Here is a 45655-nt window from a genome sequence, read left to right as displayed (position 1 = left end):
CGGCCGACTCCTCGACGGACTCGTGCCCGATCATCGTCTCGCTCACTCGGCGTCTCTCCTTGATCAGCAGATCCGCCGTTGATTAGACACTCCCCGTCCGCCGGTCGGCTGCGGGGTGTAGCGGCCTAGGGGGGCGTCGTGTTCGATGCTGTCGGCGATGCGGGTGAGGAGTTCGGCCAGGCTTGGCCACTTGGCCAGGTATGCGTGGTCGCCTTCGATGAGTTCGCCTACTGCGCCGTAGGTAGGTCCGGGGCGGTGGTCGATGAACAGCAGGCATGTCGTGGTCTCCTGGGCGATTGGGACCCATCGGGGATGCCAGTAGTAGCCGACCATGGTGGAGTCTGGGTCGTCCTCTGCGAGCTGCCTGTTCATGCCGTTGGCACGTTCGCAGATCTCGTGGGTACTCAGGAAGCGATAGCGGGAGGGGATGAAGCGGCCGGCTCCGGGCTGGTAGACGGTCGGGTAGCGGTCGTCAGCACCATCGTGGGTCTTGAGGAGTTCGATGACGTCGGGGTGGATTGTGTGAATCTCGAGAGCACTCTCCAGCCGATGGATATCGGTGGCGTTGGCCGGGGGGCGCAGGGAGGCGTGATCGGCGGGAGCGTTGTCGGCAAGCCAGGGCTCGATCCTCGACCACGCGCGCTGGAGGGCTGACGGGTTGGGCATGCGGTCGCCCTCCTGACGGATAGCCCCGATGCCGGACGGCTGGAGTACGCCGCCCGGCATCAGTGGGTCATTCAGTGTCGTGGCGGTGGACTCTATGCCGGCTGCTGGCGCGAGTCGTAGACGGTAACCCAGTACTTGTCGCGGTCGAGGAGTCGCTGGCCCTGGGTAAATCTGCCCAGGTCTCCACCGACGGCTGAGTTCTGGCTGGCGGGGGTGGTTGCGCGCAGGCAGGGCGCGTCCGGCTTGTCCCCGAGGGTCGGCATGACGACCCAGTCGTACGGAGGGGTGTCGTTCTGCAGCGACGTGTGCTGCTCGCACTGACTACCGTCCGTCACGCCAACCTGCGCGCCGCTTTGATGTGTCATGAGTAAAGAAGTTGGCAGAGTTTGATCTTGCTCGGGTCGGGATTCTCCATCTTTGGACGGGCTCCTCATCGTGTTCGCGTGAGCGTGGGTAGGCGACCGGAAGTAGGTCTGGCGCGGTGTGCGGCCTCCGATCAGGGGCGGCGGTCCGCAAGGACGCAGAACTCGTTCCCCTCTGGGTCGGCAAGTACGACCCAGCTCTCATCGCCTTGGCCGACCTCGGCGTGTCGAGCACCTAGGTCGAGCAGGCGACGGATCTCTTCGTCCTGCTCCCTGTCGGTTGGGTTGACGTCGAGGTGGAGCCTGTTCTTGACGGTCTTGCCCTCGGGCACGTGCGCGAATGTCAACGTCGGTGGCACTGGGCCAAGGTGGTTCTTGCCTTCAGGCACCATAGGGGAGCCAATTGTCACAGTTCCGTCGTCTTCGTCTTGCACCTCGTAGTCAAGGACCGAGCACCAGAACCGGGCGAGACCGTTGGGATCGGCACAGTCGATCGCAAGCTCGGTGAACTTACTGGTCATGTCAGGACCTCCCAGTCAAGTAGCGGGTCCGCCAAAGGCCGCACGCTAATCGCAGTGTTCGACGGCGAGGTAAGCCGCGCGTGGTGTGCGCTCGTCGAGGGCCTGGTGGGGTCGCAGAGTGTTGTAGGTGTGGCGGAACAGGTTGACTTCGACGGCGAGGGCGTTGCCGTCGCCGATGGTGGCGCGGTAGAGATGTTCGTACTTCAGCGTGCCGAAGAACCGCTCGACCACGCCGTCGGTCTGTGGACTCCTCACCCGTGTGCGGGCGTGACGGAACAGCGGGTCGTCGCCGGCGAACGCGTCAGCGAAGGTCACGCCACGAAAGCATGGCCCGTTGTCCGTCACGACGGCGATCGGAGCGGGTGCTTCACCGATCATGTAGTCGTCGGCGTCGACGGACGTCCATCATGCCGCGGTCGGCACGGAGGTCGTCGAGGTCGAGGACCCGTTCGGCCTCGACAACGGTCCGGCGGAGGCAACCGAGCGCATCCTGGCCGCGAGACGTCGGGGTGACGGTGGCGGCGAGGCAGTACTTGGTGGCGTAGTCGATGACTGCGCAGATCCGCCAGATCCCGCCGCGGGCGGTCTCGAACTCGGAGAAGTCCATCTGCCAGACCCGGTTCCGCTGGCGTGGTGGGTCTCGGATCACCCGCTTCCGCAGCCGCGCCCATGATCTGCGGTCTGCCCGGAACCCGGTCGGCAGCAGCAGTCCGCGCCGGCGGAGGGCCCGCTGAACGGTGGAGGTGGACACCTGGTGGCCGTCGGCACGCATCATCGCGGCGATCTTGCGGTGCCCCCAGACGGGCCAATCCGCTGCGTACTTCGCGGCGACTGCCTCGATCGCGCCCACTCTCGGCGCCGGCCATGGCCCCTTCGGCGGGTCGCCGACGCGGTGGCGGGCTAGTCGCCGCCAGTAGGTTCGTTCGGGGATCCCAGCTCAGGACGTCTCCGGCATGTGTGACAACCAGCAGGGTTACTACTACGACCGCTTCTCCGCGTGCACGAACGTGGAGGTCGACTACAAGGTCATCGACACCCGCACCGGCAAGGTAGTCGGTGACGCCGACTTCACCGCCATCCAGGACATCAAGCTTGGCGCCAAGGACGACCAGTGGCACTCGGAGGTTAGCCTCCGACTCGACAGTGCCACTGGACATGCCAGAGGACTCAAGGCCGTCTGGAAGACCCGATGCAAGACCGCATCCGCCTGCGGCTCCGATGACGCGTGGTCCGTGGGCCCAGCCCATGGGCGTCGGCACCGTCGTTGACGGCGCCACCACCATCACCTGGAACGCCGGCAAAAACGTCGAGTCCTTCGGCTTCGAGAACATCATCACCGTCAACGCGGTCGGCGCCTTCCTCATCGACCCCGCGTCCTTCACCATCCCCCTCGACATCCGCTGCGACAACACGTTCGCCTCGGGCGGATCCGGGGCTGCGTCTTTCCTGAAGACACTCCGACCACGGAGATCCCGCTCAGCAACGCCGGACAGGCCAACGTCGTCTGGTCCATGAACAACCGCACTCCAGCATGCTGCTGAGCCGACCTTGTCCTTATGGTCGCCGAACGGCCGGTGTGGCGTGGCGCGGGCGGGGAGGTGCTCACACCGACATCGGAGGCCGACTGAGCGGCTGCGGATCCCGGCGACGCCGCGGGCCACGGACCCAGTTCCTCGACGCCCCCGGGAACCCATGCCGACCAGGGGATATGCCACACCGGGGCAGGTCTGTGAAACCTGCCCCGGTGCTGGCGTGTGAACCGGATGGACTTACCCGCAGAACCCGAGAGGGTGCCGGCTCGGTTGTGGTTCAGGGGAGTTCACCGATCACGTACCGGTGGTCATCCGTAAGATTCGCGTGTGTCGGCAACGGCACGCATGGTTGCCATGATCGTGCTGATGTCGCCGCGGAGTGAGGGGTTCTCGATGTAGCGCAGGTCGAGGGCTTCGTCTCTGGTGAGGTCGGTCCGCCCGCTGATCGCCCACTGACCGGTCAGGCCGGGTTTCACCGCCAGTTGCCTCAGTTGGGCCTCGTCGTAGCGCTCGACTTCATCCGGCAGGGGCGGCCGAGGGCCCACCAAAGACATGTCACCCCGCAGTACGTTGATCAGCTGTGGAAGTTCATCCCATGAGCCGGCCCGCAGGATTCTGCCGATCGATGTGATGCGCGGGTCGCGGTGCATCTTCGACCGTGGCCCCTGACGCTTGTCGACCTGAGCAGCCACCTGTAACGAGTCCGCATCGGCGACCATGGTGCGGAACTTCAGCAACGTGAAAGGCTTGCCCATGTAGCCGACTCGCTCTTGGCGGTGAAGGACCGGGCCGCGGGAGGTGAGGTAGACCGCCAGGGCGATGCCGGCTAGGAGAGGCGCGAACAGCAGCAACAGCACCAGAGCGCCGGTCCGGTCGGCCAGTCGCCTCAGCCAGTCCGAAGAGCGGCGTTCGGGCTCCATGACGTGCAACACCGTCAGCCCGGCAACGGACGCTACCTGAAGCCGGTACTCCGCCACTTCGGTCAGTGCCGGGGCGACCGCCAGTGAGCACCCCTCGCTCCGCAAGGCCCATGACAGCTCATGCAGCCGCTCATCAGACATATCCGGGCCTGGCGCGACCAGCACGAGGTCGGCCTGAGAGGCCCTGATGGCATGCACGACGGCTGCGGCGTCTCCAGTCTTGGGCGCGGATCCTGACGGGAGGTGGGCGACCACGGGAACACCGGACGCAGTCACCATTGCCCGGGCAGCATCCCCGGCCTCAGGCACCTGGCCTTCGCCGATCAGACATGCTCCCACGACGTCGAAGTCGTGATCCGAACGCCGTGAAAGGCGGGCAACGATGTGATCGACCGCATGGCTCGTCCCCAGGAGCAGCACATGCTGCACAGCAGCGGCCTTCCTGCGCCGGGCTACAAGGTGCCGGCGCAACAGATATCTCTGGCTGGCGGTGACGAAGACGCCCGGAAGGAGCGCAAGGAGGCCCAGTCCCAGAGAAATGTGTATGCCAGCCACAACAGTCGCAGTGGACAGCGTCCCGACGAATGTCAGCCAATCGCGGAAGATGAGACCCGGGGCAACACGCTCGCCAATCCTGCGCCTATCGTATCGGCCGTTCATCGCTTGAATAGCCGCCCATGTCAGACCTGATACAGCGGCGTAATGATAGGCAGCTGCCCCCGACGACGCTGTCATCGCCAGCATGAGCGGAAGACCGACGCCCACGATATCCACCGCGAGCGACAGGGGAAGGTACCAATACGGCTTCCGCACCTGCGCGCGACGGCTCTGAAGACCCCGGTCCCGGGCCGGGCCGGCGTCGCCCTCCGCGAGCGGACAGGAAAGAACCGGATGACGGCGAGGGCCATCGAGTAGCAGAGTCGACCCCGAACTGACCACTACCGGACGCAGCCCGGGGCTGGCGTGGTGAACCCCCCGCGGCTCGTCAGACACTCGCTGCTGCCCGCCCGGATCACCCCTGTCGGCGCCTCTTAACCCCTCGGGCGGGGGTGCCAGCCGACGCGAAATAGCTTCGATCACTTCATCAGTGGGGCCCACTTCGGCCGCTCTGACGACCTCTTCGGCGGCTACCCGGATGCTTTCGTCCCCGACCTCCGGGAATGTCGATCGCAGGAGCTCTTCCGTCAGCTGTTCAGAGGTACGCTTGATCACCACGCCTCCCATCCCCCCCACGCTGTGCATTGTTGCACCACTGGGCGCACTTGGTGCTCACTTGCAAAACGGACACCGCCCCTGGCGGGCCGCCACTGACAGCGCGCTGCGTGCCAATGCCTCAGCCTGACGCAAGGCTTCCGACGGCGATAGGCCCACCAGGTCACGACTCTGGTTCAGGTAGAAGACAACAGTCCGCTCCCAATGGTCGATCGCCTTCTCCCATTCTTCCCGGTGCGGCACCTTCACGAACTCCTCGACGAACCGTGCCTCCTCACCGCCTGCGGCATGGAGGTCGACGAGGGACCTCATGAGGCCTGACCAGGGGAAGATGGGTCAGGCTGCACAGCTCGACCGGGTTGTGGCGGCACCAACGGCCCGGGCCCCCCGGCCCGCCGCAGCACGTCCTCAAGCAGCTCGTGCGCCGACTTGCTGCGCCGCTTGTCGATCTGCTGTGTCACCGCGTAGCCAGTGATGCCGCCGATGAACGCTGGGGCAATCAGCCATCCGAGAATCGACAAGGGCCAGGTCAGCCAGGGTGCCGGCGCGTCCTTCGCGGACTCCCGACCCACCAGGACCTCCCAGGCGTCCACCCAGCCGATCAGCCAGGCATCGGCAACGAAGAGCAGGACAAAGGGCAGGACCCAGCGCATAGACCGAAGCAGCCAGTACGACAACTTCCCCAGCGCCGCACGAGAGCGGAGCCAACGGCGGATCTTGCTGAGCACACCATCCTTGGGTGGAGGAGGGAGCGAGGGTGGCGGCGAAACTGATGACATGGGCAGCGGCCTACCTATGAGATTAAGTAAACCTACCGGTAACAAAGTTGACGCGTAATCACTCATTCAGCTTAGCGGTCCACAAGGGCGCATTGCGCCATCAGGACTTCGCGCCGGCACCTTGCCTGAGATGGAGAAACGTTCTTCCTTTTGGTTCCGTGCGGCACACATCAATAATCCGCTCTCGCGGGGAATCAGCGTGACCTGCACAATCCTCAGCCAGGCCCGTACGCAAAATCCCCCCAACTCGATCGTGCGGACTCCAGTGAACCAAGGGGGTTCTTTCACGGCGGCGATGCACACAACTCGAACGTGTGAATCACATCTGCCAGCGCCTCTTGCCCTGCTCCGGACCGGGCTCAGTACGGCCTGGGGCCCTCGGGGCCTAGCCTCCCCTTTTCGCTTGGGGTGGGGGGAGTCGAACTGGCCGTGGTGGGCCGGTGTCTTCGGCTGTTGGTCGGCGGGCTGGCATGGCTGGGGCTCGACGCTCGGGTCGGGTTCTCCAGGTTCCTTGGTCGTGGGTGGACGGGGGCGGTGCGGTGGGTCAGGTGGCTGGGCGGGGTAGGGCAGCCAGGCGGGTGAATGCACTGGTCAGCTCATGTCTCCAGGGCCAGGTCATGGCGATCCGCAGGTGGAGGCGGCGGCCGCCGCGGGTGATGCGGGCGGCGGCGTGCAGCAACCGATAGCGGAGCTTCTTCGGCTCGGCGACGGCCAGTTCGCCCTTAAGCAGCAAGGCCCGGGTCCAGGCGAGCAGGTCGAGGGCGGTCAGAGACAGCTCCAGCCAGGCTTGGTTGATGGCGAAGTGGCGGGAGGGGAAGGCCGAAGCCGGTGGTCTTGCCGCAGCGGATGCGGTCTTCGACGCGGGCGTGCGCACGGTGGCGGGCCTCCAGGTGCTGGATGGATCCGCCGCCTGCGGTGGGTGTGTCGGTGAGGAAGACCTGGTGGCGCATGCCCTCGTCCAGGTCGAACAGGGAGAGCTGTGCGCCGGGGTGCGGGCGCTCGCGGCGGACGGTGATCCGGGTGCCGTCGGGGTAGCCGTCCAGGTTGACCATGCCGGTCAGTTCGGCGAGCTCGGCCCGTCGCGCAGAGAGCCGTCCTGTTCCAAAGCGGGTGCCAGACCTGGTCGGGCAGGGCCCGGATATCGCCTGACTGACCGGCTCGGTGACCGGGTGTCCAACCGAGAAGAACGTGTGCACGCCACGAGTGCGTAGGGATCGGATGTGCGCCAGGAACGCCTTGGCGCCTCCGGCGCTGTCGGTGCGGATGAGGATGTCGGTGCCGTGGCGGTGGGCGTCAGGTATCTGGGCGAGTGCCGTGTCCAGGACGGTGATGTGGTCGCAGGCGGTGTTGGCGCCCGGCGTTGCCGGGCCGCAGCAGGCCGGCCAGGGCTTTACCGGTGTTGTCCAGGAAGCACAGGATCGGATGGAACTCGAAACCGTGCTTGTAGGTGGCCGCCGCTTGTTCCTTGTCCGAGTGGCAGGTGATCAGGGTGGCGTCGATGTCCAGGACGAGGCCGGGCAGGTCCCGACCGCCCGCGCGGGCGGTATGCCGCTGCCGGTCTCGGCGGTGTGCAGCCGGGCGACCTCGCGGGCCGTGGCCCTTGCCACCCGCAGCGCGGCCAGTGCGGTGTGGTCGATGCCGGCCAGCAGCCGCCAGGCGGTCGGTGTGGAGGGCACCGGTCCGAACACCGCTGGCTGGTCACGCAGGATGGCCAGGTCAGCCATGGCCTCGCCACCGTCGGCGAGCATCACCGCCAAGTCCACCGCGATCCGTCCAGGGCGTATCCGGTGCCGCGTGGCCGCAGTTGGCGCAGTGCGTCGGTGAAAGCCGCAGTCGGCCCGGTGGTATCGGCGAGATCGGCCAGCAGACGGACCCGGCATGGCTGACCACCCCATGACCGTCGGCCGAGACGACGAGCTTGGGGCGCGACCCGGTAGTGTGGACGCAGAGAGTGCCTTCCTGCTGGAACGACAGAAGCTTAGACAAGCCCTATCGTCCCAGTTCAGAAGCGCTTTCTCGCTCAAGATCCGGACACCGCGGCACGCAAAAGGCGCAGGCTAGCCCAAGCATTTGTCGGCAGGGGCCAACCGCGTACGGCAGCTCAGCAGCTGTGCGGAGATAGCCGTACGGACGTCGACCGCACGCGCCGCCGTCGAGGCACACACGCGGACTTGACCGAGGCCGAAATGACCGCGGCCGAGGGTGGCGACCCCGAGTCGCTGTTCAGCGGCCCCGCTCACATCGCTTACACGCGCGCTTCGGAAGAGTTGAAACGGTATTGGGCCGAGGCCGAGCCGCGGCCCACCCTGGCCGAAATACACTGTGAGCCCGTCGTACGGCCATAGCGGTGGCAGCTTTCACAACAGCCACGGGCAACCGATGGCCGTGCCCCAGTCATTCGCCGCCGAGCCGCCGAGCCGCCGAGCCGCCGAGCCGCCGAGCAGGACGAGGGCGAGCTGAGCCCGTCGTACGTGGGCCGACGGTCACCTCCGGGTCCGGAGGTGACCGCTCGGTTTGTGCGGAACCGGCGCCCGCGCCGCAGATTCAAGTACTCAACGGTTCCTATTCGTGGCACATTTCACACCAATCGCGAGCAACCTCAGGGCGCGCCCGGCCATCCACCCGCCGAGCGCCACCCGCCGAGCGCCACCCGCCGAGCGCCGAGCGCCGAGCGCCGAGCGCCGAGCGCCGAGCGCCGAGCAAGCCAGCCGAGCGGTCAAGCTGATCAAGAGGCAGATGTTCGGCCCCGCCGGATTACCCCTGCTACGGCAACGGGTCCTGCTCTCATAGCCGCGGGGCCTGCATCGACCACCGCAAGTGCGCCAGAGCCGAACGATTGACAGTCCCGGTGACGGCGCTCAGTCGGCGTGGGCCGGGACGCGCAGCGTCACCCGGTAGCCGCCGTCGGGGGTGGGCCCGGACTCGAAGGTTCCGTCGAGGAGTTCAGCCCGCTCCCTGAGGCCGATGAGGCCCTGGTGCGAGCCGGGCAGAAGCAGGGAGGGGCGGGTGGGGGGTGTGTTCGTGACGATCACGCCGAAGCTGTCGCCGTCGTGCCACAGCAGGACCGTGGCGGTTGCGCCGGGTGCGTGTTTGCGTACGTTGGTGAGGGCTTCTTGCACGGTGCGGTAGAGGGTGCGCTGCGCAAGAGTGGCGATGCTGGTGGGGAGTTCGCCGGTCAGTTCGGTGTCGATGCCGCTGGTCGAGACGAGTTGGTGGAGGTCGGCGAGCGTGGGCTGCGGGGTGAGTTCGGTGGCGCGGCTGCCGGAGGCCCGTAGCAGTGTGACCATGTGGCGCAGTTCGTCGAGGGTGTCGACGCTGAGGGAGCGGATGGTGCGGGCACCCTCCTTGACGTCCGGCTCCTTGGCGGCGACTTGGAGGGCTCCGGCCTGTACGGCGATCAGGCTGACCTGGTGGGAGACGACGTCGTGCATCTCGCGGGCGAGCTGGGCGCGTTCACGGGCGAGGACGGCCTGGGCGTGGAGGAGTCGTTCGTGCTCGCGTGCTTCCTCGATTGCGACGAGCTGGCCGGAGAGGTCGCGGCGGGCTTGGAGGAGTTGGCCGAGGAGGACGGGGGCGGCGGTGGTGGCCAGGGCGTAGAAGAAGGAGATCAGGGTCCAGGTGCGTTCGTACGACTCGTACGAGGTGATGTCGTCCACGGGCCAGGGGGTGGCGGAGGCGAGGGCGGACAGCAGGGCGCCTACGGCCAGGAGGCGGCGGTTGCGCGACCGCTCGGAGAGGGTGAAGAGGGCGACGAAGGGGGCGAAGACGAGCTCCAGCACGAGGCTGGCGGGGAGGGTGAGCAGGAATACGGTGAGGGGGAAGCGGCGGCGGAAGGCGAGTGCGGCGCAGGCGAGTGCGGTCGGCGCCTGCACGAACGGTGTCTCGTCCCCCCACAGGCTGAGCCAGACATCGACCGCCGCGACGGCCACGACCACAGCGTCGATAACGGGGGGCGGGATCCGTGCCCACCACTTCGTGCGTCCGGTTGCCGCGTTGACCTCGGACTTCTTACGCCTCGTCATCGTCCGGACTCCGACCGGTTCCGTGGGCCGAGCAGACCGGCCCGCTGGGCGAGGAGTGCGGCCTGGATCCGGCTGCTGACCCGCAGTTTACTGAGGATCGCGCTGACGTGGTCCTTGACGGTGCCCGCGCTGAGGTGGATGCGGGTGCCGATGTCGGCGTTGGACAGTCCCTCCGCGATCAGTACGAGCACCTCGCGCTCACGCTCGGTGAGCCGTCCCACGCGGGCGGCTTCGGCGTCGTCGACCGTGGCGGTGGTTCCGGGGTGGTTCTGCCAGACGGCGCGGGAGGCCTTCGGTGACATCACTATCCCGCCTGCCGCCAACGTCCGTACGAGCTGTGCAAGTTGATCGGGTTCGGTGTCCTTGAGCAGGAAGCCGGCCGCGCCGGAGCGCAACGCGGTGAGGATGTACTCGTCGGCGTCGAACGTCGTCAGCATCGCCACCACGGGGGCGTCGGGCATGGCCCGCAACTGCCGCAGCACGGTCAGGCCGTCGACGTCCGGCATGCGGATGTCCAGCAGGACGACGTCCGGGCGTTCCCGCTGCACGGTGTCGACTGCTTCCGCGCCCGCCGTGGTGGCGACGACCTCGATGTGGTCGGCCGCGTTGAGGATGAGCTGGAAGCCGGACCGCACCAGCGCCTCGTCGTCCACCACCACTACCCGTATCACGTGGGTTCCGCCTCGCCGTCGTTGTTGTCGTTGGTGTTGTCGCTGCATTCGTCGCGACCGTAGAAGACGGTAGAACGGGGAAAGGCCCTATGAAGTGCCACGCGGGACACTCCAGCTACCTGGGGGGCGGTTCCAGTCGCCCGGGGGGAGGGTGCGGACCGGTCGGTGCGGTGGTGCCGGCGGTGCGGCGGATGGCGGCGTCGGGCCGGGCGCTGCGCCGCGCGACGGCGCGGCCGAACGTTCTGTTCGGAGACGTGTACGGGGCCGTCCTTGCCAGCTCAATGATTGCCACGCTCACGCAGTACGGGCCGCGGACCGCGCGGACCGACTGTACGACGCCAGGTGGCTGCTGATCACCGCGGTGGCCTCGGCCCTGGCGCACGGCTAGGCGCACAGCATCGCGCGGGTGCGGCCGCCGGCGGCGGCAGGGGCGTGGCGGCGGCCCCCGCGCGGCGGGGTGCCACCCCGCCGGGCGGGGGGTGCGGACCGGACGGTTGCCGGATACCCCGCGATCAGCGTTCTCTCCAGCCTTGAGGCATGACCCAGAACGCAGTTGATACGGCGGTTGCGGGCACGACCACCACCCGCCCCGAGGTTCTCGACAGGCCCCGTCCCAAGGCGTCCGAGGCCGGGCGGTCCTCGGTGGGGCGGATGATCGGTGTGGATCTCGCCCGAGGCCTCGCGGTCTTCGGGATGTACGCCGCCCACGTCGGTCCCGACCCCTCCGAGGGCGGCGTCACCGGCTTCCTCATGGAGCTGGCGCACGGCCGGTCCTCCGCGCTCTTCGCCTTCCTGGCCGGTTTCTCGATCATGCTGATCACCGGTCGGCGCGCGCCGAAGACGGGCCGGGCGGGCCGTCAGGCGGTCGCCAAGGTGGTGATCCGGGCCGTCATCCTGCTGGCCCTGGGCACCGTGCTCACCATGACCGGAACCCCGATCCTGGTGATCCTCGCCTTCTACGGCCTGTACTTCCTGCTGGTGCTGCCGCTGTACCGGCTGGGCGCGCGTCCGCTGGCGGTCATCGCGGCGGGCTGTGCGCTGGTGCTGCCGCAGGTCGTGTACGTGGTGCAGCGCGCTCTCAGCTCGGTTGGTCCCGACGGCGTTGGTCCGGGCGGCATCTGGGCCTGGCCCGCCGACGCCGACGGCATCGTCTCGCTGCTCTTCACCGGCACCTACCCGGCCCTGACCTGGATCCCCTTCGTGATCGCCGGTATGGCCGTGGCCCGTCTCGACCTGGCCTCCACCGCCGTACGCATACGTCTCGCGATCATCGGCGTCTCCCTGGCCGTGCTCGGCTACGGAGGCTCCTGGCTGGCCCTGCACCTCGTCCCCGGCGTCGCCTCGGCCATCTACGTCTCTGAAGAGGGTGGTTCGGCCATGTCGGCGTGGTGGTCCGACGCGGGCTACCCCACCGGTGACACTCCAGCCTGGCTGCTGGTGGCCTCGCCGCACAGCGAGACGACTCTCTCGATCGTGGCCAACACCGGTGTGGCCATTGCGGTCCTGGCCGCCAGCCTCGCCGCCGTCGACACCTTCCCGCACTTCCGCCGACTCGCCCGCCCGGTGATCGCGGTCGGCGCCATGTCTCTCACCGCGTATGTCTTCCACATCCTCGTCCTCCACTTCCCGGGCCTCGAGGACCTGTCCGGCTCGCTGCACGTCCTGCTCGGCTTCGTCGTGGCCATGGCCGTGTTCGCGACGCTCTGGTCCCGCTTCTTCCGGCGGGGACCGCTGGAGTGGCTGCTCAGCAAGGCCACCAAGGCCGCGGAGCTCGTCCGGTGAGCAGCCCGACGGGCGGTCGCTGGGAGCCCTGGCTGCTGACGGCGGCAGCACCGGCCGCCGTCCTGGCCGTCCTTCGCCTGGACCTGTACGCCGACGCCAAGGCGGAGGGCGGCGAGCTCGTCGTCTACGCGGAACGCGGCTGGAAGAACCAGCAGGACGACACCGAGCGGGCATTCGAGAGGCGTTTGCCGGGCATAGGGGTCGAGATGGTCGTCGACTACAGCACGTACCAGGACGCCCGCAGGAAGGGGATCGGCCTCGGTGGACGGGTCACCCCCGGCGCCGCGGACTCCGGCTCCCGTACGGTCAGGATGATCCCCGACACCGGCGACCCGTTCGTGGCCTGGGCCAGCGCGAGGCGATCCTCAAGGACGCCGAGCACCCGGTCGCCGCCACGCTCTTCCTGAACTGGCAGCTGTCCAAGGAGACTCAGACCAGCGGCGAGTGGTCCGTACGCACCGACGTCGCCCCGCCCACCGGGCTGAAGACGGTGTGGCAGCACAACAACGCGAACGTCGACGTTTTCCGCCTTCATGCGGGACCGCGATGCGGCCGAACCCGTCCGCCAGCGGATGACGGTCTACATCGGCGAGGTCAAGGGCGATCCCACACCGGGCCGCCTGGGCACCCACCCCGGTGCCGCGGCTCCCACACGCAACCGAGAAGAGAACTCATCCCTCTTACCAGTCGGCAAGCCAGGCGAACGAACGGAGTGATGGTGGGTGGACGGCTTCAAGTCCTCTGCCGCAGGCACCGGCTCGTCCCAGGACGAGGCGCCACGGCACACGTTGTCCCGTCGAAGGTTCATGGTCTACTCACTGGCGGCGTCCACCTTGACTCTCGCGACGCCCATCGGCTGCGGCACGTCGTCGTCCGAAGGCGCCGAGACAGCCGCGGAGGGCGCCCGCAGACCGACCGACGTCCTGGTGACCGGCACCGACGAGGAGATGCTGGTCCTGGAAGTCACTGCGGCCAACAAGGTGGTCGTACGGCTGCCGCGCGTCGAGGTCGGCCAGGGCATCACGACCGCGGTCGCCATGATGATCGCCGAGGAGCTGGACGCCCGGCTCGCCGACGTACAGATCCCGCTCGCCGACGCCCGGGCCAAGGGGAACCAGTACACCGGCGGCTCGAACTCGGTCAGCTCGTTGTACGGCCCGGCCCGTCGGCTGGCCGCCACCGCGCGCGCCAAGCTGGTGACCGCGGCCGCCAGGCGGTGGCACGTGCCCGCGTGCTCACTGCGCACCCGGGACACGATGGTGGTCGCACCGGACGGACGTACGGCCACGTTCGGGTCCCTGACCGCGAGCGCCGCCCGAATCCGTCGGCCGGCCGTGTCGAGCAAGCCCAAACCGGCGTCCCGGCACCGCGTGATCGGGCGGCCGACGGCCCGGATCGACGCGCGGGACATCGTCACCGGCAAGGCGAAGTACGCCGGGGACCTGTCGGTGGCCGGAGCGAAGCCGACGGTGGTGGCACGGCCGCCGACGATCGGGGGGAAAGTCGTCTCGGTCGACGACCGGGCGGCCCGCGCCCTGCCGGGAGTCCTCGCGGTCGTCAGGATCGCCGGTGGTGTCGCCGTGGTGGCGGAATCGTTCCATCACGCCTTCAAGGCCAGGGACGCCCTGCGGATCACCTGGGCCCCGGGTCCGCTGGCGCCGCTGTCGGATGCCGCCATCCGGGCCCGGCTGTGGGCCGCGGTCCCGCCGCTGGGCGCCCCGCCGCGCGGATCGGCGCAGGTGGTGGGCGAGTTCGAGTTCGCCTTCGTCAGCCATGCCCCGATGGAGGTGCTGACCGCGGTGGCGGATGTGCGCGCCCAGCGCGCGGAGATCTGGTTCTCCTCCCAGACACCGATGGAGGCGCGGGAGAGCATCGCCTCGGCCGTCGGGCTGCCGACGTCCTCGGTCCGGGTCCACGTCATGCGGGGCGGCGGCTCGTTCGGGCGGCGGCTGAACTTCGACGCCGCGATCGAGGCGGCACTGATCTCGAAAGCGGCTCGTCGGCCGGTGAAGCTGATGTGGAGCCGTACCGACGACATACGGCACGGCAGGATGCGCCCGGCCTCCCAGCACGGGATCAGGGCCAGCCACGCACGGGGCAGGGTGGTGGCCTTCACCCACGCGATGGCCTCGGTGAGCGAGTCCTCCGGGTCCTCGGAGTCTTCCGGACCGGAGGGCCGGGGCGCTCAGGGCGGTGTGACCACCGCGGTCGCACGCTCGGGGCGCCTTCCCGCGGCGGGCCCGCTGCCCAGTGACAGCGGGCTGTACAACTTCGGACGCGTCTTTGGGGACTCGGGCTCGGTGGAGCTGGCGATGCCTCTCGGCGCCTGGCGTTCGGTGGACTCCGGGACGATGCGGACCGCGGAGGAGATCGTTGTCGACGAGGTCGCCAGGAGCCTGGGCAAGGACCCGGTCGCGTTCCGGTGCACCACGCTCAGGAGCAAGGCCGTCAAAGCCGTACTCGACAAGGTCGCGACTGCCGGAGGCTGGGGCCGGACCATGCCGGCGGGCCGGGCCCAGGGCGTGGCCATCCACGAGGAGTACGGCTCCTGCGTGGCCTGCCTGGTCGAGATCGACGCCACCGACCCGAAGAACCCCCGGGTGACCAAGGTGGTGATGGCGGCCGACGTCGGAACGGCCGTCAATCCGCGCGGACTTGAGGCCCAGCTCATGGGCACCGCGATCGACGGCATCTCCACCGTGCTGCGGGCCGGCCTCCACATCGACCGGGGCGCCGTCCGCGAGGGAAGCTTCACCGACTTCCGCTACGCGCGCCAGCGGCACGCCCCACTGCACTTCGAAGCGCACATCATGCCCTCCCGGCGGGAGCCCGGCGGGGCCGGTGAGCTCGGCGTTCCGGCCGCGGCCGGTGCCGTTGCCAACGCCTACGCCCGGGCGACCGGCACCCGGCCGCGCCGCTTCCCCATCAACGTCTGACCGACTCCTGAAACCGACCACTGACCAGGTCCTGATCAACATTTGAGAAGGAACCGATGCCCTCCTACTCCTTCGTCCTCAACGGGAAGCCGGTCACCGTCGAGGCACCGGCCGACATGCCGCTGCTGTGGGTGCTGCGCGACATGCTGAACGTCACCGGCCCCAAGTACGGCTGCGGCGTCGGGGTCTGCCGCGCCTGCACCAGCCACCTCGACGGCGCCGAGATCCAGCCCTGCGTCGTCCCGGTCGCGGACTGCGCGGACCGCCAGGTCACCACCATCGAAGGCCTGGCCGACGGCGACAGACTCCACCCCGTACAACAGGCCTGGCTCGACTGCGATGTCGCGCAGTGCGGCTTCTGCCAGCCCGGACAGATCATGGCCGCGACCGCACTGCTCAAGAAGACGCCTCGCCCGACGGACGTCGACATCGACCGGATCGAGAACGTCTGCCGCTGCGGCACGTACTCCCGGATCCGCGAAGCGATCAAGAAAGCCTCCGCCGACGGTTGAGCGGCCGCAGGTGCCCCTGCGGCGTCACCGATGGCGTGTCGGTCGCATTCGCCCACCAACGGTGGAGCGCGCACGCCTCTGGTTCGAGGCCAACCCTCGCAGTGGCGGGAGGGGAAGCGGCCGAAGCCGGTGGTTTTGCCGCACCGGATGCGGTCCTCAACGCGAGCGTGAGCGCGGTGGCGGACCTCCAGATGCTGCAGGGAGCCTTCGCCGTCAGGGGTGTCGGTGAGGAAGACCTGGTGGCGCATGCCCTCGTCCAGGTCGAACAAGGACAGCTGGGCGCCGGGGTGCGGGCGTTCGCGCCGCACGATGATCCGGGTGCCGTCGGGGTAGCCGTCCAGGTCGACCATGCCGGTCAGCTCGGCGACCTCGGCGCCCTCGCGCAGGGCGCCGTTCTGCTCCAACGCGGGGTGCCAGACCTGCTTGGGCAGGGCCCGGATCGAGCGGCGGACCGGCTCGGTGGCGGGGTGTCCGACGGAGAAGCAGGTGCGGATGCCCCGCTTGCGTAGTCTTCCCCGCCGTCGGATGGCATCACCGCCAAGTCCACTGCGATCCGACCGGGAGCGTGACCGGAGCCGCGCGGTCGCAGTCGGCGCAGCGCGTCGGTGAAGGCCGTGGTCAGGCTGGTGACATCGGCGAGATCGGCCAGCAGGCGGGATCCGGCATGGCTGACCACCCCGCGACCGTCGGCTGACACGACGAGCTTGGGACACGAGGCGGTAGTGTGCACGCAGAAAGTGCCTTCCTGCTCGGACTGCAGAGACCTTAGACAAGCCTCATCGTCCCAGCTCAGAAGGCACGTTCGTTTTTCCGCTCAAGATCCGGACGCCACCGCAAGTGAAACGCGCAGGTTAGGCAACGGCCTGCGGCCCGGATGCCGGAACCGCCGTTCCCGCCGTGGCAGCAGCGGCTCGATCCGGTCCCACAGCTCATCCGACACGATCCATGGCGAAGTCCCCACGACACAGGAAACGTTCAACTCACCACGCGGCCACGGCAGCCAGGGCTGATCTACCTCATGTCCGGCGTTGGCATGTGTCAACGGGCGGCGTCGATCGCCTTCACCGCCACGTCGGGGTGTGGGGTGCTGATCGTGACCTTTCGGCCAGTGGCAAGGGTGAGGCACAGCGCCGGGCCAGAACGGAGGGTAAGCATCAGGCCGAAGCGTCGTGACCACCAGATGCCCCAGGCCAACCGGGATGGCGGGATCTCAATCGCCTCGGCGTGCCGGATGCGATTGATCGAATACCGAAAGCGCGGCCAGCCGAAGACGCCGAAGTGCACCCTGACACCATGGGTTCCGGCAGTCGCCCGCACACTCGAGGCCGTCAGCACGTGGACCAACGCCACCGAAGCAATCCCGGCGAGCGGAACAACGAAGCCACTCGACATCCATGCCCCCTCAGGGGCGCCGCCCATCACCACGAGCGGCAACATGAGGCCGATCGACAACCAAATCACCAGCCAATTCGTCGATCGTCCAGCGTAGAGCGCAGAAACACTCCGGTCAGTCATGTCAGCTCCTCGATCAGTCGGGTCAAGTCGTCGCGGTGCATGCCGTGCTCGCGTCCCACATCGATCAACCGCTCGGCTGCCGTCACAACGCCTGGCGGCGGTGGCGAGGCACGCACAACACGAACCCCACGTCCGCGGCGAAACTCCAACACGCCGTCGTCGCGCAATTGTCGGTAGGCGGCAAGAACGGTGTTCCGGTCCACCGACAGCGCTTCAGCCAGCTCAGCCGCCGGCGAAAGCGGATCACCGACAGCGAGGTCTCCACTCGCGATGGCCCGACGCACGCAGCTGGCGATCTGCTCCCGCAATGGCGTGGCTACGCCATGATCTATGCTCCACAACATGGTGCTAATAGAGATAGCACCATTCCAGTCAGGAGCACAACCTGCCAACCCTCTAGAGCGGATCCGGCCCGGAGACATGCCCGCCGGAGACGGCCATGCCGACCCGTGGTTACGACCACGACACCTACCGCATCAGGTCGGCGCCCGCAGCATCGTGTCGGGCGTCGCCCGCCCGGCGCCCGCCACGGAAGCGGACTGGGCACCTACAGATGGCTAGTTGAGCGCACCTTCGCCTGGCTGCACGGCTTCAGGCGACTCCGCATCCGATGGGAACCGCAGAGCCGACATCCACGAGGCCTTCCTCAAGCTGCCTTGCTGCCTGATCACCCCCCGACAGCTCCGGTCATTGTGTTAGCCGCTCTGACTCCGTGAGAGTCCCGTGTTTGAGTCCGCCGGATTCCCAGAAGGGCGGGATGAGGACGCCCCCGGATTGCGCACCTTCTGCTGGCCGTCGACCTCTTGCTGAGACTGTTCAACCGGAGTTCACCAGATTCCGACCTGCGGTCCTTACGCAGACCCGAGGGCAGGACCGGCTCAGCCTGACACCTGTCCTCCTGCCTGCACCGAAGCCATGCCGCACACGCCATCCCGGCGCCGTGGAACCGCGCACGACTCGATCGCACCGCCCGTCATTGAGCGATCCACGAGTGATCCAAGGAGTGGTTGAATGTGCGATTGGAGTGACCTCTGTGCCCACCGAGAACGAGCTGTTCAGCGCGGTCGATGCGTGGCCGCCGAACGCTACGGCCTCCCGACCCGGCTGAGCGACGAAGACCGCCGGGCCGGACGTCTGCCCGAGCGGCACAGGGTCCTGGAGCAGCTGGCGAAGGCGAATTGGCAGCTCACCCGGCGTGGGTTCGGCCCCTGGGCCCGGATCTACCGTCCGGCGCAGGGCTTGCAGCGCTCCTGCGTCCAGCTGTGCATTCTGGCCTGGGACGCGCTCGATGCCCGCTCCTGGGACGACGCGGCACAGTTGCCGCCGGCCGATCTGGCGAACCTGCTGGGCACCTACGCGAACCGTGTGATGACTCCGCGCGGCTCTACCGCCGTCACCGGCCTGGAGCTGATGACCGCGCTGCACCCGCCCACCCGCGCGAGTGAGCCGGACGAGAGGGGCAAGCGGCACAGCGAGCACAACCCGGGCTCGCTCGGCACGGCACCCATGGACTGCGTGCCGTGCGAGGCGCCGGACGGAGCCCGCTGCTCGCCCACCTGCCGCGCTTCCACCAGCGCACCCCGGATGAGGTCCTGGTGGAAGAGGCGTACGACTGGGCGCGGTCGCTCACTGATGACGAGTGCCTCAAGCGCTACGTGGTGGGCATCGACGTGAACATGGCCTTCGCCGCGGCCGCGAACGGCACCGTCGTCGGCCTGGGCGCGCCGGTGCACGTCAAGGCACCCGCGTTCGATGCGAAGGTGCCCGGTTCATGGCTGGTGGACCTCTCGTACATCGAGTTGGACCCGCGCTTGCCCAACCCGTTGACGCCGAACGGCGAGCGGCCCACCGGTCCGGCCTGGTACGCCACACCCACCGTACGTCGCCGCCGAAGGCCTCAGTTGGCGAATGAGCGCTTGAGTTGGCGGGCAGAGCGGTCCTTCCCCTGCCGGGGTGAAGCCGTGCTGTTGGCGACGATTGGCACGACAGGTGTGCCGGTCAGGGAGCGGGGACGGGGCCGCCGGGCCGAAACCGCTCCACCCCGACGATGTGCCGCACCTTGACCGGGCGCACGATCACCGCGACCCGCTGCTCCCCCGGAATGATCCACTCAAAACGCTCACTGCCCAGGTACTTGCGGGCCAACCGGTCCATCCGGTCGTGCGCCTCCTCGCCCTCGATGAAACGGGCCGCCACACCACTGATCTGCACTCGGTCGAAGGGATCGGTGGTGTCCGCGTGCGAGAGATAGACGCGGGGGTCACGGCGCAGATTTTCCTCCTTCACTCGACCCACCGAGGTGTTGAACGTCAGCTCCCCCGCTCCCTCCAGATCCACCCACATCGGGCTGACCTGCGGTGCTCCGTCGGCGAACACGGTGCCGACGTACCAGATGTTGGGGGCTTGCAGCCGGGCGCGGACGGCTACGTCGAACGTCGCAGTCATCCCGGGAGACTACCAACCGTGATCGGCGGGAGAGCTCGGGGAGCCGTGGATTCCGACAGGTGAAGCCGATGCCGGGTGGCCATCTCCGGGCTCCTGGCCCTGGTGACCGAGACTTGGCAGAGAGCCGGTCACCGACGCTCGTACTGCGCCGGGTCGAGTCCGCCAACTGAAATGCTCAGCCCTGCCAGCAGGCCGGCCGGGTGCACAGCTCATACCAACGGACCCTGGACGAGCGCCCCTTGGGCGACCGGCGGGTCATGATCCTGCTCCGGGTACAGCGGTTCTTCTGCGATCGGAGAAGCTGTTCCCGCAGGACGTTCGTCGAGCAGGTCGGCGGACTGACCGCTCAGGCTCCTGACGGCACCGCCGGTGCCGGACCGGGCCCCGCGGGTGCTGGGGGTGGACGAGTTCGCCTTCCGCAAGGGGCATTGGACTGGCGGTACGGACCCGGGGCAGCGTTGGTGTTCGTGGGTGCGTTTCGCCAGGCGGGCCGCTACCTGACGGAGGGGTTGCCGAATGGATGTCACAGCAACTTTGGCCGGATCGCGGGCCGATCACTCGCAAGGCAATCCGGACAGCACCCGCATCAACGCGTCCGCGTCAACGCGTCGGCACACGCAGCGTCGGCGTCCCCGACGCGTCGATCTGCGCCCGCGACCGCAGTACGTCGATCAGCGACTGCTGGGGCGAACGGCCCGCCGCGACCAGGGCGAAGAACGCCTTGACGTCCTCGAAGAACGGCGACGGATTACCAAGGGAAGTGCCCTCCCCGCCAGCGTTGATCGTCACCGGACCGATCGGCTTGTCGGTGATCTCCTTGCCCCACATCGCACGGTTGGCGTTGCGTTGCAGCGCGGACGCCAGGTTGTGGTCGGCCTCGGTGAAGCCCGGCACGCCCTGCTCGATGGCCAGGGCGTCCCCGTGGTTGGGGTTGCCCGTGCGGGAGGATTGCCCGGCCGGGGAGTTGGCGGCCGACTGGTGGGTGTGGTGGCCGCCGATCTCCTTGTACGGGGCGATCTTCGGGCCCGCCGTCGAGCCTCCGGACGTCGATCCGTTGGCGCCGTTGCCGCCGGTGGCGGCCCCTGCGGCGTCGGAGGTGGCGGCGGGACTCGGCTCGGGCTGCGCGCCCGCCCCGGTCGTCGACGAACTGTTCGGTTCCGGCGGGGGCTTGGGGGACTGGTTCGGCTCCTTGGACTGCCCACCGGACTCGCCGGATCCGCCGGATGTCCCGCCACCCCCGCCTCCGCCCGTGATCGCGCTGACCACGGGAGCCGCGGTGGCCATGAGCGCGGGGGCGATGGCCTCGGTGTTGGCGACGATGTTGGGCAGGCTGAACCCGAAGTCGATGCTCGGCCGGGTCAGCGCCGCGGTCCCGTTGGCGCTGACCGCCACATCGGCCGCGATGCTCGGCGCCGCGCCTCCGCCGCCGCCCCCGAAGGAGATGCCCCGCATGCCGAAGATGGTCGCCAACGCCTCGACGGGCAGCGCACCGAGCTTGCGTGAGCGCTCCTGGTCGCTGAGCACCCTGCCGGTCACCGTCCGGCCCGTCGCCACCTCGTTGGCCGTGTTCACGGTCCCTGCGATGCCGAAGGCCGTGCCGGCCGCCACCACCCCGGTGACGACCGTCGCCTCGCTCACCCCGAGCGTCGTGGCCGTCGCCGCGAGCAGGGGAGCCGCCGCCGTACCCGCGCTCGCCACGACCACCGCCACCACGGCGACCGTCCCGACGGCGACCGCCGCCCCGATGGCGACGTCCTTCCAGCTGATGTCCCAGGCGCCATTGTCGTCCAGCCGGTTCACCGGATCGCAGGCGGCGTACGCGTACCGGCTCGTAGGACCGCGCTGGCCCGCCGGGTCGCACGACAGCCAACGCCCCAGCCAGGGAACGTAGTACCGGGCGCCGACGGCGTAGAAGCCCGTCTCGTCGTCGCGCTGCTTGCCGAGGAAGCCACGCCGGGCCGGGGCGTCCGTCTGCCCTCGCGTGGCCCGCCAGACGGTGGCGCCGTACGGCGAGTATCCCTCGGCCGACAGCAGCCTGCCCTCGTCGTCGAACTCCAGCACCACCGAATGGAGATGATCGGTGAGCTGGTGCCGCACCCGACGCCGCGGTGACCCGTCGTCCACCTCGTTACGGGTCTCGACCCGCGCGAACACACCGACCCCGTCGCCCACATCGAGGCCCATGCGGACCAGGCCCGCATGGCGCCCGGCGTGCTCGCGCACGAACTCGACGCCGGAGAGGAACAGTTCGTCGTGCACCGGCACGCCACCGGAACGCTGCGTCGCCTTCCGGGCGCGGACACCGGTCGCGTCATGGACGTAGTACGTCCGATCGACGACGACCGAACGCGCCTCACCGCCCTCGTCGACCACCTGCCGCCACGTCGACCTCAGCCGGTCCCGGTGGTCCCACTCCAGGCGGGCCAGGTGCGGCATCGTCACCGTGTTCCCGTGCGCGTCGTAGGCGTACGTCTCCCGCAGTCCGTCGGTGAGGGACGTGGCGAGGAGCCGGTTTCCGGAGCCTCGTGCGTAGTGGAACTCCCGTGTCCAGCCAGGGTGTTGCGGGTCGTTCCCACGGTGGGCGATCCGCAGCAGGTTGCCCACGAGGTCGTACGCGTACCGCTCCACATACCGCCCGACAGCGATCCCGTCCTCCACATGCGCGACCGGCCGGTGACGCCCGAGCTGCGGGCCACCCGCGTCGACGAGCCCGAGCTGCTCGCGGCCCGTCGCCTCGACGAGCCGGTACAGGGCGTCGTAGCGGTAGGCGGACTCACCCGTGACGCGCTGATTGCGGAAGAAGACCGGGGGTACGGCGTCGTCCCGAACCAGCACCAGATTGCCCGCGGCGTCGTACGTGTAGTGCTGGTCCTGCACACACCTGGAACCGAGGGCGGAGCGTACGCGGACCAGCCGGAACGTCAGCGGGTCGTACGCGAAGTCGGTGACGAGCCCGTTCCCGCGCTCGACCCGGGTGCGCTGACCGCGGGCGTTGCAGCGGATGGCGGTCACGACATCTGTCCACACCGGCTGCCCGTCGGCGTCCAGCTCGCCCTCGATCTGCACCTGGAGGGCGCGCAGTTGGGTGGAGCGGCCGTAGCGGTAACGGGTGACGCTCGCCGCCGAGCCGAGTGCGGGCGACGTCAGCACGATCGGGCGGTTCATCGCGTCCATGCGCGTGGAGGCGTCGAGGCGCGCCGGCTCCAGGACGTCGTCCGCCGACGGCTGCACCAAGGCCCAGTCCAGTACCTGGTCGTAGGCCACCGCCACGCGCCGCGTGGACGAACTCGGGCTCCCCTTGAAGTCGTAGCCGTTGCAGACCGACAACCCCGCCTGGTCGTACCGCATATGGATACGCCCGCGCAGATTGCGCTCCTCGGCGTCCGCGAGGGTCTCCCCGTAGACGACCCGCTCCACCGTCACCTCGGCCTCGGGCCGGTCGGCGTCGGCGCCCGTCACGAGGACGGCGACGGGACGGCGGCCGGCGTCGTAGCGGGTGCGGGAGACGTGACCCCGGGAGTCCCAGGTGCGCAGCTCCTGGTCGAGGACATCGGCGAGCTGCCAACGGGTCCCCGAGTCGAGCGCCCAGTGCCGTACGACCCGGCCGAGCAGGTCATGGTCGGCACGGCTGACCGCACGCCCGCGCGGATCCTCGTCGGGCATCGCGTCGCGCACGGCTAGCACCTCGCCGGTGATCGCCAGCACCACCCGGTTCTCCACCGCGTGCCGTCCGTCCGTGCGCCGGACCAGCACGGCCCGGCCCAACGCGTCGAACCACTCCATGTCCGGGGTGTTCGCGTGGGCCGCGCTGGCCCGGGCGGCCTGCTGCTCGGCGTCGCCGAGCCCGCCGTCGACGCGCTGCTCGTACCACGGCCGCCACTCAGCGGGGAGAAGGTCGGACAGGCCGCGGGTGGCCACGGCGATGTCGGGGTCGTGGCGCGGATCGGCGAGCACGGTGTCCGCCCGGTCCCAGGTGCTGGACCACCAGGCGCCGAACACCCGCTTGGTGTACGTCCCGTCGGGGAACACGGTCGCGACCAGCCGCTGCGTGGCGTCGTAGCAGCGCACGGTCGACACGCCTTCGCGCCGGCCGGGTTCGTAGCGATGGGTGGAAGTGAAGTACGGCTCGTGGAACAGGACGACGTTCGCCTTGTCGTTGTAGACCTTCCAGCCGCTGGAGATCCAGCCGCCCGGCTCGTCGCTCTGGCTCTTGGTCTGGATCTCGCGCCCAAACCCGTCGACGTAGACGAACTTCTGCTGCAGCGGGGAGGATTCGCCCGGCGCGAGGTCGCTCAGGTGGCGCTCGCGCAGGATGGTCCGCACCGACAGCGGCTGGACCACCGGCTCGGACGCCGTACGGCGGACCGCCTCCAGGTCGTAGCAGATGCGCCGGGTTGCACCGAGCAGCAGCCGTTCGGCGTCATCCCCGGGGGCCGCGTCGACGAACGCGTCGTCGAACCCCTCCAGCGAGTCTCCGAGTCCCTCCCCCCGCTTGCCCATGGCCGCCGTCGCCACGACAAGCCCTAGGGTGTCGAGCGCCACGGCGGAGCGGTTGCCGTTGGCATCCGTCACCAGGACCGGCTTCATCAACCGGTAGTCCAGGCCGGACTCCTCGCGCACCCCGTCCGGCCCGTGCTCGCCGATCGTGCTGCGGTTGCCGAGGCTGTCCACCGTGTCGACCGGCAGCAGGTCGTACTGGTCGTAGCGCACCTCGCGGTCGGGACTGGTGACGCCGTCCTGGAAGGGATCGCGGTAGCGGCGCGGCCGGAAGAAGTGCGCCCGGGCGTAGGCGAACTCGTCCTCCGCGGCCTCCTCGCCCGGAAAGGCGCCGGCCGGCCCGAGGAAGGTCCGCCCCGACGGCACCCACCACTCGCCGGGCACATCGCCGGGCACATAGCCGCCCTCGCGCAGGACCGCGTCGAGGTCGTCGGGCGCGAGCAGCGGCCGCCCGTCCCGGGCCAGGGCGCGGGCCAGGATGTCCTGCGTGAACGCCAGGGTCAGGCCGAGCCCCGGGATGCCCCGCCGCCCCGCGCGGCCGAACGGCAGCAGGGCCAGCGGGTCGGCGCCGCCGAGGTCGTCGGGACGGTACAGGGTGCGGGTGCGTCGCAACAGCCGGTGCGGCCGCGCGGACGGCGCGCCGGGCCCGGTCCAGTCCTCGAAACGCAGCCAGCCGCCCTCGGGGGGGACGACATCCCGCACCTCGATCGTGCTCTGCTGCGCGGGCAGCGGCAGCCGGTAGTGGCCGGGATCGTCCAACAGCGGCTCGCTGTGCTCGTACCGGATGGCGGTCACCAACGTCCGGGCCTGCTCCTCCCGGTCGACCGGCGCTGTCAGCCGTGGATCGGCGGGCAACCGCCCGTAGGCGATGGCCACTTCCTCCAGCGCCTGGCCGAACTCGTTGACCCGCAGGGTGATCGCGTGCGTGACCCTCGGATCGTCACGGTCGCGTTCATAACGGGCCGTCAACTGCTCCCGGGGATGGGCGAGGAACACCGCGTGCCGGCCTCGGCCCACCGGCTGGAGCAGCCGCACGGTGAAGTTCCGCTCCAGTACGCTGTACGGCACGGACTCACACTCCGACCCGTCGAGCCCGTACACCTCCTGCCGCAGCAGCATGCCCTTCAGCGCACGGCACGCCTCGCGCTCCTCCTGCGGAGTGAGCCCCTCGGGGAGCACGCTGTCGGGCAGGCCCTCGCGGGCACACCCCTCGTCGTACTCGTGCGCCAGCAGTCGGCTCACCCGCTCGCAGCCCAGCCGGACACCGGTGTGGAACCAACTGCGGGTGTGGACGGGCGCGACCGGGTGGGAGTTTTCCCACGCTCCGTCCCCAGGAGCGCCGAAGTCCTCGGTGTCCCACTGATCGACGACCGCGAACCCGCGCAACTCCCGCTCCACGGGGTCGAAATACTGGTCGTGATAGGCGTAGCGCGTGGTCAGCCGGTGCCGGGCTACCAGGTCGATCGACTCGACCCGCTCCACCACCTGCACCGGGAACGGCGCCCGCGTACGCCACGGCCGTCCCGCGGCCTCGTCCTCGAGGTAGAAGGACGTCGAGGAGCGGTAGTGGATGCGGGTCTCGGCGCCGAGGTTGTTCGTCGTCCGGGTCAGCAGATGCGGCTTGACGCCCATCAGATCGACGTAGCGCACGGACCGGCCCGCGTTGCCGGGCAGGGGAGAGGTCCATACGAGGCATGCCGTGCCGTTCCCGAACAGGTCGACGACGTCGCAGTCGTCCACAGCGGTGGCCGGGGGCAGCCCGCGCAGCCGGACCTCGCGGCTCAGGCCGTTGCCGGACTGGTTGAAGTACAGACGTGGCCCGTCCGGGTGGAGGTAGACGATGTCGCTGGTGCCGGTCCCGTCGATGTCCGCTAGGCGCACCCGGTCCGGGGAGAAGCGGTCGTCGGTGTCGAAGCGCGGGCAGTTCTCGAGCAGTTGGCGCGTGCCGAACCGGCCGTACCCGAGGTTCGGCCAGTAACACACTTGCGCGCAGCCGACCCGTACGAGGTCCCGCAGCCCGTCCCCGGTCATGTCCGCCAGCAGCAGCGCGCCCGAGTCGTCGGTGAAAACCACGCGCGTGCCCCGCCACTGCGCCGGATCGACCGGCACCCGGTGCTCGCGGCCGAAGCCCGACGTGCCGAGCCCTTCGTGCCAGCCCAGCTCGTCGGGCGCCAGGCGCAGGACGTCGACGAGCCCGTCCCCGGTGATGTCGACCAGCCTCAGGTCCGCCCGGGGGGCGCTGGCCAGCGGCCCGGCGAAGGGGCGGAAGGGCCGCCAGCCGCCGTGCTCGTCCTGCTCGTACACCCCGGCCTGCGGCCCCGTCAGGTCTACGACGTCCAGACGGCCGTCCCCGCTGAGGTCGAGCAGCTCCGCACCCGAGGCGAGGGTCTGGTTCGGCACCCGCGGTACGGACTCCAGCGCGCCGAAGTGCGGCGCATCCGTGAGCGCGCTGAGGTTGCGCAGGTAGTACCAGGCGCCGGGATGCTCGGTCAGGACACCGGGGATGCCCTCGCCGTGCAGGTCCAGCCAGCGCAGCCGGCCCGGGCCGTGTGGGAGCCGGGCCAGCTCCCGCGGCTCCACGACCCGCACCTCGTGCTGGACGGCGACCTGGCTGTAGGCCATCTCCACCGGCGGAAACGCCTTGCGCCGGTACCCGCCCCCGGGCCGGCGCCGGAAACGGGCGTGGGTGACGGCGGTCAGCTCCGCGTAGACCGGGCGGGTCGCCTCGTCCGGCGCCGGAGTCGGCGCGTATGTCAGCTTGGTCGCGGCGACGAGACAGGCGTCGCCGACGTCGGGTTCCTCGGGGAACGAGTGGAACATCAGCAGCCGACGGCACAGCCGCTCGGTGCGCAGCTCGAACCCGCTGCGGCGCGAGGAGAACGGATCCGGGCGGGGCGACCAGGGCCGGTCCGGTTCCGGGCCCGGCCGCTCCTCGTCGTGGCCGCCGTAGTCGAGGACGAGCGTGAAGTGCCACTGCAGTGCGCACAGTTCGGCCGCAGTCACAGAGGCCGGGCGGTCCCCGGCGTCATCCAGGAGGGGGACTGCGTTGCCGTACCGGATGCACCGCAGATAGCGCTGCGCCTGGTCCCGTACGCCGTCGCCGCGGTCGTACTCGTAGGCGATCACGTTGCCGCGGTCGTCCCGGGTCTGGCTGATCAGCCAGGAGAAGACGCGCTCCGGCGCCTCCGGATCGTTGATCCGGGCGTCGGCGTCGACGCCGTAGACCGTCAGCACGTTGTCCGCGGACCAGGAGCGCCAGTGCACATCGGCGGGGTCGTCGACGCTCGTCCAGCGCTCGATGCGCGCGAAGCTCGCCTCCACCCGGGGACGGTAGCCGCGCACCAGATACCCGCCGTCCCGCCGGTCCCGCCCGGTGGGGACGAGGTCCTCGGCGCTGGACAGGACGAACACGTCGGACTCGTGCGCGTCGTCGTAGCGGGGCAGCCCCTTGTCGGTGCGGCGTGTGATGGACGGCAGCCCCAGCGAACAGCCGAATCCGACCGGCCCGTTGCCCTGCCCGCTGTCGTAGCCGAGCGACATCTGCGGGCCGAAGCCGTCCCGGCCGGTCGTGAGCAGGACGGGAATCGCGAACGAACCCGTGCCCGTCACCGAGTCCGTGCCGAACTTCTCACCGATTCCGCGCACCGCCCCGCCGGCCGAGGGCAGTTCCGCCCCGGGCAGCGGATCCGGCCGGGGCCGGACGGGGCCGCGCTCGGTGTCGTCCTGCTCGGCGCCCAGGAAGGCGGGCGCGCCCTGGCCCAGGTCGGTCATCGCCGGTCCCGGTCACAGTCGTCGGCCTCGTAGCTGCACAGCAGCCACAGCCGCGATACCTCACCGAACCGCCCCGGCACCGTCACACTGCCCAGGTCGACCTCCCGTCCGCCGTGCACCAGCGTCGGACCGCCCTCCGCGCCGAGGTCGGGCAGCACACCGTGGAACAGCTCCGGCCAGTCACGCGAGGCCACACACTCGACGACCTCGTACTCCTCGGCCCCCCGACGCCCGGGCGGCCTGAACCGCACGGGGTGGTGCACCGACGGGCAGGCGCACCCGGCCTCGAAGAAGAACTCGACCCGGCGGATGCGCAGCGCCCGGTTGCCCGGCAGGAAGGGGAACATCGCGCGGGACAGCCGCAACGGCAGCCGCCGCTCCTCGTCCTCGGCGCCGCGAGAGAAGACGGACCACATCTGCGGCAGGTCCTGCTCGACGTCGAACACGCGAAGTCCGTTGCCGGGCCGCCGCTTTCGCGCCTCCCGCCGTGCCGCCTCCGCCAGGGCCGTGCCGCCCTCCCGCGCGGTGTAGTTCAGGTGCAGGACGACGTCGGTCACGCTCGACAGGTCGAACTGGTTGTCCTCCTGGGCGAGTTCGAGCAGCCATCGGCTGGCCGCGCCCTGGTACTCGAAGTGCAGATAGCGCTCGTCCTGGAAGCGGACCTCGAACATGCCGCTGTCGTACTGGCCGGTGGAGGTGGCGACCGCCTCCCGGGCGGCGTACCGGCGTACGGCGCGCGGGTCCTCGGGGAGCAGGGCGTAACCTCCGTGGCCGCAGCCCGTCGAGTCCTCGCAACCGCCCCCACAAGCACAGTCGTGGGAGCACGCGGAGGGCTCGTCGGCCCGCGCCGAACAGCACGGCGCCACCGGACTCGTCAGCACCGGACTCACCCGCGTCGTACTCGCCAGCAGCGTCAGCCGCGCATGGACACCCGTGTACGGCCCGGCCACACAGGGCACCGTCAGCGCGACGCTCTTGATCCGGCGCAGATAGTGCCCCGGATAATCCCGGTCGAACAGCCACTCCGGCAGCTCGATCTCACACCGCCCCGTGGCCTGCAGCCGCAGGAACTCCACCGGCGCGTGCAGGCGCAGCGAGATGTGCTTGGTCAGCTCGTACTCACGCCCGTTGAGGTCGAGGTACGCCTGCTCCATCCGCCGCAGCCCAAGCCCGAGCCGCTCACCGGCGAGCAGCCCCTCGTGCAACCGGTCCCAGCGGGCGTCGGCGAGGAAGTCCCCTGCGGGCAAGGCGCGTTCGAGCTCGAAGGCGCGCCGCGCTTGCACCGCCGCACGCGCGGCCAGCTCGTACGTCTGCCGGTAGAGCGCGGCCGTCTCCTGCTGCAGCCACAGGAACAGGGCGTGGCCCGTGAGCTTGTCCCGGACGATCTCCTCGGTGATCCGGGCCTGCTCCCAGCGCAGTTGCTGCTCGTCCAGCTCGTGCAGCACGGCGTCCCGGCGGCGCTCGGCCGCCAGGATCTGCCGCTCGATCTGCTCGATCTCGATGTCGTGGATCTCCACCTGGTGCCGCCACTCGGCCGCCCGCCGGTCCCAGCCGGCCTCGGTCAGCCGCTCCGAGGCGGTGATCCCCGCGATCGTGCCGAAGATCCCCGCAATGCGCGAGGCCGCCGAGAAGACCCCGGCGAGCTTGGTGCCGAGCGGGAGCTGGTTGGCGTTGAGCGGGCCCATGCCGGCCACACCGAGCCAGATGTCGGGGATGAACCCGAGCGCCTGCCCCGTCGCCTCCAGCGGGATCGCCGTACCGTGGCTGCCCACGGACTGCTCGGTCAGCGACAGATAGTCGTTCTCGCCTTGGATCAGCCCCTTCTCCACGAGGTCGGCGTAGTAACGGCGGTGGGTGAGGGCGATCTGCTTCGTCTTCTGCAACGCCTGCACCTGCCAGTCCGCGTCCCGCCACTGCAACCGCCGGGTCTGCACCGACAGCGCGTGCAACTGACGCTCCTGGTCCGCGCGCACCGCGGCGAGGAACTCGGCGTCCCCGCGCTCGAACGCGCCCTGCAGCGCCGTGCCGAGGCCGTGCACCTCCGTGGCGAGATCGCGGGCCCGGCTCACCAGGAAGGCGAAGCGGTACGGACTGTCCGGCACGCACACGTCGTCGCAGCCGAGCCGCTCGGTGTTCCCGAAGAACGGCCCGTCCGGCGGCCACAGGGCAGGCAGCCGCTGCGCGTCCAGACACGCGCGGATCAGACACAGCCGGTCCTCGACACTGTCGTACAGCCCGATCAGCCGAGGGTTCGGCGGCGCCGGATGCGGGAGGAGCGCGGCGACCGTCGGCGCCTTGTCGGGCGGCGTCGCATCGGCGTCGAGCACCAGCCGCGGCCGCCGGCCCAGGATCGCCTTCAGCCCGTCGAAGACCACCCGCGCCTGACTGAGATCCTCGGAACTCCCTCCGGCACGCAGCAGCGCGTCGCCCCACTCCAGCAGCGTCTCGGCATGGTGCAGCACGATGCTGCGCCGCCGCACGTCCTCCTGAGAGGCACGCGTGCTGTCCGTGCAGCACCCGCGATGCCCCCTGCGCTCGTCCCGCCCGGAACAGCGCATCCACGAGGCGTTGCCATGGGCGACATCCGCGGCGAGCCGGTACCAGCCGAGCGCCGCACCGGGATGACAGTGCGCGCGCAGCGCCGCCGCCACGGCCGTCGCCGCAGCATGCGGCGAGTCCGGCACCAGCGGTGCCCCGGGACTGTGGAACACGAAGTAGGGATAGGCGGGCAACTGGCCCGGATGCACGGGACCGGACGGCGGCTGCGGCGCCGGCGGGGGTGCCACGGCTTGCGGCAGTACGACGACGTCGTCCACGGCGATGTCGTAGCGGAACCCGGGCGGCTGAGCCGCGTGCCCCGGCGGCGCGATGCCGCCGGTGACGACGAGGTGGATCGAGTCGTCGGTCCGCCCGGCGAAGCCGAGGGCCGGCCCGGCCGTGCAGCGCAGGGCCTCGCTGCTGTAGCGGACGGGGCTGAACTCCCCGTGCCGCACCCGGCACCACGCGAGCCGCACGGCTCGCTTTTCCGGCCACGCCAGCAGGCCGGGCAGCTGGTCGGGCTCGTGCCAGAGCCAGCCCGGGTCCTGCTCCACGGGGTCGTAGAGCCGGGTGTCGACCAGCCAGAAGTAGTACTCGTCGACGAGCGGGCCGTGCTCACAGCCGCACGTGGCACAGCACGACGACGCGGCAGGGGCAGTCAGCAGGCCGATCGTCCCGGGCCCGGCCGTGACGGCGGGGTCTCCGGCGGCGGCGACCCGCAGGAAGCGGGTGCCGAGCTGCACGGGCGCCTCGATCCACCAGGGCAGTTCGACCGCTGCCGAGGACGACGGACTGTTGTCGTCGCCTGGCTCACCGCGCTCGTCGCGCAGGACCATCCCCAGCTCGATCGGACCGTCGTGCGGCGGCTCCCGGTCGTCCCCGCCATCGCCTCGCGGTTCCCGGTCTTCGCCCCCTCCGCCCTCAGTCGCTACGTCGCCCCCGTCGCCGGACGGCGCATGCACCGCCGCCAGCCACGACGGCCGCGCATGCCGCTGAGGAGTCCCCAGCAGATCGAACCCGTGCCAGGCAGGGTCCCCCTCGTGCAGCGTGGCAGGGTCGCGCACCTGGAGCAGCGCCAGCCCCGGGTGCTCCGGAGCGGGCGGCTGCGCCCAGACGTCGAGCCCGCCCGGCTCCGGCCGGGTCAGCGTGACCCGCCGCAACTGAGCCTCGAAGAACGCGAACGCCTCACTGCGCCGGGCGAGCGCCAGCTCGTCGACGTCCACCCAGTTCTCGCGGTAGAACCGCCGCCGCGCGCACGCCTCCCACACCTGGTAGCGAGCGAACTGCGCGTCCCACAGCGCGAGGAACCCGGGAGACGGCACCCAGCCGGGCTCCTGACCGAGCCGCGCCCGGCTGACCAGGGTCTGTGCGGCGCCGATGGCGTCGTCGATGCGGCTGACCCGCTCGCACAGTCCGGCCTCGACGTCCTGCAGCAGCAGGTCGCTGAGATGCCGGGCCTCGCGGACCGGGGCGCCGCCGACGCCGGTGACCCGGTCGAAGCGGGTGAGGTACGCCAGCAGGGCGGCGCGGCCGCGTTCGCGCAGACCGTCGTCCAGGGCGCGCAGATCGGCGTACCGGCGGGGCGGTCCGGCGGACAGATAGCCGTCGGCGACGAAGGCGGTGAGGTTGGCGTTCCCACCGGCAGCCGGGTCGTCGGCGGCCCACAGGTCCGGCCGCGCGGCCCGTACGTCCGCGACCAGGAAGCGCCGCAGCACCCTGCGCAGCAGCAGGTCGGCGTGCCAGACGCGGATCGGCCAGCGCTCGTCCACGAGGTCGTCGCTGACCAGCGCGGGCCGGCCGTCGAACAGCGTGACGAGCGAGGTGCGCAGCAGGTCGACGCCGACGTACCGCAGCAGATCCGCGGGCAGGTCGGGGTGGCCCTCCGCGGACTCGTGGAACAGCAGCCACAAGGGCCGCTCCGGGGAGCCCGTCGTCTCGGCCCGCGTAACCGTGTAGTCGAACAGGCGCTCCCAGATGTCGGCCAGCGCCTGCTGCCGGGCGATGGACGGCGCGACCCGCTGGTCCACGGCCGGATCCGGGGACAGGTAAGGGTCAGCGACCGGCAGCAGGTTGGGGTCGAAACCGGCCAGGTGCACCGCGTAGGCGGCGCCCTCCTTGCGGTAGGCCGCCCCGGAGAACCGGTCCGGGTGCGTGAGCAGATAGCCGATCTCGGACTGTCCGTCGTCCGCAACGGGGGCGGCGGCAAGGCCGAGCCGGTGGGCCAGCAGCAGCGCCTTGAACGCCCGCTGGTAGGTGCGCCGCACATCGCGCAGCGAGCCGGTGTACCGCTCCCGCAGGGCGCGCCGCTCGGCGTCGGTGAGGTCCTTGAGATTCCGGTCCAGGGGGCCCGGGTCCTGGGTGCGCCGGTAGAGCCGGTGCCGGGGGAGGGCGATGGGTCGGCCCTCGGAGTCCGGGCCGCTGTAGGCGAGTTCGAATCCGGTGGTGGCCGGGCGTACGTCGTCGGCCTCGGCAAACTCCGGTGCGGGCTGTACGAACTCGATCTCGACGTCGTAGGCGCCGCGGCGCAGTTCCAGCTCGGACGCGCACTCGGGTGCGCCCGTCTCGCCCGGCCAGTGCCGGGCCAGGACGCCCCAGACGCGCTGTCCCCGGCGCAGCACCACACGCCAGCGCCGGGCCCGCGCGGCCTCGGGGTCGGGGATCTCGCCGTCCTGCCCGGGGGCACCGGCGTAGAAGGTGTACGCGCCGCCGGTCTCGACGAGCAGGCTGCCGGTCCAGCGGACGGCGAAGCCCTCCGCGGCGCCGAGCGGCTCACCGGTGGGGTCGCTGAGCGCGAACCCATTGCGGACCCCGGCGAACCGGGCCTGCCCCGCCGTCAGCGTGGCATCCAGCCCCGGCACCAGGCCGGGTACGGCCACGGCGACCTCGTCGCGACCGGGACCGAACAGGCGCAGGGCGGAGGTGGGCTGCCGCCACACGAGCGGGCCCCGACCGGACGTGGTGACCCGGCGGTACTCGCCCAGCAGACCTGTGCCGGTGACCGAGAGCAGGGCCGCCAGTGCCGCCCCGTTCACTCCGTCCCAGGTCACGGTCGGCGCCGTCCCCGCGTCGTTCTCCCACGGGGCGAGGCCCTCGTTCTCGTCGCCGCGCAGCACCAGCAGCAGTGCCTTGGCGAGCGCGGCCGTGCCGCCTCGGCGCTGCCCGGTCGCCGCCTCGACGTGCCCGGCGAGGTGGTCCGCGACGACCCGTGCACGAGCCACCGCCGTGCGCACCGAGCGGGCGAAGAACGCGAACCGCTCCCGCTCGTCCTCCTCGTGCACGAGGAGGTGCAGGGCCGCCTCGGCGTCCTCGAAGAGGAACGCGAACGGCGACAGGTCGGCCCGCGGTCCCGCGAGCAACTCCCGCACCGCGTGCCGCTCTTCGGGGCGCAGCTGACGGATCCGGGCCAGCTTCGCGGCCACCGCCTCGTCCCGCAGCGGGAGCCCGGCGGTGAGCCGGTCGGCGGCGTAGCGGAAGGGTCCGTCGGGCGGGGTGTTCCACATCGCGGGCGGTGAACCGGCCAGCGGGGCGCTCCAGCGCCGGTCCTCGACCGGTACGACGATGCCGTCGTCCTCCAGCAGCGAGGGGAAGAAGCGCGCCCCGAGCCGGTACAGCGGGTCCGAGCCGGGAGCGCTCGTGTAGCCGAACTCGGTGCGCAGGGCGGCATCGACCTGCGTCCACGACCGGGCGGCGTCATCGTCCGAGGCGTCCGTGTCGAGCAGTTGCTCCCGCAGCCGCCACAGCGAGTTGGCCGTGTCGTCGTCCGGCAGCGTCAGCGGATCGTCACGCGTCTCGTTGGGCGAGGGCAGGCTGAACGGGTCGTCGCCCTGGGTGTGGTCCTGGACGGTGAACAGGAACAGCAGCTCGCCCACGCCGAGATCGCTGGCGTACAGCTTGGCGAGCACCTCGGCGAAGCGCAGTGTGTTGGTTGGCCGGGAGTGCCAACTGGCCTGCGGATCGGCGGGGTCGAATCCGGCGAGCACCGACAGCGGGTCGAGGTTCTCGGCGAGGATCTCCAGGAACTTCGCCGGACGGGGCCGGCAGCGGAAGCGGCGCACGGCGTGCCCGCCGGTGTGCTTCAGCAGCGCGCCGACCGCCCAGTCCCCGTGCGGGTCGCCTGGCCCGGCCCACAGCGCGAGCAGCGGGCTGTGCCCGGTTCCCGGCGGGGTCTCGGCCGAGGGTTCGTTGTCGTGCGGCGCCAGGGGCAGTCCGAAGTGACAGCGCAGGAGCTGCAGCGCGGCCAACTGCCGGACAAAGTCGGGGTTGGCGGAGCCGTCCGAGCCGAAGAGGGTCAATACGGCTGCCACGTCAGCTAGTTGGGCGTAGGTGAAGGCGGGCGTGCAGGCGCGGCGCAGGATCCGCCACAGCCGTACGACGACCGCCAGACGGCGCAGGGCCTCCACGGAGAGGTCGAGCACGTAGTCGTCGAGTCGGCACGGCTCGCAGTCGGGGAACGCGGGCTCATCCGGTTCTGTCCGGTCCTGGTCGTCACGGCCCTCCTCGCCCCCGCGTCCGAACGGGACGATCCCGCTGCGCCACAAGTCGAGGAACTCGCACCAGTCCAGGCCGGTAGCCTCGAGGAACCGCGGCAGCCGGACGACGAGGTCCGTCCAGGAGCGGTCGTTCTCCACCTTGTTGACGAACCCGTAGTACTCCCAGACGGGAGTGCCTTTCCTCGGGCTGGTGGTCGGACCTGGGGAGAACAGCAGGGCGTATTCCTGCGGGCTCATCCCGAGGAACTCCAGGGCGATGGGCAGACGCAGCGGGTAGCGCCACAGGGTGGGGCGGAACTCGGCAGGTTCGGCGCCCGGGTCGATGACGAACTCGGTGATGTCGCGGCGGAAGGCCCGCATAACCTCGTACCGGCAGGTGCCGAGCGCGTCGAGGTGGCTGCGCGCGATGTCCAGCGGCTGGTGGTAGGGGAGGAGCGGGTGGCTGACGTCGGTGGCGGGCGGCGTGTAGGTGGCACCGGCCGGCAGCGGCACCGCGGGGGTGGAGTGCTCGGGCCGGGCCGCGAGGTCCTCGTCGGTCAGCTCGGCGGAGGTGTCGTGGACGGCGCCCTTGCCCGCGCCTGGGTTGGCGGCGAGGGCCTCCAGGGACTCGTCGACCAGGTCGACGACCGGTATCGCGGTGCTGAGGTTCGCGGCGGTGGCGCGCAACTGGTCGACGGGGCCGCGGCGGGCCACGACGAGGTCGCCGAGGGTGGGCGGCGCCGCGTCGCCGTGCGGGGTGCCGTCCGGGTTGTGGCAGTCGGCGTTGAGCGGGAGGGCGAGCAGGGCCTTGAGGTAGGCGACGGGGCCGAGGGCGGACAGGTGGTCCGGTGGCCGGCAGTCGACCAGGCATCCGTCGGGGTTGACCGGCACCGGCGCCCGGCCGTCGCCGCCCGGGTCCGGATCGGGGGCAGGGCCGCCGGCCGCGGCGCCGAGGGTGTCGGCGAAGTCGACGGCGACGGTGCCGATCAGGGCGTCCCGCAGGCCCTGCCGGGTACGGACGGCCACCTGCGCGGCGCTGGTGAAGCCGCGGGCGTACAGGGCCTCGACGATCGAGAAGCGCAGAGGCGCCGGGACGACGGCTGCCAGCCGCATGAGGTCGTCGACCGTCGCGACCGCGGCCGCGAGCCACTCGCGCCCGCGCGGGTCGGTCGCGAACAGGGCGTTCCCGACGTCGTCCAGCGAGTCGCGGACGTGTCCCGGATCGTTGGTGCCGCCGAACACGAAGTCGGCTCCCGCACGGGCGTGGTAGGCGGCGACGAAGCGGTTGACCGGATCTCCGTCGGGCACGCGCAGCAGCGGCGGCGCACCCGGGGCGTTGTCGGGGACGGCCTGCACCGCCGAGGCGAGGACGAAGAACTTGCGCACTTCCTGGATGAACGCCTGCAGTCGCTCGTCCAGGGAACCGGGCCGGGTGAAGTCGGGCAGAGTGTCGGGCCAGGACGCGTCGTTGCGGAAGAATGCCTCCCACTCGGCCGCCTTGATCCGGGAGACGGCGGGCGCGTCCGCGGGCCCGAGCGTGGCGCGGATCTTCGCCCGCAGCGGGGTGTTGCCGGGCTGTACGACGTACCCGCGCGTCAGCGTGGTGAGCACGAGGTCGAGGTGACCGCTGGCGTGGGTCGTGACGATGGTGCCCCAGAAGGCGGTGTCGATGTCGGCCTGCGTCACCGTGAGCCAGCCGGTGACCAGCGCGAGGACGTCGCCGGTGGCGGCGATCTGCGGCGGCTTGCCCGAGGTGTCCCCGAGAGCGCGCAGTCGTCGTACGGCCTGGGTGATGGTGACGGCGGGGGCGTCCGTGACCGGCGGCTGTCCGGCGGGGAGCGGCGGTGGGGAGGCCGGGGGTTGCTCCTTGATCACCCCGCTGTCCTTGGCGGTCTTGAGCATGACGCGCAGCCGCTCGGTGTCCGCGAGGACGGCGGACCGGTAGCGCTGCTCGGCGTCGTAGGTGACGGGCAGGCCCGCGCCGAGCGCGTAGAAGTAGCGCGCGGGCACGGTGAACCGGACGTTCACGGGCAGGTTCGTCACCAGGGCCCGCGCGGTCGTGTACCGCCCGCCGGTGCCGGTCTGCCCCGGCAGCACGGGGAACGTGAGGGCCGCCTGGGTGGCCTTCGTCGTCCGGTCCTCCGCGTCGACCGCTGTGGTGAGCGCGTAGACGTAGGTCGTCAGCCGCTCGGCGTCCGCGTCGCCCTGGGCGTAGTACGACGTCAACTTGGCCTCGAACCGGCCGCGTTCGGCGTCGTCGGCCGTGCTGACCGGGGTGGTGTACAGCTTGCCCAGGTCGGTCGCGGCGGGCACCGGCATCGGCCGGAACTTCTGGTTCCAGATGACCTCGCGGGCCACGTGCCGGGCCTGCGGCACACTGAGCCCCGTAAGGGAGAGCGGCGCCCCGGGGTCGTGTCCCAGCACCCGGGCGACGGCGTTCAGCAGTCCGTCGTACGCCGGCGGGCTGCCGTCGGCGGGCAGTTCGACGTACGCGTCGGCCGGGTCGATCTGGGTGCCGGCCGGGGGTAGGGCGAGGTACAGCGACGTCGGGCCGATGCCGGGGAACACACCGCGGTCGGCCGGGATCGACCCTGACGACTCCGGTACGTTCATGAAGATCCGGCGGACGAGGATGACGCCGCCGCCCCGCGACACCTCGACGCGCAGATCCCGGGTGCCGTGCTCGGGGCGGCCCGCGGGCGGATGCGGCGGGGCGATCTCGAAGAGCGCGGTCGCCGCGGCCAGCCGCTCGAACGTGCCCGACAGCGGGTTGGTGAGCCGGACGTGCTGGACGATATCCGTGTCCGGATGCGGCAGTTCCGGATGCAATGGGTCCGGTGGTGCCACATAACGCGCCGGGTTGCCGATCTGCGCCTCGCCCGACGCCGTGGACAGATCGAACACACGGATCGTCAGCCCGTTCAGCGCCGCGGAGAAATCCGAGCCCGAGACCGGGTCCCCCTGGGGGTGCAATCGAACCACGACCAGCGCCATGTGCACCTCCAACGTCCCGGTCTCGCCGGGGAGATGTGGGCTTTACGCGAGTCGGACTCTATCGGCGGACGGGGGTGTTGGGAGTGTTTAGGATGGTGTTGAGAGTTTTCTTTCTGAGAAGCTGTCATTTATATCTGTTATTGAACACTGTTGACTTGATTTCGCATGTGCGACGAAACGGTTTGCGGCGCCCCGCACAGCGCCCATGCCTCCGGCGACGAAGTGCGGCGGCAGTTCCCAGACTCGACCCTCTTGCCACGGCGGAGGCGCGTGACCACCGCGCCGGCGAACAGCAGCACCAGACCGGTGGCGGCCAACGGGCACCAGAACCGGCGCGATGTCGAGCACGGCGGGCAGGACCAGGCCCGCCGCGGCCAGGAGCTCAATGGCGCCGATCGCCTTGAGGGCACCCGAGCTGAAGTCCTCGACCCATCGGGTGGAGGTGCCCATGCCGGCCATCTTCTCCTTGGGCACGAACATCTTGGCACTGCCGGCCAGGCAGACAACGGCCAGCAGCCCGGCAGTGATCCACAGCGAGGTTCATCATCAGCTCCTTGATCGAGGATCGCCCGCACCCCGTAAGACGAGACAGCAACTCGGCCTGTGACATCTCCGAACCCCCGGCGGCGGGGAGACGTGGGTCACACAAGCGTACGTGTCACAGGGAGCCGGGCCATCTCGTCTCGGGGGTGGAGCCACTGACGAACACGGAGGAGCACACGATGGACGCGCGACTGAACTACTTCGCCAGCCCGACCGCCGGCAAGGTCCTCAAGCACTTCATGTCGGCGGGCAAGGCGCTCAAGGACTCGCCACTGCCGGCCGCGACGCAGGAGCTGGTGGCGCTGCGCGTGAGCCAGATCAACGGCTGCGCCGCCTGTATCGACATGCACACCAAGGATGCCGCCGCTGCCGGCGAGACCTCGGTGCGGCTGAACCTGGTGGCGGCGTGGCGGGAGGCCACGGTCTTCACCGAGGCCGAGCGTGCCGCGCTGGAGCTGGCGGAGCAAGGGACCCGGATCGCGGACGGGGCCGGCGGGGTGAGCGACGAGGTCGGGGCGCGTGCCGCCGAGCACCACGACGAGGAGCAGCTCACCACTCTGGTGGTCCTGATTTCCTTCATGAACACGGCGAACCGGCTGAACATCATCACCCAGCAGCCGGCCGGCGACTACGAGCCCGGGCAGTTCGACTGAACGGCCGTCGGCAACCGGCCCGGGGCCCGTTCGCGAGCTCCGGGCCCCGGGCCTGGGGGTGTTGCTCTGCCCCGCCGGTACCGGATGATCACCAGAAGATGCCCGCGCCGGCGAGTACGACGGGCGGGAGGGCCTCAAGGGGGAGTCGGCGTGAGCAAGGTCGAGGAGTTCGAGGAGCTGCGACCGCTGCTGTTCTCGATCTCCTACCGGATTCTGGCAGCGTGGGTGAAGCCGAGGACGCGGTGCAGGAGACATGGCTGCGCTTCGACACCTCGGCGACCCGGCCCCACGTCGGTCAAGGCCTTTCTGTCCGCCACGGTGACGCGGGTCTCGATCGACGTGCTGGCTCCGCGCGGGTGCGGCGGGAGGAGTACATGGGCCCGTGGTTCCCCGAGCCGCTGCTGAGTGATCCGTATCAGGATCCGGCGCGCTCGGCGGAGCTGGCCGACTCGGTGTCGATGGCGGCGCTGCTGCTGGAGCGGCTCAGCCCGCTGGAGCGGTCGGTGTTCGTGCTGCGGGAGGTGTTCGCCTTCGGGTTCGACGAGGTCGCCGCGGCGGTGGGGCGTTCGGAGGCGGCGTGCCGGCAGCTGCTGGTGCGGGCACGGCGGCACATGGAGGCCGGGCGGCCGCGGTTCGAAGCGGATCGTCAGGAGCGGCAGGAGCTGGCGACGCGGTTCTTCGACGCCCTCCGCGAAGGCGATGTCGTCGGCCTGCGGGATCTGTTGGCCGCCGACGTCCAACTGGTCGGGACGGCGGCGGCAAGGCCCCGCAGCTGGCCAGGGCCGTCGTCGGCGCCGAGAACGTGGCCCGACTGCTTGGCTCCGTCTTCCCCCTGATGGCCAGGATCGACGTGACGTTCGAGCCGCACGAGATCAACGGACAACCGGACGCGATCTTCCGCGACCGGGACGGCAAGGTGCTCCAGATACTGGCCCTCGAGGTGCTCGACGGGCAGATCCAGACCATCCGCTCGGTTATCAACCCCGACAAGCTCGGCCACCTCGGGCCGGTTGCCGACGCCTGGGCCATCGACCGCGAGGTTAAGCAGGCCCGCCGGCAGACGAAGTGACCTCGGGACCGGCGTGGTCGGCTCGTTCACCGGCAGCCCATGTCAGCGGCCACGGGGCGGCCGATTCGCCTATCCGGCCAGGTTGAGGTTGTGCAGGCGGGCGATGCCGCGCATCGCTTGGTGCACGCCGTCGCCGCGGAGACGGCAGTCACGCAAGATCTTCCAGGTCCTCATGCGGGCGAAGACGTGCTCGACACGGGCCCGGACCTGCTTGTGGCTCTTGTTGTGCGCCTGCCTACGAGACCGCGAGCCATCGAGCGCCGCGCACGAACTCGGCGGTCTGACGATATCGAGTCTGCGACGGGCTCTCCTGGCAAAGTAGCGGTACTGACCAACCAAAAGGAGCAGCTCATCGTGAGCGTTGAGTTTCTGATCACTGCGTTCATCATCGTCGTCTCCCCTGGAACCGGCGCCTTGTACACCCTGGCCACCGGTCTGACTCGGGGGTTCCGTATGTCTGTTGTAGCCTCTTTCGGCTGCACCCTCGGCATCGTCCCGCACTTGGCGGCAGCCATCGCGGGACTCGCTGCCATCCTTCACACCAGCGCTGCCGCTTTCGAGACTTTCAAATGGGCCGGTGTCGCCTATCTGGTCTATCTCGCGTGGCTGACCCTGCGTGAGAGGGGCACGCTGAAGATCGACACGGAGGGGGAACGCAGGGATCAGTCGGCTACCCGGGTCACCGGAACCGCCATCCTGATCAACTTCCTCAACCCCAAGCTGTCGATGTTCTTCCTGGCGTTCCTGCCGCAGTTCGTTCCTGCCGGCAGCCCCAACAGTCTCCCTCGGATGCTCGAACTCTCAGCCGTTTTCATGATCATGACGTTTGTCGTGTTCGTCATCTACGGAGCCTTCGCCGTGGCTGTTCGCGACAAGATCATCTCCCGCCCCAAGGTGCTGGCCTGGATGCGCCGGTCCTTCGCCGCCGCTTTCGTGGGCCTTGGCATCCAGCTGGCCTTTGCTAGCCGCTGATCCTGCCTCGTTCGCCGCCTCGCCCGCCCAAGAACGTTCCCTGGGGTAGGCGAGACCTATGTAAAGGGCTTTCACCCATTGAATAGTCATCTTTCATCAAAATCTGCGGTTTGAAGACAGGACGGGACGGGAGTAGCGGCCGCCGGGAGGCGCGACGGGGGAGCGGGAGGGTACCGCCGGTGAGCGGGCCGGCGGCGATGCGCAGCAGCAGGACCGGCGAGGGCGCGAGGGCTGAGGGTCCGGGCGACGGGCTGCCCACCTGGGCCGCGCCACTCCTGTGCACCATGGGTGAGCGGCGACCCCGCCCGCGGTGAGGACGTGCCCGGCCAAGGCCGCCGACACGGAAGGCGGATGCCCGTCCGCCCCATGCGGGGCGGACCACGGAGAGGATAGGAGCATCGCCATGGAGAGCCGCTTCCGTCATCGCGGGGCCGAGCTGTCGTACGAGGATCGGGGCCGGGGCCCCCTCGCGGTGTACGCGCACGGCGGGTTCGCCGGCCGTGCCGCAGAGGACTGCATGGGTCTGTTCGACTGGGAGCCGGTCCTGACGGCCGGCCAGCGCCTCGTCCGCTACGACGCCCGGGGACACGGGCGGTCGACGGGCGGCCCCGACGCCGCCGATTACACGTACTCCGCACTCGCGGACGATCTGCTCGCCCTGCTCGATCACCTGGGTGCCGACCGGGGCGTCAACGCCATGGGCGCGTCGATGGGCTGCGCAACGGTGATCCACGCCGCTGTCCGGGAGCCCGAGCGGTTCTCCCGGCTGGTCCTGCTCATCCCGGCCATGGCCTGGACGACAAGGACTACCCACGCGCGGAACAACCTGGAATCCGCCGACATGATCGCCCGGGACGGAGCGGACGTCTGGCTCGCGGCCAGGAGGCAGCAGCCCAGCCCGGAGATCGTCGCCGACGTGCCGTACGTACCGCCGACGCCCGCGGAGGGTGTCCTGCCCGCCATTCTGCGCGGCCTGGCACGATCCGATCTGCCGCCCCCCTCGGCCGTCGCCGGGCTGCCCCTGCCGACCTTGGTCCTCGCCTGGGCGGGGGACCCCGGCCACCCTGTCTCGACCGCCGAAGCGCTGGCCGGCCTGATGCCGTACGCCGAACTCCATGTGTCCCGTACTCGCGCGGACATCCGTGGGTGGGGGGAGCGCATCGCGTCCTTTCTGACCCGAGCGCTGCCGCGACCGGCATGAGGGAGCGCGCCACAGCGGGGCACTTCCCCGGACTGTCCGTCCCTCGCCCGCGTTAACGCCGACGGCGTGACGCTCCTGTGTGTCGGAAAGGTTGTGCCACGGTCTGGTCATGACCGAGGGCGCCAAGGGCTCCCCGCGCGAGCCCGCACGAGCAGCAAGCCGCTGAAGAAGGTGGATCTGCCGATCCGCGTTCCGCTGATCCGCGGGGAGACGAACGGCTCCTTCCTTGCCCGCACGGCGGTCGCCAACGGCATGGAGCTGCCCCGGCTCCTCAAGGCGCTGCACAACGGGCGCCTGCCCGGGCGCGGCGTCGCCTGAGGTACGCCTGCACCTCCAAGAGGTCCTCCTCAGCGCCGACGCGATGGCCCGTCTGGCTGTCCTGGTCGAACGGGAACCAGCTGCGCCGCGCGCTGCCCGGCCTCCACGCCGAGCAGCTACTGAAGGCCTCCGGCGCCGCGGTCCGCATCACCGCCTGGCCGGACGGCCTGGGCGCCGGTCCGCTGAAGGCCTGCCCGCTGTGCCTGGGGGATGGGTCCTGGCTGGTCGCGGCCGGGCACCGGTGGTGGCCGTGCGCCACGGCGTCGCGCGGTGCCGTACGGGTACGGCCCACTTCGCGGCCGAGCGGACGAACCTCTTCGTCCGCTCCCACGCCTTCTTGCGGCGGCCCTTCTGGCCCTGATCCTCATTCTGGGTGGCCATCGGGGCCTCCCTCCCTTCCGGCCCCCACGTTCGTGAGCCCCGCGGGGGCTCGTGCACTGTGGTGTTCCACCGTCCGGACGGGATTGGTGCAGAGCAGCCTAGTCGCTGCTTGTGGCATGGCCCCAATACTCACTCAGCGGGGTTCGGAGGAAGTGACGGCTTTTCATGACATCGCGTGACGGGGCGAGTTACCGGGTGTAGACCAGGTAAAGCCCGTGGCCTGCAGCGACATCACCGGTGAGCGAAATCAGAGCGGGAACTCTGTGCCATACCACCCGGTAATGCAGCGCACATTGTCTCGCCGACTTTCCATCAGTGTTGAAGAGGAACAAAGACTTCCTGAGGTCCGTAAGTCGACTTCTCGGCGTGGTCGCCGTACCGGCCTCCTCGCTGGAGCTGGGCCTGCCGGACGACGGCTCGCAGCCGACCAGCACCACGCAGCGCAAGGCGCGGAACCGTCCGACGGTGTGAGTATCAGGTGATAATGCCCCGTTGAGAATGATCACGACAAGCGCGACCGAGGCGATATCGACCATCTGAGCCAGGCCCGTAATGCCGGTGCCCAGCACGCCGACTACGAGATGCCGCAAGTCGCCGGCCCGAGGCGACACCACCTTCCTCGCTGCGCCTCAGCCCTGGCCGCCGAGCCAGTACAGGGCGGTGTCCACATCCCGCGCAGTCCACCCCTCTGTACCGGGACCGCTCCGGTCGAGCAGGTCGCCGAGCAGGTCCATGTAGCGGCCGTATCGGCCACGGGGACCCCCGAGGGAGTACCCGAGCCACTCGAGCCCTTGCCGAGCACGTCGGTCGTACACGGCCATCCGCTGCGGCGCCGCAGCGGTGAGCACCGCAGATGCCAAAGCGGCGCCGTGACGGAAACCGGGGAGTTCCCAAAGAACTTCACGACCCTGCTGCGCGGCCTCCCCGCGGACCAGGGACACATCACGAACCGCAGCGACCGCCCTGGCTGTCACCGCCCTCACATCAGCTTCCGGGACGGACATCAGCTCCGAGACCCATCTCGTATTGGCCGGCAGACGTTTCCACACCACCAGCGCCCCGATGTCCGCCTTCCCTATGCTGCCTGCGTCTTCGGCTCGCTGCGCTACTTCCAGCAGCACCTCGTCGTATTCGGGTGGCACGGCAGCGCGGTACGCCTCGCGCGCAGAGACCAGGCGCGACCAGACGTGCTCGGGTTCAGGGACGGGTTCCATAACAGGATCCTCGCCCCCAGATTGCCTCTCCGCGCGGCTTCCGAGAGAACACCCTCGCGCGCTACGGGGATGCCCACTCACTGCCCCGACTGCCGTTGACCGGCCGCCGCTGGTCAACGGACAGCGTCAGGTGCCCCGGAGGCGCCGTCACACGCATCCGGGGCACTTGGCATGAGGGCTGGTCAGGGCGCCGGTGTGACCTCGATGGTGGAGTCGTGGCAGTCGGTGGCCAGCTGCCACAGGGTGTCGCGTTCGGTGGTGTCGACGGCTAGGGTCTGCCTCTTTGGTCAGCGTCGGGTCGGATGAAGATGGCAGGCAAGTGGAGTGCCGCCCCGTAGGCAATGGCGAGTTCGTCGGGGCAAATGGGCTCGCCCCATGGCTTGATCCGGTTGACGCCGGTTCGGCGGTGTTCCGTGCGCTAGGGGATATAGCGTCGGGATCATGAAACCGCTGACTGACACCACCACCGACCAGGCGCCGGCCGATCCGGGCGCCACCGACGACATGCTGGCCACGCAGCCCATCGGGTACTGGAGCGGACTCGCCCACGCGGCCGTTACCCGACATCTGCGTGACGCTATGGCCAGGATCGACGTCACGCAGCCGCAGTACTGGGTATTAAACCGCGTGAACGGCGGGTTGGAGGCGCCGAGCCGCGAGGAGGTTGTCATCCAGCTGACGCCCCTCGCGGACGGGCAGCACGAGATTGCGCGCGTCGTCGACCAATTGGTCCACCGCGGCTGGCTGCGGGTCGATGCCGGACAGCGCCTGCACCTCACCGATGCGGGGGAGGCTGCCAGGGTGCGGGTGCGTGAGCTGGTGACCGAGTTGCGCGCCGTGGTCCATGAAGGCATCAGCGATGAGGAGTACGTGGCCGCGCTCAAGGTGCTGCGCAGGATGGTCGCCAACGTTGAGGGAGATGGGGGCTCCTAGGTTCTGCCTCTTGGTCAATCGCAGGTCCACATGAAGATGGCGGCGAGGTGGAGTGCGGCCCGGTAGGCGATGGCGAGTTTGTCCGTTCGCATGGCCAGACCGCGCCACTGCTTGATCCGATTGATGCACCGTTCGATGAGCAAGCCGCAGTGCTGTCATACGTGCGGTTCGACGTCATCGTCTTGGTTTCCTTCCTCGCTTCGGATTATCGTCGCCTGCTGGTGGTC

At 69.9% G+C, this 45655-nt stretch carries 29 protein-coding genes and 9 pseudogenes; 15 read left to right on the top strand and 23 right to left on the bottom strand.

Annotated elements, in window-relative coordinates; translation table 11 throughout:
• Window positions 1-63 precede the first annotated feature (63 nt).
• The 5 genes from ABZW18_RS25285 to ABZW18_RS25265 form a co-directional block, all read right to left on the bottom strand.
• The gene (locus tag ABZW18_RS25285; protein WP_356191326.1) at window positions 64-666 is read right to left on the bottom strand and encodes an SMI1/KNR4 family protein; all 603 of its coding nucleotides are present in this window, start codon (window positions 664-666) and stop codon (window positions 64-66) included.
• A gap of 92 nt (window positions 667-758) precedes the next feature.
• The gene (locus ABZW18_RS25280) at window positions 759-1001 is read right to left on the bottom strand and encodes a hypothetical protein (RefSeq protein ID WP_356191323.1); all 243 of its coding nucleotides are present in this window, start codon (window positions 999-1001) and stop codon (window positions 759-761) included.
• A gap of 161 nt (window positions 1002-1162) precedes the next feature.
• Window positions 1163-1549, bottom strand: coding sequence for a VOC family protein (locus tag ABZW18_RS25275; protein WP_356191321.1), 387 nt, complete (start codon window positions 1547-1549; stop codon window positions 1163-1165).
• A 45-nt stretch (window positions 1550-1594) separates the two neighbouring features.
• Window positions 1595-1864, bottom strand: a complete 270-nt coding sequence (locus tag ABZW18_RS25270; RefSeq protein ID WP_356191319.1) for an integrase core domain-containing protein — start codon at window positions 1862-1864, stop codon at window positions 1595-1597.
• 52 nt (window positions 1865-1916) lie between these two features.
• On the bottom strand, window positions 1917-2399 hold the full coding sequence (locus ABZW18_RS25265) for an IS3 family transposase (protein ID WP_356191316.1): 483 nt from the start codon (window positions 2397-2399) through the stop codon (window positions 1917-1919).
• Window positions 2400-2502: 103 nt separating this feature from the next.
• On the opposite strand from ABZW18_RS25265, the gene ABZW18_RS25260 reads away from it, so the two are divergent.
• Window positions 2503-2817 (top strand): hypothetical protein, encoded by a 315-nt coding sequence (locus ABZW18_RS25260; RefSeq protein ID WP_356191314.1) that lies wholly within the window; start codon window positions 2503-2505, stop codon window positions 2815-2817.
• Complete coding sequence (locus ABZW18_RS25255) at window positions 2795-3064, top strand: hypothetical protein (RefSeq protein WP_356191312.1); 270 nt, start codon at window positions 2795-2797, stop codon at window positions 3062-3064. The genes ABZW18_RS25260 and ABZW18_RS25255 overlap by 23 nt, the downstream gene beginning before the upstream one ends.
• Before the next feature lie 325 nt (window positions 3065-3389).
• On the opposite strand, the gene ABZW18_RS25250 is transcribed toward ABZW18_RS25255, so the two are convergent.
• The 6 genes and pseudogenes from ABZW18_RS25250 to ABZW18_RS25225 all read right to left on the bottom strand — a co-directional run bounded on the left by ABZW18_RS25250 (window position 3390) and on the right by ABZW18_RS25225 (window position 10685).
• Window positions 3390-5216, bottom strand: a complete 1827-nt coding sequence (locus ABZW18_RS25250) for an exopolysaccharide biosynthesis polyprenyl glycosylphosphotransferase (protein ID WP_356191310.1) — start codon at window positions 5214-5216, stop codon at window positions 3390-3392.
• 54 nt (window positions 5217-5270) lie between these two features.
• Window positions 5271-5525: a DUF6313 family protein gene (locus tag ABZW18_RS25245; protein ID WP_356191308.1), complete on the bottom strand. Its 255-nt coding sequence runs from the start codon at window positions 5523-5525 to the stop codon at window positions 5271-5273.
• Window positions 5522-5941: a DUF6313 family protein gene (locus tag ABZW18_RS25240; RefSeq protein WP_356191306.1), complete on the bottom strand. Its 420-nt coding sequence runs from the start codon at window positions 5939-5941 to the stop codon at window positions 5522-5524. Before ABZW18_RS25240 ends, ABZW18_RS25245 begins: the two co-directional genes overlap by 4 nt.
• A gap of 595 nt (window positions 5942-6536) precedes the next feature.
• A pseudogene (locus tag ABZW18_RS25235) lies at window positions 6537-7966 on the bottom strand (IS1380 family transposase).
• An 884-nt stretch (window positions 7967-8850) separates the two neighbouring features.
• Window positions 8851-9951, bottom strand: a complete 1101-nt coding sequence (locus tag ABZW18_RS25230) for a histidine kinase (RefSeq protein ID WP_356191330.1) — start codon at window positions 9949-9951, stop codon at window positions 8851-8853.
• Window positions 9952-10010: 59 nt separating this feature from the next.
• Window positions 10011-10685, bottom strand: coding sequence for a response regulator transcription factor (locus ABZW18_RS25225; protein ID WP_356191303.1), 675 nt, complete (start codon window positions 10683-10685; stop codon window positions 10011-10013).
• Between the two features lie 191 nt (window positions 10686-10876).
• Here ABZW18_RS25225 and ABZW18_RS25220 point away from each other — a divergent pair.
• The 5 genes and pseudogenes from ABZW18_RS25220 to ABZW18_RS25200 all read left to right on the top strand — a co-directional run.
• Window positions 10877-11070: pseudogene (locus ABZW18_RS25220) on the top strand (hypothetical protein); the annotation flags it as partial.
• A 152-nt stretch (window positions 11071-11222) separates the two neighbouring features.
• Window positions 11223-12467: a DUF418 domain-containing protein gene (locus ABZW18_RS25215; RefSeq protein ID WP_356191301.1), complete on the top strand. Its 1245-nt coding sequence runs from the start codon at window positions 11223-11225 to the stop codon at window positions 12465-12467.
• A complete protein-coding gene (locus ABZW18_RS25210) occupies window positions 12464-12874 on the top strand; it encodes a hypothetical protein (protein WP_356191299.1) in 411 nt (136 codons plus the stop codon). The genes ABZW18_RS25215 and ABZW18_RS25210 overlap by 4 nt, the downstream gene beginning before the upstream one ends.
• A gap of 399 nt (window positions 12875-13273) precedes the next feature.
• Entirely contained in the window at window positions 13274-15403 is a 2130-nt protein-coding gene (locus ABZW18_RS25205; RefSeq protein WP_356191328.1) for a molybdopterin cofactor-binding domain-containing protein, read from the top strand.
• 56 nt (window positions 15404-15459) lie between these two features.
• The gene (locus tag ABZW18_RS25200) at window positions 15460-15915 is read left to right on the top strand and encodes a (2Fe-2S)-binding protein (protein ID WP_356191296.1); all 456 of its coding nucleotides are present in this window, start codon (window positions 15460-15462) and stop codon (window positions 15913-15915) included.
• A 107-nt stretch (window positions 15916-16022) separates the two neighbouring features.
• On the opposite strand, the pseudogene ABZW18_RS25195 reads toward ABZW18_RS25200, so the two are convergent.
• The 4 genes and pseudogenes from ABZW18_RS25195 to ABZW18_RS25180 form a co-directional block, all read right to left on the bottom strand.
• Window positions 16023-16675: pseudogene (locus ABZW18_RS25195) on the bottom strand (hypothetical protein); the annotation flags it as partial.
• A gap of 90 nt (window positions 16676-16765) precedes the next feature.
• Window positions 16766-16915: pseudogene (locus ABZW18_RS25190) on the bottom strand (IS5/IS1182 family transposase); the annotation flags it as partial.
• Between the two features lie 38 nt (window positions 16916-16953).
• A complete protein-coding gene (locus ABZW18_RS25185; protein WP_356191294.1) occupies window positions 16954-17430 on the bottom strand; it encodes a hypothetical protein in 477 nt (158 codons plus the stop codon).
• Entirely contained in the window at window positions 17427-17774 is a 348-nt protein-coding gene (locus ABZW18_RS25180; RefSeq protein WP_356191292.1) for a winged helix-turn-helix domain-containing protein, read from the bottom strand. The genes ABZW18_RS25185 and ABZW18_RS25180 overlap by 4 nt, the downstream gene beginning before the upstream one ends.
• A 180-nt stretch (window positions 17775-17954) precedes the next feature.
• Here ABZW18_RS25180 and ABZW18_RS25175 point away from each other — a divergent pair.
• Window positions 17955-18129: pseudogene (locus tag ABZW18_RS25175) on the top strand (transposase); the annotation flags it as partial.
• Between the two features lie 381 nt (window positions 18130-18510).
• Window positions 18511-19310: pseudogene (locus ABZW18_RS25170) on the top strand (transcriptional regulator); the annotation flags it as partial.
• Between the two features lie 118 nt (window positions 19311-19428).
• Here the strand turns inward: ABZW18_RS25170 and ABZW18_RS25165 are convergent.
• From ABZW18_RS25165 to ABZW18_RS25150, 4 genes are all read right to left on the bottom strand, one after another.
• Window positions 19429-19875 (bottom strand): TIGR03618 family F420-dependent PPOX class oxidoreductase, encoded by a 447-nt coding sequence (locus tag ABZW18_RS25165; RefSeq protein ID WP_356191289.1) that lies wholly within the window; start codon window positions 19873-19875, stop codon window positions 19429-19431.
• 600 nt (window positions 19876-20475) lie between these two features.
• Window positions 20476-28143 carry a SpvB/TcaC N-terminal domain-containing protein gene (locus ABZW18_RS25160; protein ID WP_356191286.1) on the bottom strand — a complete coding sequence of 2556 codons (7668 nt, stop codon included), beginning with the start codon at window positions 28141-28143 and terminating at the stop codon, window positions 20476-20478.
• Complete coding sequence (locus ABZW18_RS25155; RefSeq protein ID WP_356191282.1) at window positions 28140-38144, bottom strand: neuraminidase-like domain-containing protein; 10005 nt, start codon at window positions 38142-38144, stop codon at window positions 28140-28142. Before ABZW18_RS25155 ends, ABZW18_RS25160 begins: the two co-directional genes overlap by 4 nt.
• A gap of 87 nt (window positions 38145-38231) precedes the next feature.
• Window positions 38232-38624 (bottom strand): DoxX family protein, encoded by a 393-nt coding sequence (locus ABZW18_RS25150; RefSeq protein ID WP_356191280.1) that lies wholly within the window; start codon window positions 38622-38624, stop codon window positions 38232-38234.
• Window positions 38625-38866: 242 nt separating this feature from the next.
• Between ABZW18_RS25150 and ABZW18_RS25145 the strand changes: the two genes are divergently transcribed.
• On the top strand, window positions 38867-39340 hold the full coding sequence (locus ABZW18_RS25145) for a carboxymuconolactone decarboxylase family protein (protein WP_356191277.1): 474 nt from the start codon (window positions 38867-38869) through the stop codon (window positions 39338-39340).
• Between the two features lie 150 nt (window positions 39341-39490).
• Window positions 39491-40409: pseudogene (locus tag ABZW18_RS25140) on the top strand (RNA polymerase sigma-70 factor).
• Window positions 40410-40478: 69 nt separating this feature from the next.
• On the opposite strand, the pseudogene ABZW18_RS25135 reads toward ABZW18_RS25140, so the two are convergent.
• A pseudogene (locus ABZW18_RS25135) lies at window positions 40479-40646 on the bottom strand (transposase family protein); the annotation flags it as partial.
• A gap of 117 nt (window positions 40647-40763) precedes the next feature.
• Between ABZW18_RS25135 and ABZW18_RS25130 the strand changes: the two are divergent.
• The 3 genes from ABZW18_RS25130 to ABZW18_RS25120 all read left to right on the top strand — a co-directional run bounded on the left by ABZW18_RS25130 (window position 40764) and on the right by ABZW18_RS25120 (window position 42900).
• Window positions 40764-41381 carry a LysE family translocator gene (locus tag ABZW18_RS25130; RefSeq protein WP_356191275.1) on the top strand — a complete coding sequence of 206 codons (618 nt, stop codon included), beginning with the start codon at window positions 40764-40766 and terminating at the stop codon, window positions 41379-41381.
• 403 nt (window positions 41382-41784) lie between these two features.
• Window positions 41785-42582 carry an alpha/beta fold hydrolase gene (locus ABZW18_RS25125; protein WP_356191273.1) on the top strand — a complete coding sequence of 266 codons (798 nt, stop codon included), beginning with the start codon at window positions 41785-41787 and terminating at the stop codon, window positions 42580-42582.
• A 171-nt stretch (window positions 42583-42753) separates the two neighbouring features.
• Window positions 42754-42900: a hypothetical protein gene (locus tag ABZW18_RS25120; RefSeq protein WP_356191271.1), complete on the top strand. Its 147-nt coding sequence runs from the start codon at window positions 42754-42756 to the stop codon at window positions 42898-42900.
• A gap of 147 nt (window positions 42901-43047) precedes the next feature.
• Here ABZW18_RS25120 and ABZW18_RS25115 read toward each other — a convergent pair whose 3' ends face one another.
• Both ABZW18_RS25115 and ABZW18_RS25110 read right to left on the bottom strand, forming a co-directional pair.
• On the bottom strand, window positions 43048-43281 hold the full coding sequence (locus ABZW18_RS25115) for a hypothetical protein (RefSeq protein WP_356191268.1): 234 nt from the start codon (window positions 43279-43281) through the stop codon (window positions 43048-43050).
• A gap of 629 nt (window positions 43282-43910) precedes the next feature.
• Window positions 43911-44495 (bottom strand): hypothetical protein, encoded by a 585-nt coding sequence (locus ABZW18_RS25110; RefSeq protein WP_356191265.1) that lies wholly within the window; start codon window positions 44493-44495, stop codon window positions 43911-43913.
• 441 nt (window positions 44496-44936) lie between these two features.
• On the opposite strand from ABZW18_RS25110, the gene ABZW18_RS25105 reads away from it, so the two are divergent.
• Window positions 44937-45428 (top strand): MarR family winged helix-turn-helix transcriptional regulator, encoded by a 492-nt coding sequence (locus tag ABZW18_RS25105; RefSeq protein WP_356191263.1) that lies wholly within the window; start codon window positions 44937-44939, stop codon window positions 45426-45428.
• Window positions 45429-45442: 14 nt separating this feature from the next.
• On the opposite strand, the pseudogene ABZW18_RS25100 reads toward ABZW18_RS25105, so the two are convergent.
• A pseudogene (locus tag ABZW18_RS25100) lies at window positions 45443-45565 on the bottom strand (IS5/IS1182 family transposase); the annotation flags it as partial.
• Window positions 45566-45655 lie beyond the last annotated feature (90 nt).

The sequence above is a fragment of the Streptomyces sp. NPDC004647 genome, from assembly GCF_040609575.1.
In the GTDB taxonomy this organism is placed as follows: domain Bacteria; phylum Actinomycetota; class Actinomycetes; order Streptomycetales; family Streptomycetaceae; genus Streptomyces.
The sequence above is the reverse complement of the archived record's forward strand: the minus strand, read 5'-3'. Positions and strand labels throughout refer to the sequence as shown.

Bases quoted from the DNA above. Each gene is read 5' to 3' on its own strand.
- ABZW18_RS25285 (WP_356191326.1), bottom strand. From the start codon at position 666: ATGCCCAACCCGTCAGCCCTCCAGCGCGCGTGGTCGAGGATCGAGCCC.
- ABZW18_RS25275 (WP_356191321.1), bottom strand. From the start codon at position 1,549: ATGACCAGTAAGTTCACCGAGCTTGCGATCGACTGTGCCGATCCCAAC.
- ABZW18_RS25260 (WP_356191314.1), top strand. From the start codon at position 2,503: ATGTGTGACAACCAGCAGGGTTACTACTACGACCGCTTCTCCGCGTGC.
- ABZW18_RS25255 (WP_356191312.1), top strand. From the start codon at position 2,795: ATGGGCGTCGGCACCGTCGTTGACGGCGCCACCACCATCACCTGGAAC.
- ABZW18_RS25245 (WP_356191308.1), bottom strand. From the start codon at position 5,525: ATGAGGTCCCTCGTCGACCTCCATGCCGCAGGCGGTGAGGAGGCACGG.
- ABZW18_RS25215 (WP_356191301.1), top strand. From the start codon at position 11,223: ATGACCCAGAACGCAGTTGATACGGCGGTTGCGGGCACGACCACCACC.
- ABZW18_RS25205 (WP_356191328.1), top strand. From the start codon at position 13,274: ATGGTCTACTCACTGGCGGCGTCCACCTTGACTCTCGCGACGCCCATC.
- ABZW18_RS25200 (WP_356191296.1), top strand. From the start codon at position 15,460: ATGCCCTCCTACTCCTTCGTCCTCAACGGGAAGCCGGTCACCGTCGAG.
- ABZW18_RS25185 (WP_356191294.1), bottom strand. From the start codon at position 17,430: ATGACTGACCGGAGTGTTTCTGCGCTCTACGCTGGACGATCGACGAAT.
- ABZW18_RS25180 (WP_356191292.1), bottom strand. From the start codon at position 17,774: ATGTTGTGGAGCATAGATCATGGCGTAGCCACGCCATTGCGGGAGCAG.
- ABZW18_RS25165 (WP_356191289.1), bottom strand. From the start codon at position 19,875: ATGACTGCGACGTTCGACGTAGCCGTCCGCGCCCGGCTGCAAGCCCCC.
- ABZW18_RS25160 (WP_356191286.1), bottom strand. From the start codon at position 28,143: ATGACCGACCTGGGCCAGGGCGCGCCCGCCTTCCTGGGCGCCGAGCAG.
- ABZW18_RS25155 (WP_356191282.1), bottom strand. From the start codon at position 38,144: ATGGCGCTGGTCGTGGTTCGATTGCACCCCCAGGGGGACCCGGTCTCG.
- ABZW18_RS25150 (WP_356191280.1), bottom strand. From the start codon at position 38,624: ATGTTCGTGCCCAAGGAGAAGATGGCCGGCATGGGCACCTCCACCCGA.
- ABZW18_RS25145 (WP_356191277.1), top strand. From the start codon at position 38,867: ATGGACGCGCGACTGAACTACTTCGCCAGCCCGACCGCCGGCAAGGTC.
- ABZW18_RS25125 (WP_356191273.1), top strand. From the start codon at position 41,785: ATGGAGAGCCGCTTCCGTCATCGCGGGGCCGAGCTGTCGTACGAGGAT.
- ABZW18_RS25115 (WP_356191268.1), bottom strand. From the start codon at position 43,281: ATGGCCACCCAGAATGAGGATCAGGGCCAGAAGGGCCGCCGCAAGAAG.
- ABZW18_RS25110 (WP_356191265.1), bottom strand. From the start codon at position 44,495: ATGGAACCCGTCCCTGAACCCGAGCACGTCTGGTCGCGCCTGGTCTCT.
- ABZW18_RS25105 (WP_356191263.1), top strand. From the start codon at position 44,937: ATGAAACCGCTGACTGACACCACCACCGACCAGGCGCCGGCCGATCCG.